Consider the following 55,738-nt stretch of genomic DNA (forward strand, 5'->3'; position numbering starts at 1 on the left):
CGCCCCCGCGGCCGCGGCCGCGGGGGAATCGATCCAGATCATCCACACGTACACCTATACCATGAAGGAATCGAACAGCCCGTTCTACTGCCCGGCCAACGAGGTGATGATCGGCCGGAGTCACTACGGGGACGAGAACGGCAACACCACGTACCGCTGCGGCCGGATCTACATCAACGGTGAACTGGTCACGGTAACGCTGGCCACCACGGGTACTGTGAGAGAAAGCAAGTCGAATTACTCCACTCCGGAAGACAAGGCCATCACCGGCCGGTATCACGTCGGGGACGAGAAAGAAGACACCTTGTACTTCGCCAGTGCGCTGTCCTGGCAAGGAAAGACCGTGAGACTCACCTCCCGGCGGTGGACCGGGTACGTGAGAGAGAGCAACCACATCTCGATAGCGGGTGCCAACGAGGTCATGACCGGCCGGAGTCACTACGGGGACGAGAACGGTCGCACCGATTACGAGTACGCCACGGTCACGATCGACGGCTGAGGCGTCCTGTCCTCACTCTCCCGGCACCACCCTCTGCGACGACGCCCCCGGCGGCATGCTTCCGCCGGGGGCGTTACCTCTCGGCACCCTTCGGTGCCTTCCGCGCTCAGGGTCGGGGTCCGGTCTTCGCGCTCGGGGCTCCAGGCCGGGGACCGCGCCCGCGGGCGCCGGTGTCCCCGGAGCCCGTCGCGCCCGTCACGGTGTGGAGTCCCGGGCCGGTCAGGGCCCCGGGTGGTCGGCCCCGGCGGGCGGGCGGGCCGGTCAGGGACAGGGGCGGTAGTCCGGCGGTTCTTCCCGGGACGCCCGCTCCAGCCACACGTCGATCGCGGTGCCCCGCGAGTCGACGCCCAGCTTGGCGTATATGCGGTTCACGTGGTTCTTGACGGTCTTCTCGCTCAGGAACAGGTGCTGGGCGATCTGCCCGTTGGAGCGACCCGTCGCGATCAGTTCCATGACCTCGGTCTCGCGCCTGCTCAAGCGGGGCACGATCTTCGGGTCCGCGTCGAACGGGACGTCGTCGACTCTCATCCGGCCTCCGTGGCTGCAACACGGTCAGGTCGCCGAACCCCCGATCTCACGGCGTAGCGATAGCTGCGAGCATAGCTCGCATTATCTGCTTTTGGTGGGTGGGAGCGGGGCTGTAACGCAGAACGGCCGGTCCGTGAGGACCGGCCGTTCTCGTGGGGTGAGCGAAGGGACTTGAACCCTCGACATCCAGGACCACAACCTGGCGCTCTGCCAACTGAGCTACGCCCACCATCGCCGCCGCAGCAGCACATGAAAAGTGTAGCGGTCTTTGGGAGTCGTTTCGCACCGGGTTTCCGGCGAGTCGCTCATATCGTGCCGCTGATGACCCTCTCGGCCAGCTCACGCGAGGTGGTGGAGTCGGGCCCCGGCTGGGGAACGAAGATCGCCGCGCGGTAGTAGCGCAGCTCACGGATGCTCTCGGTGATGTCGGCCAGCGCCCGGTGGCCGCCCCGCTTCTCGGGCGAGGCGAAGTAGACCCGCGGGTACCAACGCCGGGCCAGTTCCTTCACGGAGGACACATCGATCATCCGGTAGTGCAGGAAGGCATCCACGGCGGGCATGTCGCGCGCGATGAACGACCGGTCCGTGGCGATGGAGTTGCCGCAGAGCGGGGCCCTCTTGGGCTCCGGGATGTGACGGCTGATGTACTCCAGCACCATCGTCTCGGCCTCGGCCAGCGTCACGCCGCCGCCCAGCGCCTCCAGCAGGCCGGAAGAAGTGTGCATCTCGCGCACCACCTCCGACATCTGCTCCAGGGACTCCGGCGGGGGTTTGATGACCACGTCCACACCCCCGTCAAGCTGGTTCAGCTCGCCGTCGGTGACCACGCAGGCCACCTCGACGAGCGCGTCACGGCCGAGGTCGAGCCCGGTCATCTCACAGTCGATCCAGACCAGCAGGTCACTCATAGCCTTCAGGGTAGTACTCCTCTTCAGGAGAGCTTGAGCGACGTGACGACCTGGTCGGCCACCGACAGACCCAGATTGTCCGGCACGGAGATGTAGGCGAGCGCCGGGGTGGCGCCCGCGCCGCGGTCCACGATCACGAACGCGGCCCGCTCCCGCTTCCACTTCCAGCCGTTGGCCTCGGACTGCTCGGTGAAGTCCAGGTCGAAGACGAGCAGCCAGGCGTCCTTGCCGCTCACCTTGATGGCCTTGTCCTCGACGATCTTCCGCTTGTGCGGCGGGGTGTAGAAGGCGGGCTCGACCACCTGCAGCAGTGTCGCGGCGACCGAGCGCATGCTCGCGGGCCCGCTGTAGCCGTACTGGGTGGGAAGCTGGCCGGTGAAGACGTTGCCGAGCCAGTCGTTGCCCTGGCCGTCGAAGTCGCTCTGCGCGACGGCCACGGCCCCGCTGGTCCACGTGAAGCCGAGCCCGCCGCCGAGCTTCGACGGCACCCGCCACGGGCTGCCGGGGATCTCGAAGGACAGGCCGGTCACCGGGTCGGTGATGCGCCCGTCCTGCGGCTGGGGCGGCGTGCCGGAGCTCGGCTGCGAGGGCGTGGCCTCGGGGGTCGGCTCCGGCGCGGGCTCCCGGCTCAGCGTGGGAAACGGGGAGGGCAACCCGGTGCGCTCGCTCGCGCTGTTCCTGCGGCCGGGGTCGACCAGGTACATCGCCCCGATCACGATCACGACGATCAGGATCAGTACGCCGCCGCCGCCCAGGATCCACGGCAGCGGGCTGCTCTTGCGGGGCGGGGGCCCGGACGGGTAACCGCCGAACTGCGGGGAGGGCAGCTGCATCGTGGCGCCGCCCTGCCCCGGGCCGCTCCACTGCGACTGACCGTCGCCCTGCCCCGGGCCGCCCCACTGGGACTGACCGGTGCCCGGCCCCTGCGGGCCGCCCCACTGGGGCTGGCCCGCCCCCGGCTCCTGGTACTGGACGGTCTGCTGCTCCCACTGCCCCGGGTGCGGGCCCGCCTGCTGGGCGCCGGCCTCCGGCGACGGTGCCTGGGGGAAGGGGACGGGGCCGGTCTGCGGCCCCTGAGGCGCCGCCTGCCCGGTGGGGGCGTCCACCGCGTGGGTGGCGTCGGTCCACTGGCTCCCGTCCCACCACCGCAACTGCGGCGAGCCGTAAGGGTCGGGGTACCAGCCGGAGGGGGTCTGCGTGGTCATGGCCGCCAGAGTAGTAAGAACCGCTTTGCGCCGCATTGTGGACCTTGCGTGTCGCTCATGAACATTTGTAGCTGAAGCTCGCCCTGTCCTGGAGCTTCTCACCCTCGGGCCGCGGAGAGACCAGCTCCAGGGTGGCGGTGCCCCGGAAACTTCCCTCGCCCTTGACCGTCCACTCCAGGCTGACCTCGTGCGAGGTCGTCCCGGACGTGATCTGGTCGCTCTGCTCGATCGGCTCCTTGCGGTCGCTCCGTTTCCAACGGTAGCGGATCTCACCGGCCGAACCGTTGGTCGAGAACACGCCGGTGATCCTGACGGTCGTGTCGCACCCCTGGGTCTTCTTCGGCGCGCGCACGTCGACCTTCGCGACCTCCAGCGGCGTGGCCGAGCCGCGGAACAGCCACAACGCCACCGCGGCCACGACCATCAGCGACAGCACCACGGCGGCGAGGACCGTGCGGCCCCGGCCCCGGCGCCGGACGGGGCGGCCGGCGGCGCGCCGGAGCCGGTCGCCGGCCAGCTCGGTCTCCTGCTGCTCCCGGCCGGCCCGCCAGAGCTGGGCGGCGGTGGTCTCCGACGGCACCCCGGGGCCGAAGCGCATCACCACGTCCTCGGTCCGGCGCTCGCCGGTCGCCGGGACACGGAGCATGGTGACGATCTCGCCCTCGTCGCGGGCGGGCGGCGCGGGGACCGGCGGGCCCGCCTGGGCGGGCGCGACGCGCGCCGACCAACGGTGCGCGGTCTCGGTGAGGCTGGCGCGTCCGGGAAAACCGGACGGTAACCGGTCCCGCCCGGCAAGCAGGGTGTCGCGGGCCGCGGCGAGACCGCGCAGGGAGGCCGTGGCCGCCGCCCGCTCGAACAGATCGGCGGCTTGCGGGTCACCGGCGGCCCAGGTCGCGGCGAGGCCGCGGGCCAGCGACGCCCAGGCCGTCACGTCGCGCTCCGGAGCCGGCGGGCGGCCGGACAGCGCGTCGGCCAGGCCCCGTTTGGCGAGCAGGGCCGATCCGTCGGCGGCGATCACCACGGTGCCGGGGTGCAGCTCCCCGTGGGCCAGCCCGGCGGCGTGCACGGACAGCAGGGTCTGCGCGGTCTCCACCAGGACGGTGGCCGCGCCGCCCGCCCCGGGCCCGGGAGACCCGGGGACGCCGGGCAGCAGGTCGGTCACGGTCGGGCAGGCCGGCTCGGCGGTGATGAGCCAGATCCGGCCCTCCGCCGTGACCAGATCGGCGATGGGCAGCAGCCCGGTCAGGCCGCCCTGGGCGAGACGCCGGTCGGCGACCACGGCCGCGACCAGCCGCTCGCGCGCCGCGGCGTCGGCGACCAGCCTCGGGTCGAACGCCAGCACGCCGCCCGGCCGTCCGTCGGCCGCCACGGCTGAGGACCAGGTTCCCAGGTCGTCGGCCCACGCGTGGCCGGTCAACCGGAATCCGGCCACCTCCCCCTGCCCGGTGCTCATCGTGGCCTCGTCCCTCCGTCTACCGTCGCCGGCGGTGCCGTCCCGTCATACCGCGTTTGACGGCCAGTGTGAACGGTACGGCACCGCTCGTCACCAGGCCCAGGGCGAGGAACGCGGCGGGGGCGGCCTCGGCGGGGATCGTGGGCGAGCCGGTCAGGCGCGGCGGCCCCTCACCGCCGGTATCCGTCGGCTCGGGGTTCTGGGAGGTGGGAGGGTCGCTGGGCGGGGTGCTGGGGGGATCGCTGGGCCGGCTCGTCTGCGTGGGGGCGGTCGTCGATCGGGTCGGGGCCGGCGCGGTCGTGGGCGTGTCCGGGCGGTCGAGGGTGGAGTTGTCCTCCGGCGTGGGGGTCGGCGACGGCTCCGCGGGGGGCCGCGTCGTCGGCCGGGTGGTGGGTCTCCTGGTGGGCTTCCGTGACGCCGTGGGCGTCGGGGTGGGCTTGGCGGTGGTCGGCGCCACCGGGGGAGCGGTGGCGGCGGTGGTGGGGGTCGGGCTCGGGGTCGCCGTGGGTGTGGGGGTGTCCTCCGCCGGGGGCTCCTCGGGCTCCTCGGGCTCCTCCACCGGGATGGTCTCGTCCAGGAGATCCGACGGGGTCGGGGCCTGCGTGGTGACGGAGCTCTGCGACCGGACCTCCGTGGTGCTGCCCGCGTTGACCACCACCGTGGTCACGCCGCCGATCACCGCGATGCAGCCGACGCCGACGAGGATCTTGACGCTCAGCTTGCTGAGTGGGGAGATCCTTCTTTCGTCGAGGCCGGAGCCCAGGTCGGTCTCGGCGAGGGAGGTGTCGGCCTGCGTGGCCGGCGAGTCCAGCGGGAAGAGCGGGGCCAGCAGCGCGGCCATCGAGGCCAGGCGGCGGCGGCCGCGCCGCTGCCAGTCGGGCCCGTAGGCGTCGGCGGCGACGGCCTCCAGCTCGGTGAGGAAGGCGGTGGCGGTCGGCGGCCGGTCGGCCGGGTGCTTGGCCATGCCGCGCTCGATCAGCCCCTGCAGCGCCGGCGGCACCTCCTCGACGGGCGGGGGCGCGCTCTGGTGCTGGCGGGCCAGAGCGGCGATGTTCGTGGCCCGGAAGGGGCGGGTGCCCGTCAGGCACTCGAAGAAGACGACCGTCGCGGCGTAGACATCGGTGGCCGGACCGGCCGGGCCGCCCATCCACTGCTCGGGGGCCATGTACGGCGGGGTGCCCGCGGGGGCGTCGCCGTCGCCGGAGCGCAGCGCGATGCCGAAGTCGACGAGCTTGCTCGCCCCCTCGGTCTCCACCATCACGTTCTCGGGCTTGAAGTCGCGGTGTACGACGCCGGCCGCGTGCGCGGCGGCCAGCCCCAGCAGTGAGCCCTTGAGCACGGTCAGCGCCGCCTCGGGGCCGGTCGGCCCCTCCGAGCGCAGCAGTGTCCGCAGGGCGATGCCGTTGATCAGCTCCATGACGATGGCCGCGCCGGCGCTGTTCTCCACGTAGTCGTACAGCCGCACGGCGTGCGGGCTGTTCAGCCTGTGGAGCATCCGCGCCTCGTGCCGGAAGCGCGCGACGAACCCGACGTCGCTCCGCAGCTCGTCGGAGAGATATTTGATCGCCACCAGGACGCCGTCGGCGTCGTGCCGCGCCATCACCACACGCCCGGCCGCACCGGCGCCCAACTCGCGGATCTCGGTGTATCCGGGGACTCGCCAGGCCGATGGCGTGCCGTGCATAACGGTCTCCTCTTGTCTGGGCCCCCACCCATGAAAGACGGACCGTAGCTTAGCGATAGATCATTAAATTCCGCTCATTAATCACAAAATGGTCTCACGGAGTGATCGTGGTCACAGCTGTTTCCCGTCCCGGCCCGCGGGGGCGGGGCCGCCGGGCCGGCTACCGGGCGGGCATGGCCCGTGCGGCGATGTGCGCGGGCACGGGCAGCTCCGCGGTCATCGCCGGGTCGGGCTCGGGGGCGCCCCAGACCTGGTGGAGCGGGAGGACCCCGGCCCAGATCGGCAGCGCGTAATCCTCCTCGTCGTCGTTCGGGGGGCCCTGGCGCACCTTCACCGACGCCTCGGCGAGCGAGAGGGCGAGCACGGCGGTCGCGGCGAGCTCCTTCCCGGTCGGCTTGCGGGTGGCGTCCCACTGGCCCGGGGCGAGCTGCTCGGTGATCGCCCGCAGACCGGCCAGGTGCTCCTCGGGGTCCTCCACCCGGCGCGCGTGGCCGTAGACCATGGCCGAGCGGTAGTTGAGCGAGTGGCTGAAGGCCGAGCGGGCCAGGACGACGCCGTCCACGTGCGTCACCGTGACGCAGACCTGGTCCGCGTTCCGCAGGGAGGTGGCGCCGGTGGAGCCGTGCAGGTAGAGGGTGTCGCCGATCCGGCCGTAACCGGTGGGCACGACCATGGGCCAGCCGTCGACCATGACGCCCAGGTGGCAGACCAGGCCGGCGTCCAGCACCGCGTACAGGTCCTCGCGGCCGGTCAGGGCCCGATGCTTGGCGCGGCCGAGTGTGGTGCGGGGAGTCGTAGAGAGCATGGTCGTAACGTAGAAAAAAGTGGACACTGAAGAAACGTCCACTTCCGACCTCTTCAAGGAGACCACTTTGCCGCGCCCCTCCGTCGACCTGCCCCTTTCGGTGGACCGCGAGGCCGGTACGGCCCTCTCCGCCCAGCTCGGCGACCGTCTGCGCGCGGCCATGCGCGACGGCACCCTCACCTCGGGCGAGCGCCTGCCCTCCACCCGGGCGCTCGCCCGCCAGCTCAAGGTCAGCCGCACCGTCGTCACGGAGGCCTACCAGCAGCTGTACGCCGAGGGCTGGCTCGACGGCCGCCACGGTTCCGGCACCTACGTGGCCGACATGGTCGTCCACCGCCCGCCGGCCGCACCGGTTCCGCCGCCGGCCCCCGATCCGTCCCGCACCGGCGTCCCCGCTCCCGCTCCGGGCGCCGCGGGCGGGCGCCGGGCTTCAGGCGGCGCGGTCGCGGCGTGGCCGCCTGCGCGGCCCGGGCCGGGAGAGACCGTGATCGACCTGCGCCCCGGGCGACCGTGGGTCCTCGACTACGACCGGGCGGCCTGGCGCAGGGCCTGGCGCGGTGCGGCCGACCTGCCGCCGGCGGCCGAACCCGACCCCTACGGTCTCCCCAGGCTGCGGGTCGCCCTGGCCGAGCACCTCCGCAGGACCAGGGCGATCCCCGTCGAGCCGGAGAACGTCATGATCACTCGGGGCACCGGGAACGGCCTCGACCTCGTCGCCGCCACGCTCCTGAGGCTCGGTGACCGGGCGGGTGTCGAGGAGCCCGGTTACCGTGTCGCCAGGAACGCCTTCGCCGGGCGGGGCGCCGAGATCGTGCCCTGCCCGGTCGACGAGGACGGCGTCGTCGTCGACGGCCTCCCCGGCGACCTGCGCGTGCTGTACACCACCCCCGCCCACCAGTACCCCCTGGGCGGGCGCCTGCCCGTCCCCCGCCGGGAACGCCTCCTCGCCTGGGCCCGCGGCACCGGGGCGATCGTGGTGGAGGACGACTACGACGCCGAGTTCCGCTACGATGTCGCCCCGCTGCCCGCCCTGTACGGCCTCGATCCCGGGCAGGTGGTGCTGCTGGGCAGCCTGAGCAAGGTCCTGACGCCGGACATCGGGGTCGGCTGGCTGGTGGCCGAGCCGAGCCTGCTCGCCGACATCGCCCTGACCAGGGACGACCTGACCGACCGCACGAGCGGCCCGGCCCAGCAGGCGGTCGCCGTGCTGCTGGAGCGGGGGGACCTGGACCGGCACCTGCGTCGTATGCGCCTGGAGTACGCCAGGCGCCGCGCCGCGATCGTCGGCCTCCTCGGCCCCCGGGTCATGGGCGACACCGCGGGCCTGCACGTCATGGTGGAGCTGCCGGAGCACACGGTCGAGCCCCTCGTCGAGGCCGCCCGCCGGCGCGGGGTGCTGCTGGACTCGATGACCCGCCACTACTACGGGCCACCGCTCAGGCACGGCCTCGTGATCGGCTACGGCTCCGCCTCGCTGGCCGACCTCCGGCGCGGGATCACGACGGTCGCCGAACTGATCGGCTGACCGCCGCGGGTTCACGACATGATCGAGGTGCGCAGGCGGCCGTACGTCTTCAGCGCGCGGTCGGCGGTGGTGCGCAGCATCGGGTTGGCCAGGACCGTGCCGCGCGCCTTGCGGACCGGGACCCGCAGCATCCAGTGCACTCCGGCCCCGGCGCTCGGCCGGGCGATGCGGCCCTCGGCCACCTCGTACTCGCCGTTCTTGAGCTTCTCCTTGTACTCCTTCTCGCCGCGGCCCATGTCGATGACCTGGATTCCGGACGCGGCGGCCTTCTCGGCCATGGCCAGGTGGTGGATCAGCCCGGGGGAGTACTTGGCGAAGGCGGTGTCGTAGGCGGGGAACCAGCCCGCGAGCGTGGTGCCGGTGCGCAGGCCGAAATGGCCGGCGACCGGTTGCCCGTCCACGTACAGCATGTCGAGGACGCCGCCGAAGTGCTCGGTGTCGGTGGCGAGGAACCGCTCGACCAGCTCCACGATCCACGGCCGGGCGAACCGGTCGGTGCGCCCGGTGCGGCGGTACTGGTCGGTCTTCCACCCCAGCAGCGTGCGCAGCGGCGCCAGCTCCGTGACCGCGTAGTCGTGCCGGAGCGGCCCGACGTCACGCTGCAGCTTGCGGCTCTTGTACGCCGTCGAGCGGTAGGTCTTGCCGGAATGCGTCTTGACCGTCTCGATGTAGGACTCGAAGCCGTCGCGCAGGTCGATGATGGGCGACGGGTGCCGGCTGTGCCCCGGCTGGAGCAGCGGCTGCCCGGCGACCAGGTGGTCGAACTCGAAGACCGCCAGGCCGCACGCCCTGATCAACCGGTGCGGGTCGATCTCCACGTCCTTGGCGTGCACCAGCCCCTGCGCGTCGGTCAGCCCCGCCGCCACCGGCATGCCGATGCCCATGGGGTGACGCTCGAACGGGAAGAACCCCACCACGTCCGACCCGTCGTGCAGCACCGCCACCCGGACGCGTTCCTGGAGCGCGCCAACGGTGATCGTGAACTCGGGCGACAGGAACGGATTGTCGAAGGCGGGGTTGGAAGCCTGGAGCGTCCTCCATCGGTCGATGTCGGTCGTACCGAGATCCTGGGGGCGGATGACTGAGATGCGCATGAGCTCCTACTGGGGTGTGCGGCTTCCCCTACACCGCCCCCGTTGGGAGGGCGGCGTATGCCCAAGCATGCGGGTAGAGACGTAATGTAACGATAAAGGAAGGGGAGATCCACAACCCGGTGTTGGTGTAAAGTTTTACCGCCCCCTTTATCCGCTTCCAGGGCTTTTATTCCCCCGGGTCTGCTTCCCTCCGTCCTCCCCCGGTGGCGTCGTCAACCCGAGTGGCGTTCTAATTAGTGGCTATGAACATCCCTGGGATCGACTGGACCCGTCTGACCGCATGGATGGCCGCCAACGTCCCCGACGCCGGGGAGCCGACCGGCGCCTCCCTGATCGCGGGCGGCAGGTCCAACCTGACGTACGTTGTCGAGACCCGGGAGCGCCGGCTGGTGCTGCGCCGCCCGCCGCTGGGTCACGTGCTGCCGACGGCCCACGACATGAGGCGTGAGTGGCGGGTGATCTCGGCCCTCGCGCCCACCCCCGTCCCCGTGCCCGAGCCCGTCGCGTTCTGCGCCGACCCGGACGTCATCGGGGCGCCGTTCTACCTCATGGCGCACGTGGCCGGCGCCGCCGTGCGGAGCAGCCATGAGGTCCGGGACCTGACCCCCGGGCAGACCCGGCGGCTCTCCGAGCGCCTGGCCGAGGTGCTCGCCGCGATCCACGCGGTCGACTACGAGGCGGCGGGACTGGCCGACTTCGGGCGCCCCGAGGGATACATGGCACGCCAGCTGGAGCGCTGGGGTCAGCAGTGGGAGCGGTCGAAGACCGCCGAACTGCCCGAGTACGACCGTCTGGCGGCCCGCCTGCGCGAGCGGCTGCCCGCCCGCTCGGCCGCCACACTGGTCCACGGCGACTACCGGCTGGACAACACGTTGGTGCGGCTCTCCGCGGACCCGGACATCCTGGCCGTCGTCGACTGGGAGATGTCCACCCTCGGCGACCCGCTCGCCGACCTGGGCCTGACCCTCACCTACTGGCAGGATCCCGGCGACGAGCAGCGCGCCTCGATCCCGGTCGCGGCGGGCGTCACCGTCGCCCCCGGCTTCCTCACCGCCCGGGAGTTCGCGGCCCACTACGCCAAGGTCTCCGGCGCCGACCTGTCCGACCTGGACTTCTACGTGGCGTTCGGCAACTTCAAGCTCGCGGTGATCGTGGAGGGCATCCACGCCAGGTTCAAGCAGGGCAAGACCGTGGGGGAGGGCTTCGAGAACATCGGCGCGGCCGTTCCCACACTCGTCGAGCGGGCCCACCGGGTGCTCGACAGCTGAGCCGACGGTTCGCCGGAGGCGGGCGCCGGGACGGTCCGCCGGAGGCGGACGCCAGGTCGTTTAGGGTGATGAGGCGAACCGGGAACTGCGGTAGAAGTTTCAAGCGTTCTGCAAGTCGCCATCGCTACGGTGGCACCCGCAGCCGGTAACGCCTGCCTGTGAACAGGGCCTTTTCGCGCGCAGGTTCGTCATCGCTGTGGAACGCTACATTGGATGATCAGCGAGGATTGAGGAATCCGGTGATACCGACTGACGGACGGCACCAGCGGCGACGCCCGGCCTGGCCGATCGCCCTGGCAGCGACAGCTGTGACGGTGGTCCTTGTGGTAGGGATCATTGTGTTGGCCGTAAAACCGGACATTCCCCGCGGGCAGGTCGCGACGATCCCCCCGCCGCAGGCGGCACCGGTGCTGGAACCGCCGCCCTCCGTCGACGAATGGCCACGCTGGGGCATCACCCACACCGAGTTCAGCGCCGACAACTCCGGCGGCGAGATCAGCGACGCCGCCGCGCACGTGCTCAGCCGGGTCCCGATGCTGCAGAACCAGCACATCATGGGCTGGGGCGCGAGCAACCCCGAGCCCGAGCCGGGCAAGAACGACTTCCGCGACCTCGACCGCCGCATCCAGTTCATGGCGCGGTCGAAGGCCATCCCGATCGTCACGCTCTGCTGCGCGCCCGACTGGATGAAGGGCGGCACCTCGGGCCGGACCGACTGGACACAACTGGAGACCGCGCCCCGCCGCGAGCACTTCGACGACTACGCCAAGCTCGCCGCGACGGTCGCCAAGCGCTACCCCACCGTCAAGCACTACATGGTCTGGAACGAGCTGAAGGGCTTCTGGAACCAGGCCCAGAACCGCTGGGACATCGAGGGCTACACGGAGCTGTACAACAAGGTCTACGACGCGCTGAAGGCGGTCAACAAGGACATCAAGGTCGGCGGGCCGTACGTGTCGGTCGGCAGCAGCAGCACGGCGAACGGCAGGACCTCCGAGATCCAGGGCCCCTGGGGGATCGTCGACCAGCGTGACCTGGACGCCGTCTCCTACTGGATCAAGAACAAGAAGGGCGCAGACTTCATCATCGTCGACGGCGCCTCGGTCACCAAGGAGGCCGGCGCCTACCCCGACGAGTTCACCGCCCTCGGCAAGTTCGGCGCCATCACCAAGTGGCTCCGGGAGAAGAGCGGCGACCTGCCCGTCTGGTGGGCCGAGTGGTACGTCGAGCCGAACAGCAGGGACTGGGCCGAGGACCGCCGCATCGCCGTCCAGACGGCGGCGATGATGGAGTTCGCCAGCAGCGGCGCCACCACCTCGCTCTACTGGAGCCCCCAGCGCAAGGACACCGGCGGGGACCAGGAAGAATGCCAGGGCTGCCTGTGGCACCCCAGCAGCGGCGCCGAGCTGCCCATGGCGGGCATCATGAGCGGCTTCGTCAAGTGGTTCCCCGCCGACGTCAAGCTGGAGACGGTCACCTCCTCAGACCCCAAGGTCCGGGTCCTCGCGCAGGCGCGCCAGCTCGTGATGGTCAACACCACCAACGCGGCCGTGACCACCACCGTGGACGGCAAGCAGTTCCAGCTCAAGCCGTACGAGGTCAAGTGGAGCGCGCGCGACGGAGCCTAGGCGCGTGACCCGCGCGGGGAACGGGCGGGCCTGCGCCCGTTGGTCAGCCAGCGCAGCCACCACTCCACGGGCCCGTAGCGGTGCCGGCCGAGCCACAGGTGGCTGTAGACGGTCTGCACCGCGAACAGGGCGACCCCGATCGACACCACGGACAGCGGGCTGAGCATGTCCACCAGGCTCAGCCCGTAACCGGTGAAGATCAGCGAGCAGATCAGCGACTGGGCCAGGTAGTTGGTCAGCGCCATCCGCCCGGATGGCGCGAGCAGTCCGCCCAGGCGCGGCACCGCCGGGAGCACGCGCAGCAGGGTGGCGGCGTACGCCGCGGCCAGCAGCGGCGCGGTGACCAGGTTCACCGACTGCCCGATCATGTGGTAGGTGCTTCCGCCGCCCGACCAGGTCGCGTGCGCGTAGACCGCGGCCCCGGCCAGGCCGACCGTGAAGCCCGTCCACTGCAGCCTGCGCAACGTGCCCAGGTGCCCGGACAGGTCGGTCAGCAGCCGCTTCTTGCCCACGGCCAGCCCGACCAGGCACGCGGCCAGGACTGTGGGGCACTGGAAGAACACCCGTAGCACGAGGATCCTGCCGAGCTTGTGCAGGTGCTCGTTGATGATCATGACTGCCGAGCCGTGCAGCGCGCGGTCGGCCTCGGCGGCCTGCACGGCGCTCTCCGACACCATCTCCGAGGCGTCGCCGCCCCCCATCATCGCCAGCCCGGCCAGCAGCAGCGTGCCCACGGCGAGCATCACGGTCAGCGCGACCGCCAGGATCATGGCGGTGCGCGGGGTGATCCGGCGCAACACCAGCAGCACCAGGCCGACCATCGCGTACGTGGCCAGGATGTCGCCGGGGAACAGGAAGATCGCGTGAGCCATGCCCAGCAGGAAGAGCCCGGCCAGGCGGCGCAGGAACCGGGGGACGAACGCCGCCCCCGCCCGCTCGGCCGAGTCGATCTGCAGGGTGAAGCTGTAGCCGAACAGGAAGGCGAAGAGCAGGTAGAACTTGTTCTCGAAGAGCACCGCGACGACCCCGCGCACCTCCCAGTCGAGCATGGAGGTGAACCAGGGCGCGGCCAGGCCCGCCATCCGGTATCCGGAGGCGTAGTAGGTGACGTTCACCACCAGGATGCCGAACAGGGCGAAGCCGCGCAGGGCGTCGACGGCGGCGATCCGCCGGCCGGGAGAGGCGGAGGACAGGGGAGAGGTGGCTGTGGACGTCCCCGCGGCGTCGCGGGATTCGCCTCCGAGCATCTGACACCGTCCTTCAACCCGTCGTGGGGGCGCGCGTCCCCCCGGTGAACGATGACGAGTATGGCGCGGGGCCGAGGCCCGCCGGGGGGACTTCGCGGCTATTGGATCTGGTAACCGATCACGATGAAACGCTCGGCGATCACTGCCAGCGCCACCACGAACGCCGGGACCGCCACGAAGAGGATGCGCCGCCGCGCCCTGACCGTCACGGCGGGCCCGCGCAGGTGGAAGGCCTCGTAGGCGAACAGCGCGATCCACGTCACCGCCAGCGCGGCCAGGCCGACCGGCGTCCACGGCGAGGTCGGGTCGTTGCCGCCGAGCGGTATGCCCCGCTCGGGGATCTCGGCGCCCTTGGGATACGACTTCAGCGTGTAGACCGCGGCCTCCTCGCCGTTGAAGACACGCTTGAGCTCCTTGTTGGCGTCGAGCGCGGCACGGAACCGCGGCAGCCAGTCGTCCGGGTAGCCGTGGTTGAGCTGCAGGTAGCCCGCCTGCCCGCGGGTGACCACCAGGAAGGTGTTGGGCTCCGAGACGCGCAGCTTGTCGATCACCGAGGAGAGCTGGGCCGGGTTCTTGTCCACGAGCGCCTGCTCGTAGGAGATCTTGTCGAAGTCGCGCTCGCCCCACGGGATGATCGGCGTGACCTCCGGACCGATCTGCGGGACCAGGTAGAGGACGCGGGCGCTGGGCTCGTCGTGGTCGTAGATGTAGTGCATCGCCGCGACCTCGCTGGCGGAGACCCGCTCGAACTGCTCGTTGCCGTAGCGCGCCACCAGGAACACCAGCGCCAGCGCCATGGCGCACCCGGCGGCGAGCAGCAGCGAGATCTTGCGGGTCAGCTGCGGGTTGAACCGGATGTTCCGCCTGCGGATCGGGACCGTCTCCTCCGAGGCGTCCTCCGAGCCCGCCGGCAGGTTGGGGAAGAAGGCGTACGCCGCCAGGATGCAGGCGCCCGGCAGCGCGAACAGGTAGATCCGCAGGCCGATCTCGCCGCCGTAGCTCTGCAGGCCCAGGGCCAGCACGGGGATGCACAGCAGGAGCAGCGCCGCCCGGTCGCCGACGCCGCGCCGCAGGCGGCGCAGCAGGCCGACGGCGGCCAGCGTCAGGATGACGCCGCAGATGCCGAGGCGGGCCGTGAGGACGAGCGCGTGCTCGGGGTCGCTGCCGTCGATCCGGTCACCGGTGTTGCGCTGCAGGTTCTCCAGGATCCGGCCCAGGCCGCCGAAGAGCTGGTCGAGGTGCCCGCTCCAGAAGGTGACCGTCTGGTAGCTGATCCACGACAGCACGACCAGGCCGAGGAAGAACGGCAGCCCCCAGCTCAGCGAGGAGCGCCGCAGCAGGATCAGGCCGGTCAGCGCGCCCAGCATCATGAACGGGGTGATCTGGTGCGAGGCCGTCGCGGCGCCGAACAGGGCGATCAGCAGGATGAGCATGATCGACCGGTCGTAGACGCCGGTCTTGTGGGGCAGCTCGCCGGGGGTCAGCGCGTCCAGCTTGGCCAGCAGCCTCCGGATGAAGCCCTTGGGGGGCAGGGGCTTGATACGCGGCTCCACCTTGCCGAACCAGCGCAGCACGATCGCCACGAAGGCCAGGTAGATCGCGTAGGTGAAGCCCTGGGAGGAGAGGTAGTCCTGGCCGATCCACTGGACGATGACGAACAGCAGCGCGGCGAACCAGCGGGCCCGGGTGGTGGCGACCACCTGGCGCAGGATGATGACGAACGGCAGCAGGTAGAGCAGGTTGGACAGCAGCGGCGTCCACTTCAGCAGAAGGGACAGGTCGGAGATCCCCGCCGCCTTCGTCACGAACGCCACCAGCGCGAAGAACCCCGGCCACGCGAAGCGGGCGTCGAGGATCGGGGACGCCTCGCCGGTGCGGTTGATGTACTCCACGAAGCCCGCGTGCACGTAGGCCGTGGGGAAGCGGGCCTCGTCCTCCACCAGCGCCGCGGCCCCGTGCAGGGCGAAGGTGATCGCCGCGATCTGGAACAGCAGCAGGAACTTGCGGTCGGTGTTCTGCGCGATCGTGACGAAGAACGCGACGAGCATCAGGAGGATCGCGGCGAACGCGGTGACCGGCATGGCCGAGATCAGGCCCAGGCCGTCGATCTCCGTCAGGTCGACGCCCCGCAGCGGGCCCGGCGCCACGCGCAGGGCCAGCACGTACATGACCAGGCCTTCGACTGTCAGCAGCGGTGGCAGCCACATGGCGGCCGACTGCATCAGCGCCGTCAGGCGGGACGGCCTGGCGGCGGGCGGAGTCCCGATGGAAGCTCCCACGGTGGCCGCCGGGACGGCCGCGGCCGGGGTCTCCGGAGGCCCGGAGTCGGCCGCTGAGCCCCCGCGGGCGACAGGTGCGGCGAGAGGGACAGGAGAGAACACCGGGGCCTGTACGGCCGTGTCCGGGCCGTCCCGGGTCTCCTCGGGCTTCGTTCCACCCTTTGCGGTCTTCCCGGGCTTCCCGGGCTTCGCTCCGCCCTTTGCGGCCTTCCCGGGCTTCGGCCCGCCTCCGGCGCCCTCCCCGGGCCCGTGCCCGCCGTCCGGCCCGGCGTTCCCGGCCTTGCCCGGTCCGGTGTCCTCCGTCCCGTCCGGGTGGGCGGATCCGCGCCCCGGCCGGGACGGTGTCGCGGGAAGACGCAGCTCCGCCGTGGTGTCGTACGTGTCGCCGGAGCCCTCGTCCGAGGTCTCCCCGGACGTGCCGGCGGAGGCTTCCGCGGACGGCCCGGCCGGGGCGTCCCGCCGTGCGGCCTCCGGCGCCGCGTCCGGCGCCGCGTCCGATGTCGCGGGCCTCGGGCGGAGGGGGATGCGGACCATGGCGGTGACCTCTGGATCGCCGTCGCCGGACGCCTCGCCGGACGCCTCGCCGGACGGGGCGTCCGATGTCGCGGGCCTCGGGCGGAGGGGGATCCGGATCATGGCGGTGACCTCTGGATCGCCGTCGCCGGACGCCTCGCCGGATGCCTCGCCGGACGGGGCGTCCGATGTCGCGGCGGGCGTTTCGGCGGGCGCCTCGGAACGCGCCCCGGCGGTCGACGGGGCGCCCGCCCCGTCACCGGACCCGGCCCGCGCGCCATCCGAAGGCACGGGATGGGTGGAGTCGGTCTCCCCGACCTCGGCAGTCTTCGCCGCCTCGGTTGTCACGTCATTACCTGCCCGTTGCCTCACGTCTAACATCATGGCGGCTACGCGGACGTGGGTGCGACGGGCGAATGTGAAGATTCGCCGTGATTGAGTGGTCCGCGCAGACCGGGGAAGATCAATATGGCGACCGGATACCCGTTCGCCGGGGTGGTACGGGCCCGTCACGCCTGCTGCCGCCGGGCCGGCGCCGGCGGGGCACCGGGGCGCGCGGCGGCCACCGGGCGGGCCCGGGTGACCGCCGGCCCAGGACTCCCCGCGGGACCGGACGACCCGTGACCGGGGACTCACACGTGCGAGCCCGAACCGGACAGCGGCCCGGAGGGCCTCCGGGGCTCGGAGCCGGATCGGACGATCCGTGAATCGGGGAGCCTGCGGACATCGGGGGTCGCGGATCCGGGACCCGGATCGGACGATCCGCCGGGCGAACGGCCCCGCGAACCGGTCGATCCCGCGGGGCCGGAGTGCCCGTCAGGCCAGGCCGCGCGCCTTGCGCAGGCCGTACCTGGTGCGCCTGACGACGGCGTAGCCCTTCGTCAGCACGCGCTCCCGCATGTAGATCAGCGGGATCTGGCTGCCCTCGACCGCCCGGCTGAACATCTTCATCGACGTGCCCTGGGCCACGGTCAGGCGCGGTAGCGCGAGCACGTCGTGCCGGTCGGCGGCGATGGCGTTGTTCACCGCGCAGGCGGCCCAGTATCCGGCCTTCCGGACCTCCCGGCGCACACGCGCGCTGGAGTAGCCGTACGGGTAGGCCATCGTCGAGACCAGGGCGCCGATCTTGTCCTCCAGCAGCGCCTTGTTGCGGCGCAGTTCCTGGCGGAGCTCGTCATCGGGCAGCTGGTCGAGCTGGGGATGGCTGTGGCTGTGCCCGCCGATCTCCATCCCGCACGAGGCCGCCTCCCGGGCCTGGCTCCACGACAGCATCGTGTCGAGGGGCCTGCCCGCCGCGTCCTTGCCGGCGTCACTGACCCATCCGCTTGTCAGGAAGACCGTGGCGGGGAAGTCGTAGCGCTCCAGGATCGGCAGCGCCTCGCTGTGGAAGTCGGCGTAACCGTCGTCGAAGGTCAGCACGACCGGCCGCTCCGGGATGGAGCGGCCGTTGTTGTTGTGCAGCGAGGCCACCAGGTCGGCCACGGTCAGCGGGGTGAAGCCGCTCTCCTTGAGGTAGGCCACCTGCTCCGCGAAGGCGGAGGGCCGTACCGCCAGCGGTTTCGTCTCGGGGTTGGGCCGATCGGAGACCGAGTGATACATCAGGATCGGCACGCGGATCATGAACGCACCCGCTTCAGACGGAGGGAACCGACAACATAGCCCCAGGTGGTCCAGGCGAGGCCGACGACGATCGCGCCGGCCCTGCCGAGGCCGGACAGGTCGCCCTTCAGCGCGTCCCCGACCCCGCGCAGCGCGCCCAGCGGCAGCGCCTTCAGCGCGTGCGCCCGCTCGCTCGACAGCCCGTCGCCGGCTCCCACGCTCTGGGTGACCAGTGCCTTGGACAGACCCTCGGCGTAGCACCGGGAGCGGAAGTAGGCGAACGTGGCGCGGACGGCCGGCACCTTGTGGCCGATCACCGCGCGCGGTTCGAACAGCATGATCGAGCCCGGCATCCGCTGGGACAGCCGGATGCAGAACTCGGTCTCCTCGCAGCCCAGCGGGCGGGGCTTGCGGCCCTGCACACTGCGCCCGATGCCGGTGTGGAACCCGCCCACACCACCGACGACCTCCCTGCGGAAGGCCGCGTTACCGCCCATGACGTTGCGGATCGGCGCCCGCTCGGTGGGCATGCCCCGGTAGGTGCAGCCCACGGTCCAGTCGAACTCGTACGGGTACCAGCCGGGACGGCGCCCGGTTGCCCACAGCGGCCTGGTGAGCCCGCCCACCCCCACGACGGACGGGTCCTGGAAGCCCTCCTCCAGTGCTTCCAGCCAACCCGGCTCCGCTATAGCGTCGTCGTCCAGGTACGCCACGATGTCGCCGGTGGCGATCGCCGCACCGGTGTTCTTGCCGCCGGACAACCCCTTCTCCTGGGTGTTCTCCACCACGATCGCTCTCGGGTACTCCCGCTTGAGCCTCAGGTGGAGGTCCGGGTTGTAGTCGACGACCAGGATGATCTCGTGGGGTTTGCGCCGCTGGTTCTCGACCGACTCGACGGCCGCGCGGATGTCCTCCCAGCGTTCCTCGGTGTAGACGCAGATGACGACACTGCTGTTCATGGCTACGCGGCGCCCTGGTCCGCCCGGCGGGTGGTCGTGGCCCGCTCGCGGACGACGGGGGTGGGCTTGCTGCGCCACTCGCGGATGATGGTCCGCAGCACGCGGAGGCCGTCCCGGATCGCGTGCAGGTTGCTCTCGCCGTGGATGCGGCAGCGCTCGTGGCTGGGGACCTCGTGCACCTTGAGCCCCGCCTTGGCGGCCCGGATGTTCATGAGGGTCTCGACCTCGAACCCGTCGCAGTCGAGGTTCAGCACGTCCAGGTGGCGGGCCCAGAAGGCGTTGTAGCCGTAGCAGAGGTCGCTGTAGCTGGTGCCGTACATCTTGTTGACCAGGGTGGTCAGCACCTTGTTGCCGAACTTGCGGTTGAAGGTCAGGTCGTCGCTGCCGCCGCCGGAGGCGTAACGCGAGCCCTTGACGAAGTCGGCTCCGGTGACCAGCGCGCCCACGAACTGGATGATCTCGCGGCCGTCGGTGGACCCGTCGGCGTCGATCATCACGATGATGTCGCTCGTGCAGGCGGCGAAGCCGGCCGCCAGCGCGTCGCCCTTGCCCTTGCCGGTCTGGGTGACCACGCGGACGTTCGGGCGGAGCTTCCTGGCCACGGCGACGGTGTCGTCCACCGAGTTGCCGTCGACCAGGACGATCTCGTCGATCCACTGCGGGATGGTCGCGAAGACGTGCGGGAGGTTCTCCGCCTCGTTCATGGCGGGGACCACGACGCTGACCGTGGGCGAGATCGCCATGTGCGGGGTTATCGGGGTGAACCGCTCGATCGGCGGGACCGCTCGCAAAGGTGGCTTGCCGTTGTAATGCTTGTTGCCGTAGTGCTTGGTGATCTCGGGACTCATTGTGACGGATGTCCTTCCGGGCGGTCGGTCGTCAGGGATGACTGGCGGACGGACCCGGAGCCATCGACGATCGGGACGATCGGGGAGGATGGCGAATGCGTTGAGGGTTGCATGCAAGGGTCCTGGCGGATGGTGTGCGATGGGGGGAGCGGTTTAACCCACTCCCCAAGGTTCCTTGACGGACGGAGTGTCTGATTGGTTCTGCGCGGGAGAGCGCATACGGCCGAAACCTTTCAGCACCCGGTCGGCAAGTTTGTAGAGATTCGGACTGTCCGTGACGATCGTGCGGGCCTTGTTGACGGGGGTGCGGCCCATCCAGTGCACCGCGGCCGCGGGGGAGGGACGCGAGACACGGCCCTCGGCGACGAAGAGGTCGCCGCTCTTCAACCAGCTCTTGTACTCCCGGCCGCCCTTGCCCATGTCCACCTGCTGCAGCCCGGCGGCCGCGGCGCGCTCCGCCATGAGCAGGTGGTGCACGATGCCCGGCGAGTAACGCGCGAACTCGGGATCGTAGGCGGGGAACCAGCCGACCAGGGTGGTCGCGGTACGCAGGCCGAAGTGCCCGGCGACGGGCGTGTCCCCGGCGTAGACCATGGTGAGGATGCCCGCGAAGCTCTCGGAGTTCGCCGCGTGCATCTCCTCGATCAGCTCGACGATCCAGGGCTGGGCGAACCGGTCGACGCGGCCCGTCCGCTGGTACTGGTTGGACTTCCAGTTCGTGAGCGTGCGCAGCGTGGCCGGATCGGCCGAGGCCCACTCGAAGCGCACCTCGCCCTGCTCCCGGCCCATCTTGCGCTCCTTGTAGCGCACGGTCTTGAGGTTCTTCGGGGAGTTGGTCTTGACCTGCTCGATGTAGGCGTCGAACCCGACGCTGAGGTCCATGATCGGTGCCGGACGCACGTCCGACTGGTACGGGGCGAACGTCGGCTGGCCGGCGACCAGGTGGTCGAAGTCGAAGACCGACAGCCTGCAGACGCGCAGCAACTCCCGCACGTTCAGCTTGAGGTCGGGAACCGAGATCAGGCCGTGGCAGGTGGTGAGGAAGCCGCCCAGCGGCTTGCCGATGCCGAAGTTGTGGCGCTCGTGCGGGAAGAAGCCCACGATCTTGCCGCCGTCCTGGATGACGGCGACACGCACGTAGTCGCGCAGGCGCCCCATGGCGAGCGCGAACTCCACGGAGAGGAAGGGGTTGTCCAGGGACTTGTCGGCCACCTGCAACTCCCGCCACCGGGAGATCTCGGACTCCCCGAGGTCCCCGGGACGGACGACGACGATGTTCACCTTGACCCGACCCCCTGCTCACTCTGCACTTTTGTGTTCCCCCGGTACAACACGCGTAGTACGTATATGAAGCCGCCAAGCACCGCGATCGTCGCGACTCCAGCGCGAGGCGACCATGCGTCAAAGGTCAGCATGGCAGCGGCCAGGAGAACGTTTATGACCAGGCTTGCCGCTGCCCCAACTGATAGTGCCGCAACAGGGTCACGATCACGCAACAGTCCTACCACTGCGACCCCGGGGACCACCAAAAGGAACATTGGGGTAAGAATCAGGCGTAGTGGAGTGTCGATGTCGGCTAACGCGATCACGGCCCCCGCTATGCATGCGAAGGTGAGCGCCCATGTGAGCACCCTTCGGTTGATCGACATCTCCGGGCTCCTGGGTTGGTAATGAGGTGACTGATCGGGCCTTCATGTGACCAATCACTCAGCATGGACGTCAATGCCGACGCTTGGCACGAGTCCATGGTTTACCGGATCCCCAAGAGAAGTATCCGTGTTAGGTAAAACCGCACCGGGAAGTCAGCCGGTCTCCTCCTCCGTGCCGGGGGTCGTCGAGGGCGTCGGCGTCGGCTGCGGCGGCGGGTCCTCCGGGGGGTCGGATGCCTCCGGTCCAGGACTTTCCCACCAGATGGCACAGCTGGAGTTGCCCCCCGCGGACCGGAAGGCGACCCGCCCCGACCCGCTCTCCGTGGGGTCTGCGGCAGTGACCCAAATCACGCCCCTCGCTCCGGCCTTCAGCCGCCCGCTCCGGGGATGCACGTTCAGCCCGCCGGAGGTGGTCGCCGACCACGAGACCGGGGCGCCGCTCGCCGCGAGCCGGATCTGCCCGGCACCCTCCCCGATGTCCGAGGGGCACGAGACGGTCAGCCGGCCGGTCGCGGGCGGCGGGGTGGCCCTGCGGGTGGCGCGGGGCCGGTCGGCCGTGGGCCGCCCGGTCGTCGCCGGGCGCGCGGCGGTGGGAGCGGGCCTGGGAGACCTGGTGCGCGCGGCGGTCGGGGTCGGCGCGGGCTCCGTCCCGGCTCCCGGGTCCGGCTCCGTGCCCGTTTCGGGGTCCGCCTCCTCGTCCGCCGGGAGCGGGGACGACGGGCTCGGGTCGGGGCCGGGCTCCAGGGTGATCAGTGCCGCGTCGGGGCGGGGCGCCGCCTGGACGTCTCCCCGCTCCCCTCCGACCAGTTCCCGCCCGCCCACCACGGCCACCGCCCCGGTCGCCGCCAGCACACACACCGCCGCCAGCGCCAGCGGCCCCTTGTGCCCGCGCCGCCGCCTGCGCTGCGCGGGCAGCACCGCCGTCTCCCGACCGGCGCCCCCGTCCGCGCCCCGCCCCGCTCCGCCGCCGGTCGCGCGCGGAATCCGGCCGTCGGCCGTGCGCGGGGTTCCGGTGCCGGCTGTCCGGGGTGCCCCGCCGTCGGCCGTCCCGTGCGTCCCCCGGGCCGGTGCCGTGGTCCCGTGCGTTCCCTGAGCCGGTGCCGTGGTCCCGTGTGTACCCTGAGCCGGTGCCGTGGTCCCGTGCCGGGACTCCACGCCCGCCGGGGGTGTCGCGTGGCGGGGCTCGGCGTTCGCCGGAGCCGCCATCACGTACTGAGGCGCGCGGGGCCCGTTCACCTGGGGGTACCGCTCCTCGTCCCCGGAAGCCCGCGCCGGGTGCCCGGCGCCGCCTTCCACCGCGGAGACCGCGGGGACCGGACGGTCCCGCCACTCGCCGTGCGCTCCCCGCTCTCCCCGCCGCCCGGGTCCGCCCTGCCCGTCTCGCCCGCCGTGCCCGTCGTGCCCGCCGGACCGTCCCATGCCGGTGGCCTCGTCGCGCCGGTCGCGGTTCCGCCGCCCCTCGCCGCCACGCCTCGACGGCCACCGGCGGGTGCCCGTACGCCGTTCCACCGCCGTGGGGAACCCCGCACGGTCGAAGTGGTCGCCCTCGGCGACGATGGCGTCGCGGGTGTCGCGCAGGTCCGGGTTCAGGCAGGTCTCGATCATCCGGCGGCGCAGCGAGAGCGGGGGGAGGGCCACCGGCACGAGGTCGAGCAACCGCCCGGCCGAAACGTGCCGGTCCCTACGCTCGACGCAGACCTCGCAGCGCCCGATGTGCGCGGAGAGCCGCCTGCGCAGCATCGTGGTGAGCGGCCCCTCCCACGAGTCCACCATCGCCGACAGGTCGGGGCAGTGCGCGCGGCCGACCTTGGCGAGCACCACGGCGCCGGCCGCGTTCTCCAGGTGGTCGCGGGCCCGGCCGAGCCTGGCCGCGGCCTGCCGGGAGCTCAGCCCGAGCACCGCGCCCGCCTCGCCGGTACTGAGGCCGTGGCGGAGCGACAGCTCCAGCACCTCGCGCTCCTGCGTGCTCAGCTCCGCCAGCGTCTCGTACACCAGCGCGGCCAGTTCACGCTCGCCCGGGTCGTCGTGCACGTCCGGTCCGAGCTCCGGTCCGGGCACGCGCGCCCCGCGCGCCCCGCCCCCGCACCGGAACCGGGTGAGCGCGTACAGCCAGGCGCGCAGCCGGCCGGGCTCGCGCAGCCGGTCCGCGCACCCCTGGGCCGTCACCAGGGCGTCGTGGACGGCCTCGGCGGCGGCGTCCCGGTCGCCCAGCAGCGAGTGGGCGTAGTCGTTGAGACGTTCGGCATAGGAGTCGTACAGGCTCGCGGGCGCCGCCATGTCGGCACGCCGCAGCGCCGCAACGAGCTGTTGGTCGTCGGTTCGGCCGACGGCCGGCCATCCGGGCACGGACATTCCTCCCCGCAGGACGGGCTCGCGGGCGTCACCGCCGCCCGCTCCAGGCCCCACACGCGTAGGACGCCACCTCATCCCACCCGGTTGACGAAAGGCCGCATATCATGCCTACCGGGTATGACATGGGAAAATTGCGACGGCTGGTGTCGATGTGACACCAGCCGAAGCGGGGAGAGGAGATGCGCGAGGGTCAGCAGTTGGGGGCGCAGAGGCGGCGCTTCATGCCCTCCAGGAAGAACTTGCGGACCTCCAGGATGTCCTTGGCGATGTACGCCTCACCGCCGGTCGCCTTGGCCAGGGCCGCCATCTGGCGCCTGCCCTTGGGGGCGTCGGGGCCGAAGGCGATGATCAGCACGCTGACCGGCTTCTCCGGGTCGTACTGCTCCTTGAGCCTCCTGATGATCTCCTGGTCGCCGATCCCGCCGTCGGGGTCGTCGTTGCCCGCCCCGTCGGTGAGGATCAGCACCGTGTTGATCTTGTCGCTCTGGTACTCCTCGGTCATCTGCTCGTAGGCGGCGGCGAGGGCGTCGTTGAGCCCGGTGTCGCCGGTCGCCTTGGCCCGGGTCGCGGCCAGCTTCCGGTTGATCAGGTCCCGGCGCAGCACACCGTTCAGATTCTCGGTGAGCGGGCCGACCGAGACCGTCTCGCGGTAGTCGACCCCCCGGCCGTCGAGATGGGTGGCGAACTCCCAGAGCCCCATCTCGCTCTTGGCCGGGAACAGCTTCATGCCCTCGATGGCGATCCTGGAGATCGCCTGCATCCGGGTCAGGTTGGTGCCCGGCACCGGCAGGGCCATGGTCCCGGAGACGTCCAGGAGGGTGACGAGCCTGGTGCCCAGCTTGATCCGGGACCAGGTCTGCGACATCTTCGCCACGGTCCTGTCGTCCGGCACCGGCAGCGCCTGCGGGGCCTTGGCCTGGAAGCCGTCGGAGCCGGAGATCGCCTTGCCGCCCTTGTCGTCCGGGGTGCGGAAGCCCTGATCCTGCAGGGTCTTCCGGGAGGCCTCGCTGCCCAGCTCCTTCTGGAACGCCTCGGCGGCCTTGCGCACCGCGGTGTCCTCGGCGACGATCACCATCGGGTAGTCGAGGCTGAGGGTGCCCTCGACCGGATACAGGGGCACGGTCGGCACCTCGGGCTTCTTGGCCCTGTTGAAGGCCCAGACGCCCTGTTCGGAGGCGATGCCCAGCGGGGCCTTGCTGCCCTTGACGCCCAGGCTGGACAGCAGCGCCTCCTGCTCGCGGACCGTCGAGGTCGACCCCGACAGGTTCTTGAGCGCGCCGACCAGCTGCTCGTCACCCGCGCCCGCGGCCTTGGCCACCCCGGAGGCGGCCAGCAGCGCGCCGAGCCCGGTGGCGTTCAGTGAGGGGTCCAGGACGAGCACGCGCACCTTGCGGCCGGGCCCGTCGACGTTGGCCACGTTCGCCGCGTTGATCATGCCGCTCCAGCTGGCCTCGCCGAAGCTCTTCTTCAAGGTCGGGACCACCGAGCCCGAGGCCGCCATCACGATCGGGGAGTGGGCCACCGAGGTGCCCGCGGCGGGCACGTCCACCTTCTTCACCCGGAGGGTGGAGATCCACAGGCCCGAATCGGGGATCCACACGTCCATGGCCGGGACCTTGCCGCCGACGCCGGCCAGGGACGAGGCCACGGTCGCCGGGACGGCCTTGCTCACCGTGACGGCCGCGCACCTGCCGTCGATCTCGTGGGCCGCCTTGTTGAAGCGGTCGGCGATCTGGGACAGGGCGGGCTGGATGTCGGGGGAGGCCGTCACCCGCAGCGGGAGCGCGTCGCCGGAGCACCCGCGGTCCCGGTTGATGACCACGAACGCGGCGACGCCGAGCAGCACCGCGAGAGCGACGGACCCGGCCAGCGGGACCAGTACCGCGCCGTGTCCCCTGCGCCGCCGCCGGGGCTGTTCCCGGTAGGGAGGGTAGCCGTCCTCGAGTTCATCCGTCCGGTGCCGTCCGCCCACGATGCCCTCTTCGGTGTCGATGCCAGGGGAGCCAGCGGGTCACCTTATCCGGAGGTTCGCCGCAATTCTCGTGGAACTGTACTGGGTGCGCTTACTGTGGCAAAACACCTCTTTTGCTGGGGTTATCACCGTATGTGAGTGCAGTGAGGCTTTGTGTTTCGGGAAATGAGATGGGATATAAGCGGAATTCAGTGACAGCAGGAGTGCCCGTGCCACGCCCTGTGGCCCTCCCGCGTGGCCACCGCCGCCAGCAGCACCGCCATGGCGGGATCGACCCACCACCAGCCGACGCCGTTCAGGGCGAGCCCGACGAGCACCCCCGCGGCGAGCAGCGCGCACATCAGGTTCTGAGTGCCCTCGCCGGCGGTCGCCGTCGAGCGCAGCCGGGCGCCCAGCCGGCGCTTGGCGAGCCCCAGCGCAGGCATGCCGACCACACTGACCGCCGTCACCGCGATCCCGAGCACGCTGGGCGCGGCGCGGTGGCCCGCGTCGAGGTCGTACGCCACATGGAGCACCAGATAGGGCGCGAGCAGCCAGAAGCTGATGGCCACCGCCCTGCGGGCCTTCTCCTCGGCGTCGGCCGAGAAGGTGCGGGCCCCGGTGAACCGCCAGACCACGATCAGGCTGGCCGCCGCCTCCACCAGGGCCGACATGCCCCAGCCGATGAGGGCGACGGAGTGTGCCGCAAACCCCGCCGCGATGCCGACCGCGCTCTCGGCGCCCAGCCAGACCAGGGTGGCCAGGGAGAGAAGCCGGGCCCGGCGGGCGTCGCGCAGCCACGCGGCGCTCGCCGCCGACGGCGGCGCCACCGCCCTCTTCTCGGCCACACTCTGCTCGGCCACGGTGACCTCCGGATCGCGATCGACAGCGGTCAGTAATTTACCGGTGACGCAAAGCGCTCAGGCGGGAAAGCCGCAAAGCTCCGGCAACAACGAGGGCGTACTCTCACGAGGCGGACGTGTCATCAGATCACGCATGTCACCGGGACATCGCCTGTGCCCCGACCGGAGGGAAATCCGTGCCGTTCACGCCCAGCCACGTCGCCGCGGTGCTGCCCCTGATCTCCTCGGAGCGGGTCCGCAGAGTGCTCGACCCCTGGGCTCTCGCCCTGGGCGCCATGGTGCCCGACCTGCCGATCTTCTTCCCCTTCCTGCCCGACTACCGGGTGTGGCACTCTCTCAGGGGCGTTTTCACGATCGACCCGTTCGCCGTCGTCGTGCTGCTCGCGGTCTTCCACCTGGCGCTCCGTGACCCGCTGACCACGCTGCTGCCCCCGTCCCTGGCGGGCCGCGCCGCCGCGCTGCGCCCCGGCATGTACGGCCTGCGGCGGCTGCCCGCCGTCGTCGCCGGAGGCGTCGTGGGAGCCCTCACCCACAAGGCGTGGGACTCCTTCACCCACTCCTACAGTTCCGCGATGTGGGGCTGGCCGTGGCTGGACACCCGGGTGGCCGGTGTGATCCCGCTGTTCCGCCTGCTGCAGTACACGTCCACGGTGGTCGGCCTGGCGGTCGTCGTCTGGTGGGCGGCGCGCGGCCTGTCCAGGATGGAGCCGCGCGACCTGCCGGAACGGCTGAGCCTGCCCGCCGGTGAGCGCACCGCCGTGCTCCTGGCCACCGTCGTGTCGATCGCGCTCGGCGCGGTCGCCTGGCCGCTGGTCTTCCCCCCGCACGGCATCGCCTCGCTGGTGACCAGGGTAGGTGCGGGGATGTTCGCCGGCTGCTGCGCCATGCTGCTCGTGTACGCGCTGATATGGCAGCTCAGGCGGGTCATGGCAGTATTCGAGAGTGCCTGACATCGCGGACCCCCGCCTCGCCGACTACGCCAACCTGCGCGACGTCGAGCTGCGCAAGAGCATGGAGGCCGAGCACGGCCTCTTCATCGCCGAGGGGGAGAAGGTGATCCGCCGCGCCGTCGCGGCGGGCTACCCCGTGCGCTCCGTTCTGCTCACCCCCCGCTGGGCCGAGCCGCTCGCCGACGTCCTCGACGGGCTCGGAGACCGTGTCTACGTGGTCGACGACGCCGTCGTGGAGGGCATCACCGGCTTCCCGGTGCACCGCGGCGCCCTCGCCGCGATGGAACGGCTCCCCGTCCCCACGGTGGCGCGGCTCCTGTCCGGCCTGCCCGATGGTTCTCCGGGGGAGGGGCCCGTCGCGCCGCCGCGCCGCGTCGTCGTCCTGGAGGACCTCGTCGACCACGGGAACGTGGGCGCGATCTTCCGGTGCGCCGCCGCGCTGGGCGTGGAGGCGGTGGTCCTCTCGCCGCGCTGCGCCGATCCCCTGTATCGCAGGTCGGTGAAGGTCTCGATGGGGGCGGTCTTCGCGATTCCGTACGCGCGGATGGCCGACTGGTACGGGGGCCTGGCGGAGTTGCGGGAGGCGGGCTTCCAGACGCTGGCGCTCACCCCCGACCAGTCCGCCACGCCGATCGACCGGGTCGCCATGGCCGAGCGGGTGGCGTTGCTCCTCGGCTCGGAGGGCGACGGCCTGTCGTCTCGCTGGCTGCGCGAGGCCGACGAGGCGGTGTGCATCCCGATGAGCCCGGCGGCGATGGACCTCGGGGTCGACTCCCTCAACGTGGTGGCCGCCGCGGCCATCGCCTGCCACGGCCTGATGCGCGGCGGCTCGGCGGATCCGCCCCGCCGGCGGGGCTGACCATATCGCCGGCGCCTGTTGCCCGGGGTTCTCCGCGGAGACCGCGGTCTGTCGCGACGCGTCGCCGGAGAATCGTCCGGGCCCGGCCGTCCGGAACTCCGTTTCGAAGCCCGGAGGCTTGTCCGGGACACGGTTTTCCTCTCGGGAAATGTCGTGACACACGTTTCCCGAGAAGAAAACCGGGATGTTTCGGCGGCCGGCGCTGCGGCGGCATGACGCCTGATCCGGCGTGGCGGAGGCGGCGACCGCCGAGCCGTCGCCGGAGCGTCAGTTGTCGGGAACCGGGCGGCGCATGTCCTCTTCGATCTCCTCGTCGGGGCGGGGGGTGGGGTGGGCGCCGGCCCAGGCCCGGTACCCCGCGAGGCTCTCGTGTATCTCGGCGGTCTTCTCGGCGGAGGCGAGGACGGGAGCCGCGGAGACGACCTCGGCCGTGGCCCCGGCGGCGGCGAACTGAGCCGACATCGTCACAGGTGCGACGAGGGCTGCGGCCGCCATCGTTCCGGCGGCGAGAGCGTTTCTCATCACGGGCATGAGGGATCACCCTCCAAGATGAATCGGTTGCGCCTCGGGCGACGCCCGGGCTGACGGAACGCCGAGTCGGTACCAGGGAAACGTCGACCCGGCGTGGAACCTGGATTCCACGGTAGCCGTAATGCATTTCCGCGGTCATCTGGAAAAGCACAAAGCCTTGGGGTGATCGGATTACCCCCCGATGACGGACGGAAATCGGAAGAGGCGGGACTCCGGTCATGCCCTTCCCGCCGAAGGCCCGTATCCCGGAGAAACGCCCCCGGGAACCGGTGTGCAATATCCCGGTAGGTCATCACGCGGGGGCGGCCTTCGGGAGGAGGGATCCGCCGATCCGCCGGTCGCCTTCCCCCGGAGCACTCCGGCGGCAGCCGGGAGCGGAGGCGGTCCGGTCGGCTGCCGTGGCGGGTGATGCCGGGTGTCCCCTCGGCGGCGTACGACTCGCACGGGAACCCGTGCGCCGCGCGCCCGTCGGGTGGCCGGCACGTCCTGGGGCGGCGGGTTCACCCGCTCGACCCCGACGCGGGGTTCCCTCGGCCGGCGATCGGGCTCCGGTGTGACGGCGCGGGTTCCCCCGGTCGGCGATCGGGCTCCGGTGCGACGGTTTCTTCGTGACAATCGCCTCATCCCGCGATTTCACGGATGCGTCCCCGCAGGCAGCGGCCGCGCCCACCTTATCTCTTTGTTCATGATAACAGGGCAAAAAATGCATTATATGGGCGCGGGAAATACCGTAAAATCCTCGGTGAATGGTGAACCGGATTTATGGGGGGCGCGTCGCTTCCAATGTGAGGGTCAAAACATCGGCGTCCGCGCTCCTCCCTCCCCGGCTCCGGGTGCGGGGAGAGAGCGGGTGAAGAGGGCGGCGGCGCAGCGGGCGGTGTCCGCGGTGATCGCCCTGGCGGGCCTCTGCTACCTGGGGTACGCCCTGCTCTTCAGAACGCAGGGCGAGGCCGACAGCGTGTCCAGCATCCTGACGGCTCTGCTGACCCTGCTCGGGGTCTTCGGCTTCTTCGCGCCTCCGCGGCGGACCACGGGGGATCTGAACCAGATCATCCGCCCGCTCCGGGCGGAGATGCGCGCGATCCTGGGGAAGGAGGCGCGACGGCGGCGCCTGCTCGGTTCCCGGATCCTGCCGATGGCGCTGCGGAGCAGGAACGGCGAGCGCGGCCGGGGCTCGATCCTGTACATCGGCCCCGCCGACGGCACTCCCGTCACCGCGCAGGAGTTCGGCCGCCGGATCGCCGCGCTCGTCACCGGGAACACCCTGCACCGGGCCGTCATCCACGGCGCCACCGGCGGGGGGAAGACCACGCTCGCCCTGCTGATGGCACGCGGGCTGCTGGAGGGCGACTCCGCGCGGCTGCCCGTCCTGCTCTCCATGGCCTCGTGGGACCCGGCGGAACCGCTCGACTCCTGGCTCGGCCGGCAGATCATGAACACGTACGAGAGCGCGCGGGCCTTCGAGGACGCCGGGCAACTGCTCGACCAGCTCGTCTTCAACGCCACCCCGGTCTTCGTGTTCGACGGGCTCGACGAGCTCCCCCGGGGCACGGCCGGTGAGGCGATGCGACAGATCTCCGACCGGATACCGGCCGGCGTCGCGGTCATCGTGCTCTGCGGATCGCGCAGGCGTATCGGGCATCTCCCCGGGCTGGGGGGCTGGTCCGGCTACGACATCCTGCGCCTCACCGCCGAGGCCGTCCACCGCTACCTCGCCTTTCCCGCCACGGCCGGGGCGCGGGTGGACCCGGGATCCCCCCAGGCGGAAGTGCTGAGCAGTCCCCTCTATCTGAGCCTGTTCCATCGACTGGTCGCCGCGGGGAAGGCGAGGCCGGAGGAGTTCCTGGCCGCGACCGACTCCCCGCCGCGCGAGCTGCGGGACTTCCTCATCGACCGCTACGTGGAGGACGCGCTCTCCTGCGACGGGGAACTGCTGCGCAGCAGGGACGGCCGCCACCTCGGCTTCCTCGCCTACCAGCTCCACACGCGGGGCTTCAGCGGCTTCTCCTGGTGGCGCGTCCACGAGGCCATCCCGCCCGCGTGGATGGCGATGCTCTTCGGGCTGACCGTCGGCCCCGCCTACCAGCTCGCCCTGCAACTGCCCGACGGGCTCACCCGGGGCTTCGCCATCGGCACGACGACCGGGGTGATCCTCGGCGCCACCCGCGGGATGGTCTTCGGCGCGGTGCCCGCCGCGATCATGGGCGCGGTCTCGGGCCTCGTGGTCTTCCTGCTGGGCCGCGCCGTCCTGCCCCCGGGGATCGCGGTCGTGGACGCCGTCCAGTGCGGCACCGCGATCGCGGTCGTCGCCTTCGGCAAGGCGAAGGCCCGGGACGGGGTCGTGCGCCCGCTGCTGCTCGTCGCGGCGGCGGGGACGGCGTCCGCCGCCGCCACCGTGATCGTGCAGCGCCGGCTCCTGGTGGACGGGTACGTCGACCGCCGGTTCACCGGCGTGCTGCTCGCGGTCGCGCTGGGGGTCGGGGTCGCCGTCCTGGCGGCCCGCCTCCTGGTCCCGGGGCCCGCGGTGCTCACTCCGGCGCGGGTCGGTTTCCGGCTCCGCCGGGGCGTCCACGGACCGCGGAGGATCGTCGCCGGCGTCGTCGCGGCGGTACCGGTCGGCCTCGCGGGCGGGATCACGGGCGCGTTCAGACACGACCTCGCCTACGGCGCCGCCCTGGCCTTCTCCTTCGGGCTCATGGCGGGCGTGCCGGTCGGGGTCGTGGGCGGCCTCGTCAGCTGGGCGGGCGTCACGGAGCGCGGCGGCCCGCGGCGCAGGCGTGCGGTCCCCGTCGTCAGCCCCGGCAGCCTGCTCCGCGATGACGTGGCGACGTTCGCGATCAGCGTGGTGGGGGTCGGCCTGGCCTCGACGCTCGCCCTGGCCGCGCTCCTCGGGCCGATGTCCGGCCTGCTCGACGAGATCGTCCGCGTCTCGGAGCTGCGGCTGGGGGTCGAGGACGGGCTGCTGTTCGGGCTGACGATCGGCGTGATCGTGGCGAGCTTCAACACGGCGTGCCTCGCCTACTTCATGTCGCTGACGTGGTTCGTGGTGACGCGGAGGCTGCCCTGGAGGTTCATCCGGTTCGCCGACCGGATGTGCGCGCGGGAGATCCTGCGGAGGGAGGGGGTGCTGTACCAGTTCAGGAACGACGACATCAAGATCCGTCTCGCCCACCGCTTCGAGCCGCGGTGCCGCTGCGAGGAGACGGGCCGGCGCGGAACGGGCGGGAGGCGCCGGGCCGGTGGCAGGCACGGCGCGGACGGGCGCGACCCCGGCGGGATCGCGACCATGGCCTGAGGGACACGACCCCCCGCCGGTGCCCTGACGGGCGAGCGGTCAGAGGGCGGCCGGGCCCGGGGCCTGACCGCTCGCCCAGTCGAGCAGGCGCGTGGCCGTCTGGAACCGCCGCTCCGACTTGGAGTCGCCGAGGATGACCCCGATGATCCGGCGGCCGTCGCGGTCGGCGGCGAATGACAGGCAGTATCCGGCGGCGTCGGTGTAGCCGGTCTTGACGCCCAGCGCCCCCGGGGTCTTGCCGAGGAGCTTGTTGCTGTTGGTCCAGACGTGGGCCCGGTGCACCTTGGTCTTGGCCACGACGTGCCGCCTGGTGGCGGCGATAACCCGGAAGGCCGGGTCGCGCAGGGCGACGTCGGCCAGCTTCGCCTGATCGGCGGCGGTGGAGTAGCCGGGTTTCGGCTTGGGCAGCCCGTCGGCGTTCGCGTAACCGGTGTCGGCCAGCGCGAGGGAGCGGGCCGCGGCGTTCATCTTCGCCACGAACCGGGCGTTACCCGGACCGTAGACGCGGGCCAGCGCGTGGGAGGCGTCGGCTCCCGAGGACAGCATGACCCCGTAGAGCAGGTCCCGCACCGTCAGACGCTCCCCCGCGCGCAGCGAGGCGTGAGTCGCGCCGTTGCGCGCCGCGTGTTTGACGTCGGCCGCGGTGACCGTCACCGTGTCGTCCAGCCGGGCCTCCCGGAGCACGACGTACGCCGTCATGACCTTGGTGAGGCTGGCCACCGGCATCCGGCGCGTCGCCTGCTTGCTGAGATGGACCGTCCCCGTCGCCGGCTCGTACACGAACGCGGCCCGCGCGGGCACCGCCGGTGCCTTGCTGCGGGCGGTCCCCGTCGCGGGACGGACGCCCGGCTGGGAGACACCGGCGGAGGGCCCGGCGGCGCGGGTGACCGGCGCGGCGGCCGGAGTCGCGGCGCCGGGGCCCACGGCGAGGGCGGGCGCCGCGGGAACGGCGGCCAGTGCGGTCACCGTGGCCAGTGCGGCGCAGGTCGTCAGGTGGATTCCCCCGGTCTGCATGGGAGCCATGGTGGCAGAGTTCACCGGCAATATGTCGGCTTCGGGTTTCGGCCCTGGGAAATATGGCAGCAGGGTTACATGGCCAGGGGCAAGGAGACTCCATCCTCATCCGGACCGGTGCCCGGCGCGGGCGGGCGGCCCCGCGGGCGCTCAGACCGCGGCGAGCCTCTCGGCCTCGCGGCGGGCGGCTCTGCGGCGGCGCCAGCGCACGAACCCGATGACCGCGGCGACCACCGCCACGGCGGCCAGCGCCGCCAGCAGCGGCGACTGCGCCGCCAGCTTCAGCCAGCCCCAGATCACCGAGTAGAGGCCGAGGTACGTCACCGGCACCCAGGTCAGGCAGCCGAGCGCGGCGGCCACGACGTACCAGGGGTAGGAGATCCGCAGCACGCCGGCCACCCAGGGCAGCGTGTGGCGGAGGCCGGGCACCCAGAAGCAGGCGTAGACGGCGAATGCGCCCCACTTCCGCACGGCGTTCTCGACCTTGAGGATCTTCTCCTCGGAGATCTTCTTCCCGAGGCGGGACGCGTAGATCCTGGGACCCAGCCGGTGGCCGATCCAGTAGTAGGCCTGGAAGGCGGCGAACAGGCCGACACCGCCGAGGATCATCGGCCAGAGCAGGACGGATATGCCCAGGAAGGAGGCGGGGTCGGAGTCGAGGGTCCCCACCACAACAGGTCGCATTCTGAACATCACCGCCACGGTCGTTCGGCCTGCTCTTTCACGATATTAGGTCAGGCTTACCTCAGCTTGAATCACGGGAGGTCATTACGGACCCCGGCCCCTGCAAGCGGACGTCAACCCGAGAGCAAGAACCACGGCGTACACCTGTGTGTGACTAAGGAAGGTGTCTGTCATGAGTCCGCGTAGCAGTGTGGCGCCGGTGGTGGCGAGCGGGACCGCGAGTGTTGTCAAGCTGCTCGTCGCCACGCTGGCCTTCACCGGAGCCTACCTGGGGGTGGAGAGCACCCGCGGCGACTCCACACAGGCCGGACGGGGCCCGGCGGCCCAGGCCCCGGTGCGCACGGTGATCCTGTCGTCGGAGTCGATGCCGGCCACCACGGAGGAGGCGGCCGCGGCGGCGACCGCCCCGGAGCCGCCCGCACGGCGGGCCCCGGCGAAGGGCGTGGTGACCGTCAGCAAGCTCACCGCCTCCGGCTCGTGCACCAGGCCGTACCGGATCCGGAGCGTGGTCGGCGGCGACGACCCCAAGGCCGCGGTCTCCTACGACTGGCGCCTGGAGCGCTGGAGCCCGGCCAGCCGCGACTGGCGCATCTACCTGACCGCGAGCTCCGGCTTCACCGGGGGCCGCCAGACCGTCGAGTGGCAGCCGCGGGTCGTCAACAACCCCGGCTGGTACCGGGCGGTGCTCTCGGTCTCCGGCAAGCGGACCCCGTTGCGCAGCGAGAAGTTCCTCGTCAGCTGCTGAGCCGGCCGCTCGCCCGTCCACCCGGCGGGTCGCCGGGGCGGCACCCACCGGCCCCGAGGACCCCGGGGCGGTGCCCACCGGCTTATCGACGGCACCTGCGGCGGGCGCGCAGGCACCCGGGGCGGCGCCCGGCCGCCCCGGAGGGATGCCGGTCAGCCGCCGAGGGAGCGTTGCGCAGCCTCCACCCAGCGGCTGACGCCGACCCGCTCCGCGACCGCCAGGGCGTTCTCGTAGTGCGGCTTGACCGCGTCGGTGAAGCCCAGCCGCAGCGCCAGGTCGCCCAGGGTCAGCGAGACCGGCCACAGCGCCACCACACCCGTGCCCGCGCCCGCGATCCGGTCCGCGAACGGCTTCAGCGTGTCGTACGCCTCGGTCATCCGCTCCCTGTCGTCCAGCAGCATCCCGGCCAGAGCCCGCCAGATCATCGCCAGCTCGTACAGGAAGTCGGGGCGCACCGGGGTCTTCACCGCGATGACCGCCTTCGCGTCGCGCGTGTGGCCCGCCGAGGCCAGGGCCACCGCGTAGGCGTCGAGAGTCCACTTGGCGCCGCGCTGGTGGGCCTCGGCCAGCGGCTCCACCATCTCGGCGGCCCGGCCGTTGACCAGGTGCAGGCAGAACGCGGTGATCAGCGGCAGGTCCTGGCGGCCCTCCAGCATGCCCGCCCGCGCGGTCAGCCGGGCGGCGTCGCGATAGGCGCGCTCCGCCCCCGCGAAGTCGCCGGCGATCATCAGCCGCTGCCCGGCGTACCAGGCGGCCACGGCGGCCGGCGCGGACAGGCCGTACTGCCTGGCCAGCTTCTCGGCGGCGGCCACGTGCGCGTCGGCCTCGGCGAACGCGCCCGAGGCGGCGGCGCACTCCATCAGCACCAGGTGGGCCAGGGCCTGCACCGAGACCTGCCCGGTCGTCTTGCCGACCTCCAGCAGTTCCCGGCCGATGACCTCGCGCTCGCCGACCGGCGTGATGCCGTACGACTGACGCAGCCGGCCGCTCAACGCGGTCGCCAGCAGCGCGGGATCACCGCTCCGCCGGGCCAGCTCCTCGGCCTCCAGCGAGGCCTGCTCGCCCCGGGGGGTGGCCGAGCCCTCCAGCTCCAGCGCGAGCGTGGCCAGCAGGCTCGCCCGCAGCGACTGCTCGCCCGGGGGCAACTCGACCAGCGCCTGCTCGGCCACGTCGACGATCTCCCACGCGGTGCGGGTGAAGTCGCGGGACATGCCCTTGTGCGGAACGGCCAGCGAGGCCGCCACGCGGGCGGTGAGCTCCAGGTTGCCCAGCGGCAGCGCCGCGTCCATCGCCTCGCGGCGCCGCCTGCGGGCCGCGGCCATGTCGCCGCAGAGCGCCAGCGCCTTGATCAGCCGCAGCGTCAGCAGCAGCCGCTCCTTGGTCCTCTCCGGCGTGTGCGTGATGCCGGAGCGGTCGAAGGCGGCGATGGCCTGCTCCCACAGCGTGGCGGCCTCACGGTGGGCGAAGCGGCGCTCGGCCTGCTCGGCGGCGAGCCCGGCGTAGTGCACCGCCTTGGCGGCGGTGTCGGAGGTGCCCGCCGCGTCGTAGTGGTGAGCCAGCGCGGCCACGTCACCGGGGTTCCTGCGCTCGATCACCGCGGCCACCGCGGCGTGCAGGCGGGAGCGGCGCAGGCGGGAGGCGTCGGAGTACAGCGTGTCGCGGACCAGGTCGTGGTCGAAGCGGAGCAGGCCGGGGCCCGGCTCGGTGACCAGACCGGCCAGCAGCGCGGCCTCCACCGCGTCGACCACGGCCTCCTCGTCACCGGCCACGTCGACCAGCACGTCGACGTCGACGTCCCGGCCGATCACCGCGGCCTGCAGCAGGATCTGCTGGGACGGCGCGGGCAGCCGGGCGATCCGCCGGCGCAGCACGTCGCGGACCCCGGACGGCACGCCGGAGATCACCTCGGCGGCCGTCGCGCGGTCGCTCACCGCCTCGGCGTCGAGCAGGCGCACGGTCTCGCGGATGAAGAAGGGGTTGCCGCCGGTCCGCTCGACGATGGTGTTGACCGCGTCCTCGTCGACCTCGCGCACGCAGGTCGCCCGGACCAGCGCGGCCACCGCCTTGGTGTCGAGACCGGTCAGGTTCACCCGGACGGGGCCGAGCCTGGCCAGCGCGGCCAGCACGTCGGCCTGCCGGTCGCTCAGCTCGCTGTCACGGCAGGTCACCACCAGCAGCACCCGGCTGGCGGCCAGCAGGCTGGGCAGCGCGCGCAGCAGCGCCAGGGTCTGGTCGTCGGCCCAGTGCAGGTCCTCCAGGGTCAGCAGGACCGGCGTCTCCTTGGCGACGGCGGCCAGGTAGCCGCCCACCGCCCGGTGCAGCCGGAACCCGCCGGAGACCTCGTCGTCGGGCTCGGGGGCCGCGTCGTCGAGGAGCGGGGCGAGCAACTGGGCGTACTCGCCCGGCCCGACGGCGTTGACCAGGGTGCGGAGGATCTCCACCCACGCCCAGCCGGGCGGGGTGGCGCTGCTGTCGGGGCAGGCGCCCGAGGAGATGCTCCAGCCCTCCGCGGAGAGGTGCCGGATGAGCTGGCGGAGCAGGGTGGTCTTGCCCGCGCCCGCGTCACCGCTGACGATCGCGACGGTGAAACGGCCGGTCTTGGCTGCGGCCGCGGTGAGCTTGGCCAGCTCGGCGTCGCGGCCGACGAACGGCTCGGGCTCCAGCGGGGGCGGCTCCACCGGGGTCACCGCGGGCCGGGGCGGCCAGGTGTCGGCGGTCACCGGCGGGCGCGGCCGTGCCGTCGGCGCGGCCAGCTCCAGCCCCGGATCCTGGGCCAGGATGTCGGACTCCAGCTTGCGCAGCGCCGGACCCGGGTCGATGCCCAGCTCGTCGGAGAGGATCGTGCGCGCCTTGCGGAGCGCGGCCAGCGCGTCACCCTGGCGTCCGCACCGGTACAGGCCGAGGGCGAGCAGCCGCCAGCCCTCCTCGCGGAGCGGGTGCTCGGTGGTCAGCGCCTCCAGGTCGGGCACCGCCTCGGCGGCCAGGCCCATGCGCAGGCCGCTGTCGGCGTGTCGCTCGCGGGCCACCAGGCGCAGCTCGGCCAGCCGGTTGACCTCGGCCTCGGCCCACGGCTGGTCGGCGAAGTCGGCGTACGGGGTGCCGCGCCACAGCCCCAGCGCCTTCTCCAGGCCGACCCGCGCGGACGCGGGGTCGTCGCCTTCCAGTTGCTCCCCGGCGCTGCGCACCAGAGCCTCGAAGCGGAGCGCGTCGACCTGCTCGGGGGCGGCGCGCAGCGCGTAGCCGGAGGCCACGGTCACCAGCAGCCGGTTGGGGCCCCCACGCGGGCGGCCTGGCTCCAGCACCCTGCGCAGCCGGGAGATGTAGACCTGCAGGCCCGACTGGGCGCCCTTGGCCGTGTCGTCGTCCCACAGGTCGTACAGCAACGAGTCGACAGGCACGACCTGACCACGTGCCACGAGCAGGCGGGCCAGGACGGCACGCTGACGCAGCCCGCCTAGGTCGAGCTCGCCCTCACTGGAATACGCCTCGACCGGACCGAGAACCCGGAACGCCACCATGTCAGCCGCCACGCTATGCGGGCCTTCGAACGACACACAAGATATTTCCCAATCTAGCGGCTGATCGGCTCCTTTTCCGGGGCCGGGGTGGCGGCCTCACGCCGGCGCAGGAGTGCCCACGCGCCGAGCGCCAGTCCGCCGAAGGGGATTTCGACAGTGTAGGTCCAGAACCCGAAGAGCAACGCCGCGGCGGTCGCCGAGTCCAGCGGTGCGCCGAAGAAGACCAGGGCGCCGATCGTCCCCGCCTCCATTATCCCCGTTCCGCTGGGAGTCACCAAGGCGGTGGTCAGCACTCGGGACAGCGCGAAGGCGGCGATCGACTGGGCGAGCCCGGGATAGGCGCCCGTGGCGTGCAGGCACACGACCAGGATCAGCCACTGGAAGCCCAGGAAGAAGATCATGCCGAGTGTCAGGCCGGGCCAGCGGCGCCGCACGATCCCGGAGGTGTCGGCGCGCAGCTTGTGCAGCGCCTCCGATGCGGTGTGCTCGGAGAGGCGGACCCCCCGGGGAACCAGCCGGACGAGGGCGTCGAGGGCCCGGCCGAGCAGGTCGGCGGCGCGGTCCCAGTAGAGCGCGGCGGTCACCACCGCGACCAGCGCCAGGATGGACAGCACGCCCACCCGGCCCGCGTTGGTCACCGCCGGGTTGAGCTCCTGCCCGCTGGCCAGCAGGGCCACGATGCCCGCCGCGGGCAGCAGGAAACGGAACAGGGTGTTCCAGATGCCGCTGGTCAGCGTGGAGACCACCACGGCGCGGGTGGGGAAGCCCCAGCCCCTGGTCATCGCGAACGTCACCGCGACCCCGGCCGCGCCGCCGAACGGGAGCAGGTTGCTCACCGCGCTGCCGCCCGCGTTCAGCGTCAGGGCCTGCAGGTGGGTCAGGCCGGGCAGCGACGCGGTCAGCACGAACGTGTAGGCCAGCAGGCTCAGCAGCCAGACGGCGGCCATCAGCGCGACCGACTGGGGGCTCAGCGCGGCGAAGTGGGCGCCGATCTCCGGCCAGGAGACGTGCTTGCCCGTCAGGGCCCGCACGATCTGGGGCAGGAAGACGACGAGCGTGACAGCCAGCGCCAGCGACGCGACCGACAGCCCGATCTGGATAAGTTTGCTCCTCATGGCACCCCCATCACCAAGTGTGCCGGTCCGGGCTTCATCCTTTGGGAGGAATTTCGAACGGATGCCTCAGCCGGGACCCCAGGGGCGCGTCCCGCCGGACGTACCACTCGGTGCCGAAGACGAGACGGTAGAGCGGCTGGGGGATCTTGAGCAGCACCCCGAGCGTGCGGGTGTCGGCACCGGTGGCCTGGGAGGCGTGAGCCGCCATGCTCGCCCGTTTCTGACGGGCGAAGCGCCGCACGTTGACCCGGTGGGTGATCACCTCGCCGGGGGAGTAGGCCCGCTCGAAGGCCCGGATGTCGAGCTGGGGGTAGAACCTGACGGCGAGCCTCAGCGCCCGCAGCAGCGGGTCGCGGTTGACCGTGGCCTCCAGCACGATCGGGGTCCGCGCGATCTCCGCCGCCCGGCCGCCGACCCGGTGGACCTGGACGTGGTCGGGGTGCCCGTAGCCCCCGGCCGGGTCGTAGATCGTCAGCAGGTCGGCCTTCTCCTCGGTCAGGATCGCGGCCAGCCGCCGGGCGGCCTCCTCGGTGTCGGCGTCGATGAAGGCGTCACCCGGCCGGTCCTCGGCGATCCCGCCGTCGGGCGCCAGCCCCGAGTCGCCGTAGCCCAGGTTCACCACCCGGGCGCAGCCGAGGGCGGCCGCCGACTTGTACAGCTCGGCCAGGCGGGTGGCGCCCAGTTCCTCGCCGGGCTCGATGTCGGCCTGCCCCCGCTCGCCCGAGGTCGCCACGACGAGCACCACCCGGTGTCCCTCCGCGGCCAGCATCGCCATGGTGCCCGCGGTCAGCAGGGCCTCGTCGTCGGGGTGGGCGTGGAAGAACACTGCTGTCTTGACGGTGTCGATCAGGTTCACTCCGTTCGCGCGGTTCGGATGCGCCTTCGCGGGCACGCAGGCATGATCTCACGCGGGGCTACGCTGGCACGGTGAGGATCCTCCACGTCAGTGACTGTTACCTGCCGCGCCTGGGCGGCATCGAGGTCCAGGTCGCCGATCTGATCCGGACGCAGCGCCAGGCGGGTCACCACGTCGAGGTGGCGACCGCGACTCCGGGAGAGCCCCTGCCCGGCGTGCGGAGGATCGTCGCGAAACTCCCCTTCGACCTGCCCGTCCACCCGTTCGGGGTGCGTCACATGCTCCGGCTGATGACGGCGCGCCGCCCCGACGTGGTGCACGTACACACCGGTGCGATCTCGCCGTTCGCCTGGATGGGCGTGCGGGCGGCCGTGCGCGCGGGGCTGCCCGTGGTCGTGACCGTGCACAGCATGTGGGACCCGGTCACCCGCGCGGTCTACCGGGGGCTCAGGCTGCTGTACGGGTGGAACCGCTGGGGGCTGGTGGGCACGGCGGTGAGCGAGGCCGCCGCCGTGCCGATCCGCGCGGTGGCCGGTCACGGTGTGCCGGTGCACGTGGTCTCCAACGGCCTCGACGTCTCCGCCTGGCGCCCGGCCGGGGACGACCCGGATCCCGCGCGGCGGGAGCCGGGCGCGGAGGAGCGCGGGGCGGACCTCGCGGGTCACGGGCCGGGCGCGGAGGAGCGCGGGGCGGACCTCGCGCGGCGGGAGCCGGATCCCGCGCGGCGGGCCGGCTCGGCGGGGGGTGAGCCGGGTTCCGGGCGGTGCGCGACCGGCGCGGAGCCGGTGCACGTCGTCGCGGTGGGGCGGCTGGCGCCCCGCAAGCAGCCGGTGCGGCTGCTCAGACTCCTGAAGGAGGCCCGCGCCCAGGTGCCGCACGGGACACCCATGCGGGCCACCATCGTCGGGGACGGCCCGGCCCGTTCGCAGATGGAGCGCTACCTGCGGGCCAACGGCATGACCGGCTGGGTCTCCCTCCCCGGCCGCTACAGCCGCGACCGGATCCGCGAACTGCTCGCCTCGGCGGACGTCTTCGTCGCGCCCGCGCCCCGCGAGTCCTTCGGCCTGGCGGCGCTGGAGGCCCGGTCCGCGGGGGTCCCGGTGGTGGCCCGCGCGCAGAGCGGGGTCGCCGACTTCGTCCGTCCCGGCAAGGAAGGGCTGCTCGGCGGGAGCTTCGACGGCCTGGTGGCGTCGGTGGCCCGGCTGGTCCGCGACCGTGAGCTCCGCGAGTCGATCGCCGCCCACAACCGCGAGACCGAACCGGTCCGCAGTTCCTGGCCCGCGGTGCTGGAGGGCTTCGAGCGCTGCTACGAGGAGGCCCGCGCCCTCAAGTCCCGACGTACCCGCAAGCCCTGACGCGCCTTCGGATCCCGACGTGTTCACGGACCGGGCGTGTTTCCGGGTCCTGATGTGTCTGCGGTCGGTGTACGTTCCGGGTCCTGATGTGTCTGCGGTCGGCGTGTGTTCCGGGCCCCGGCGCGCTCGCGGCCCGGCGCGCCGCCTGCGGTGCGGGAAAGCGGAAAGCCCCTGCCGTGCGGCGGCAGGGGCTTTTCCCGGGATGTCCGTACGGCCGCCGCCCCGCGCTGCCCCCCCGCAGGCGGAGCGGCGACCGTACGTGGGTGCCTCCCGTCACCGGGAGGCACGTGGTCTCACTACGAGCAGGCGGCCGCGAGCTTGGCGGCGGCCTCCTGGGTCTTCTGGCCGAACGAGGCGGCTGCCGAGGCGGCGGCCGTCGGGTCGTTCGGGTCGATCTTGAGCGAGCCGAACGCGTCCGCGAGTTCGGTGAGCGCGGTGGCCAGCTCGCCGTCGGCCTTGCCCGCCAGCTCCTTCAGGTCGGCGGAGAGCTTCGCCCCGGCCTCGTTGAGCTTGTTCGGGTCGGCGACACCGGCCGTCGCGGAGGCGGTGTAGTCCGAGAAAGCCTTCGACCACGCGGCCCCGCTGCAGATCTCGCTGTTGGCGGAGCTGCCGCAGGCGGTGGCGGTCAAAGAGATGAGAGCGACCCCCGCGGTGAGAAGACCGATGCGGCGGGAGGAGAGGGCGCTGAACATTTCTGCCTTTCATTGTTTTTTGTGACAGTCAGAACTGTAGGGGCGCCTTCTTGCGAGCCGCTTTCACGGCGCTTACAGGAGTGACTCCGGTGACCCAAGGTGATTCCCCGCCTGCTCCGGGTAAGAGCGGGGCATGGCCGAGGTGATGATCGATCCAGCGTCCGGGCAGCACTCGCTCAAGCGGGTCATCGGGCGCCGGACGCTGCTGCTGTTCGTCGTGGGCGACATCCTCGGCGCGGGGATATACGCGCTGGTGGGGAAGGCCGCCGGGCAGGTCGGCGGGGCGCTGTGGGTGCCGTTCCTCGTCGCCTTCGTGCTGGCCGCGCTGACGGCGACGGCCTATGCCGAACTCGTCGGTAAATACCCACGCGCGGCGGGTGCGGCGCTTTACGTGAACAAGGCGTTTAATATCCCTTTTGTCACATTCATTGTCGCCTTCGCCGTCCTGATGAGTGGCATCACGTCCGCGGGCGCCGCCGCGCGGGCGTTCGGCGGCCGCTATCTGGCGGAGTTCGTCACGCTGCCGGTCGTCGTCGGGGCGTTCGTCTTCCTCGGTCTGGTCGCGCTGGTGAACTTCGCCGGCATCTCCGAGTCGGTCAAGGTCAACGTTGCCCTGACGATCGTCGAGGCGTTCGGTCTGCTGGTCATCATCGCGATCGGGGTCTACGCGTTGCTGACCGGCGACGGCGAGCCCGCACGGGCTCTGGAGTTCCACCCGGCCAACGGCGCATTCCTGGGGGTCCTGGGCGGTACGGCCCTCGCCTTCTACGCCCTGCTCGGCTTCGAGGACTCGGTCAACCTCGCCGAGGAGGCCAGGAACCCGCAGCGTGACTTCCCCCGCGCGCTCTTCGGCGGGCTGGCCGTCACGGCGCTCATCTACCTGGCGGTCGCCTTCACCGCCACCATGCTGGTCGACACCAGGACGCTGACCGATTCCTCCGGGCCGCTGCTGGAGGTCGTCAAGGTCGCCGGGCTCGCGTTCCCGCCCAAGCTGTTCGCGCTCATCGCGCTGCTCGCCGTGGGCAACACCGCACTGATCAACATGCTCATGGCCTCGCGCCTCGTCTACGGCATGGCGCGCGAGGGAATCGTGCCGCGGCTCTTCGCGGCGGTCCACCCCACGAGGTCCACTCCGTGGGTGGCCATCGTCTTCACGGTGGGGGTCGCGGCGGTGCTGGTCGCCACCGGCGACGTGGGCGACCTGGCCGACACCACGGTGTTCCTGCTGCTGTGCGTGTTCGCCATGGTCAACGTGGCCGTGCTCGTCCTGCGCGGGGACCGGGTGGAACACGATCACTTCAGGGCGCCGGGCTGGATGCCGGCGCTGGGAGCGGTGGTCTGCGTCGTCCTGGCGCTGCCGGTGACGGGACGTGACGCCTATGTCTACATACGCGCCGGGGTGCTGGTCGCGATCGGCGTGATCCTCTGGTTCGTCAACCGGCTGTTCCTGGCGGCGGGGAAGCCGGAGGCGGAGGGGGGTTCAGAAAGGGAGCACCCGTCCTGAGGGCGTGCGGAGGTCAAGAGGGGTGGGTCTGCGAGGCGGCCGGGGCTTCTGAGTGATTAGGACCTTTTTCACGTCGTACTCCCTCTTTGTTGGAGTTTGAGAGAGCCTACGTCAGGCGACTGACCTTTTCCGGGATTTCCGGACCGCGCACCGGCCGTAGGGGGGTCCGGCCGGGCGGTGGCGGGCCGGGACCGGGCGGTCGCACCACGACGGGCGGTGCCCGGGTCGGGGGGGCCGACCTCCGGCGTCCGGGCTGCGGCGTTGACAGGGTCGATCGTGGCGTTTGGGGGCAAAAGTCCGCCATGTCCGTAGGCTAGGCGGGCCGTGTTTCCGGCGAGGACGCCGTTTGTTCCAACTGGGCGACCGGGGTGTCGCAGGCGGTGGGCGCGGCCGCGATGGTACGGCCTCAACGGCGCAGGGCGAAGGCCTCCTCGTCGTCGCCCCGGCCGACCGAGCCCACCGCCCACAGCGCGCCGGTGCCCGGCACCCGGGCGATGCCCGTGTGGTTGATGTCGTCGGTCTCCTCGTACTGCTGCTCCTCGGCGCGCGTGCGGAACAGCGGGCCGTACTCACGCGTCCAGGCCGTGCCGTCGAAGTGGAGGAAGAGCACCTGTCCCGAGTGGTCGGCGTCGATCCCGCTGATCCACAGGTCACCGGGGCCGAAGGCGGTGACGCCGTGCAGGGCCCCGCGCGAGACCGGTACCTCGACCCGGGTCCAACTCCTGCCGTCCCAGCGCATGACCAGCGGCAGGGTCTCCGGGGTGCCCGGCTCGACGGCGATCTGCCCGACCGCCCACACGTCCGACGGGGAGATCTGCCAGACCCGGTCGAGCCTGCCCCCGGCCACCTCGGGCGTCTCCATGCTCTCCCAGTTGCCGTCGGCCGTGCCGTGCCAGACCAGTGGCGTCCGTTCCTCGCTCGCGCCCACCGCCCAGAGGTGCCCTTCCTTGGCGGTGATCGCTTCGAGGCTCCCCCCGGTGTCCAGCACGTTGCCGAACCCCCCGTCCTTCCATTCCAGGACGACCGCCCCGGACGGGCGGGTCGCGGTGAACCACGCTTTCCCGCCGCTGGTCGCGACGTCCGTCAGCCGGTAGTCCTGTGCCGCCCCGAAGGGGGTGTACGCCGTCCACGCCCGTCCGTTCCAGCGCGCGGCGAACGCGATCGTCCCGTTTCCCGCCACCCACACGTCGTCCGGTCCGGACGCGCTGACCCCTTCCAGGTGTTCGAGGTCGGCCGCGGGCAGCGCCACCTCGCCCCACCGGTTCCCGTCCCACCGGACGGCGGCCGGGGTGCCCTCCCGGTCCTCCGCGCTGTCCTGGTAGCCGACGGCCCAGACGTTCCCGGGGCCGGTCGCCGCCACGTCCACCAGCGCCGTCTGCCCCGACAGCTTCGCACCGGCCACGGTCGCCCACGCGGCGGACGCGGCGACCGCTCCCGTCGCCGCGGGGCTCGCGGACGCCCGGCCCCCCGGGGGCGGCGGCGTTCCCGTGGTCCCCGGCGACGTACGGGCCGGTGCGGGGGTGGGGGCGGGTGCCGCCGCGCGGTCGGCGCTGCACGCGGTGAGCAGGGAGGTCCCGACGATCGCGATCGCCACCAGGCGCGGCTTCACCATGTCGCCATTGTCGGGTATGTCACCTACGGCCGGCGCCGTCCGACGGGATTAGATCCGCCTGTCGCGGGCACCTGGGACGTGGCGAGAGGGGGAGACCGGTGGTGGATGTGCGAGGTGGATCGGAATTCCACGTCCGGGCCGACCGGCACCGCCACGGCACGGCCCTGTACGCGACGGGAGCCCTGGACTACGCGTCGTCCCGGCTCCTGAAAGAGGGGACCGACGCCGCGCTGCGGGCGGAGGACCGTCCGCACCTCGTGATCGACCTCACCGGGGTGACCTTCTGCGACTCCACCGGGTACGGCACGCTGATCTACGCGCTCACCCGCGTCCGCGCGGTCGGCGGCACGCTCGTCCTCGTCGGCCCCTCGACGACGATGCGGGAGCGGCTGAGCCTGCTCGGGGTGGAGGAACTGTTCGACATCCGCCGCACGGTCGAGGAGACGGTCGCGCCCTGCCCCGGAGAGGCGGTGCTCCCCGGAGAGCGGGCGCCCGCCCGGACGGAGCATCCCCTCGTGCGATCCGGACCGGCGCTCTCCGGGGAGCGGGTGCTCGCGCACGGGGAGGGCGACAGGCGGGACGACCGGTGGAGGAGCGAGATCCCCTCACGCCCCGCCGGGCCGGCCTACCCGATGTGAGACAGTGGTGTTGCTTGAGCGAAATCTGGGCAGAGGGCTGATCATGTTCGCGGGAAACGCACCGGAGCCGGTTTTCGCCGCCACGTCGGGGCTGCACGGCACGACGCTCGTCGTGCGGGCGAGCGGGGAGCTCGACCACTACCACACCCCGGTGCTCCGGGAGGAGATGAACAGGGCGTGGAAAGCCCTGCGGACGCCGATCCTCATCCTCGACCTGTCGGCCCTGACCTTCTGCGACTCCTCCGGGATCGGCGAGTTGCTCCAGGCGCGTCACCAGGGCCTGGACGAGGGCGTCCGGCTCATCCTCACCGGCGTCCGGGGCAACCTGGTCCGCCGGCTCACCCTCGCCGGTCTGATCCAGGTGTTCGAGGTGTTCCCCTCCGTGGCCGAGGCCCTGGAAGCCGCCTGACGCGCGTCAGGCGGCCCGCCCGCAGGCCCACTGCCCCCGGGCGTCCCTGCGCGCCGGGCTCGCGGGGATATGGAGGCGCCCGGCCGCCGGGGACCGTGCCACGGAGGGCGCCGGGGCTACGGTGACGCGGGCGTCGCCGTGGGACGCCCGGCCGCCGGGGGGCCGTCTCCGCGGTCGTGGCCGGTGGGGCCGTCCGGCCGGTGGCCCGTTTCCCCGCCGACGAGGACGTCGAAAAGCCGCCGGTGGTCGATCGCGACCGTGATGAACGTCCCGCTGCCGGCCGCCGGCAGCGCGCCCCACGTGCCGTCGTCCTCCCGGACGACCTCGACCTCCGCCCAGGTGGCGACGGTGCGGTCGACGGCCACGCACGCCGCGGTGGGATCGTGCAGCAGCTTCCCCCCCGGCTTCTTGCGCAGGTAGCGCTCCATGCCCGAGAACATCAGGGCGAGCCCGGCGGTGCGGTCCCGGTACGGCCGCAGCCGTTCGTGGAACTCCGCGTCGTAGCGAACGCCGTGGGTGACGTTCTTGGAGACCAGGTCACGTCGCCCGATCCGCTCACCCGACGACAGGGCACGCCGGGCCGCCCGGGGCTCGCCGTTGAAGTTGAACGTCGGACACGTGGCGCGGCCGTCGAACTTCGGCAACCGGTGCTCGGGCGGCACGATGTTGTCGCCGGCGAATCCGCCCTGGGCCACCCACCGGCTCAACCTCACCTCCGGGTGCTCGTCGAGCAGCCTCCCCAGGTTGCGCAGCGGCGCGCCGGTGAGAAGGACGGCTCCGGGGTGGCGCTCCAGGGTCCGGGCGATCAGCTCGGCCGCCGGGGCGTCCGGCGGGGCCGGAGGAGGGGTGCCCAGCCAGCGGTGGTGGAAGGCCGACACGTGGTCCTTGCCGGTGCCGGGGTCGTCGGCGCCCACCGGGACGTCCTCCCGGCCCAGCAGTCGCAGCACGTGCCGGACGAGCCCTGTCTGGGCCGGTGACCCGGGGGTGACGGTGACGGCCCGCAGCCGTACGGCGGGATGACACGCGACCAGGCAGAGGGTCAGCACGTCGTCGGGATCCTGGGTCTCCATGTCGAAGAGCAGATCCGGCATCGCGTGGTACGGCCTTTCGTGGCAGGGGCGAGGACGGCAGAAGGCGGCGGGACGCCGGGAGGCGGCGGAACGGGGTGAGACCGTGGGGTGTGGGGTGCCTCCGCGTCGATCGTACGGAGTCACCGGGGAGCCGCTCCAGCCATTTGGCGGGTTCTGTCACGGTGCTCGCCCACCGGGCCTGGTGTGTACTCGCCGGGCGGTGTGTGTCCAGCCCGGGTACGTGCTCGATGGGTCGGGTGTGCGTACGGATCGGGGTGCGCGCCCGACGGGCCGGGTGCGTGTCCGGGCGCGGGCGCGGGCGCGGGCCGGGCGTGGGCTCGCCGGGCCGCTGGAATAGCCGCGGCGTGTGAAGAGTTGGCGCGGCCATGGAGCCGATGACGCGTGGACGCATCAGGATCGAACCGACGGCCAAGAGGGTGCGGGCCCTCCTGCACGGCCGGGTCGTCGCCGACACCACCCGGGCGCTGCTGGTGTGGGAGGTGCCCTACTACCCGACCTATTACTTCCCCCGCGACGACGTCGCGGTCGGGCTGGAGCCCAACGGCCGGACCAAGCGGTCGCCCAGCCGGGGCGACGGCGTGCTGTACGACGTCGAGGGGGTGGCCGACGCGGCGCTGGCCTACCCCGACTCCCCGATCGAGGAACTGCGCGGACACGTGCGCCTGGAGTGGTCGGCGATGGACGCCTGGTTCGAGGAGGACGAGGAGGTCTACGTCCATCCCCGCGACCCCTACACGCGGGTGGACATCCTGCCGTCCTCGCGGTGGATCCGCGTGGAGGTGGACGGCGTGACCGTGGCCGACTCCCGCGCGGCGCGCATCCTCTTCGAGACCGGTCTGCCGCCGCGCTACTACCTTCCCAAGACCGACGTCCGTCTGGACCTGCTCACCCCCACCGACACCAGGACCCGCTGCCCGTACAAGGGCGAGGCCGAATACTGGGCGGTCGGCGGCCACGCGGACCTGGCCTGGTCGTACCGGAACCCGCGGGAGGAGAGCCAGCGCATCGCCGGGCTGATCTCCTTCTACAACGAGAAGGTGGACATCTACGTGGACGGCGTTCTCCAGGAGCGCCCGAAGACCAAGTTCGCCTGATCTCCCGGTGCCCCCGCCGCCGGGGCCGGGCCGGCCGGCCCCGCGGGATCAGGCGGCGGTGGCGTGCTCCCGCTGGAGCTTGACCCGGCGGGTGGCCCGCCTGTCGCGCTCGCGCAGGATGGTGCGGAGGACCCGCAGGCCGTCGCGGACGGCGTGCAGGTTGCTGGCGCCGTGAATGCGGCTGCGCTCGTGGCTGGGGACCTCGCGGATGACCAGCCCGGCCTGGGCGGCGCGGATGTTCATCAGCGTCTCGATCTCGAAACCGTCACAGTCGAGGTTGAGCGCGTCCAGGTGACGGGCCCAGAAGGCGTTGTAGCCGTAGCACAGGTCGGTGTAGCGGGTGCCGTACAGCCGGTTGGTCAGCTTGGTCAGCATCGCGTTGCCGAGCGAGCGGATCGGGCTGATGTCGTCGGACCCTCCGCCAGGGGCGCAGCGGGTGCCCTTGGCGAAGTCGGCGCCCTCGGCCAGCGCGGTCACGAAGGAGATGATCTCCCGGCCGTCGGTGGAGCCGTCGGCGTCGATCATGACGATGATGTCACCGGTGGCCGCCGCGAACCCCTCGGTGAGCGCGTTGCCCTTGCCCCTGCCGGTCTGCGTGACGACGCGCAGGTCCGGGCGGAGGGCCTTGGCCACGGCCACCGTGTCGTCTGTGGAGTTCCCGTCGACCAGGATCACCTCGTCGATCCAGGACGGCAGGGTAGCGAAGACATGCGGCAGGTTCTCCGCCTCGTTCATGGCGGGAACCACCACACTGACACTGAAGGTGAAAGGGGCGCTTCTCATGACCGCAAGATCTCCCGGACCGCCTGCAGGCCGCTTGAAAGACGCTTGCAAGCCACCGACGCGGGAGATCGCGCGGCTCCGGCCCCCGGGTCTCAGCGCGCCGTAGGCGCCTGTCACGGGAGGTCAGAAAGGGAGCGGACGGCCCGAAGGACTCCGCAGGTCGAGCGGCACCGGTTCACGAGGCGGACGCGGACGCTGCACGACCTGGATCCTTTTCATGGTGCCGCTCCATTCTGGGCTTGATCACCGGGTGCTACCCACGTGGCGCCCAAGAATCACCTATCTCCGTATCACATGCAGAACACTGGCCACACGCTCCGCGGCGGTGGCGACGTCCTCGGCGTGCCCGATCCGGCCGGCCCAGGACAGCCAGAACCACCACTCGCCGTCCGCCTCGTGGGCGGCCAGCACGTCCTCGGTTCTCGCCGGGGCCATCGGGTTGATCACTTGCAACCGGGGATAGAGCCCCGTGGGCGACCTCAGACGCACCTGGAAGGCGTGCGCCTCCAACTGGGCGGCCAACCGCCGCAGGTGGTCCACGGCCTCGCCGCGCTCTGCCATCATCCGGATCACTCCTGGAGGACGCTGGGTGACGTGTTTGTCTGCAGAGTGCGTGTTTGTGACAGGCCAGGCAATCGCCCCCCTGCCCCGTCCCCCCTCCAGATCGGTGGAATACACCGGAAACTCGCCAATGTTCCGTGGGAAAACCACGAATAAAGGGAATGCAATGCACAGGTGCGCTTACTCTGTGGTGCGCTTTTGTTAATCTTGTGTAAACAGCGACCGGGAGGGCGCCGTGGCCCGAGGTGAGCATTCGCCCGCGTGCGCGCGACGATGGCGAGAGCAGGCCGAGTCGAGGCAGTGGACCCACTGGCAGACCGCGCAGGCCATCCACGGTTGCTGTGGGGTGAGCCTGTTGAAGGCCCACCGCCTGGCCAGGGGATGGTCGGCCAGGCAGGCGGTCCAGGAGCTGGAGGAACTCTGCGAGCGCCAGGACCTCGGTGAGGCCCGCGCCAGCATCGACCTGCTCAACGCCTGGGAGAACAACCGGGCCAGGCCGCGCCCGCAGACCATCGACCTGCTGGCGCGACTGTACCGGGCCAACGCGGTCCGGCTCGGCCTGGCCGGCGACTACTGCGAGGACGGCGGCGGGGCCAAGGTCGTGGTCGTCTCCGGCGGTGAGACCCGCACGCCGTACCAGACGGAGGAGCGTGTCGCCGACGACGACGTGGAGCGGCGGGCGCTGTTCCACCACGCGCTGCTCAGCTCCCGATCCGTGATGAGCGGCCGTCTGCTGGCCGAGGTCGAGCGGACCCGCCAGGACCTCGACCGCACGCTCGCCGCCGCGACCGTCACCGAGGAGCAGCTCGACCGGCTCGACGAGCAGGTGCTGCGTTACCGCCGTGAGTACATCAGCAGCGCCCCCGTGCCGATGCTCTACCGGCTGATGCTGGAGCTGTCGGACGTCCGCACGCTCTCCGCGGCCCGCCAGCCCGCGATGGCCCAGCGCCGCCTGCTCAACGCCACCGTGATGCTGGCGTTGCTCTCGGCCGACGCGCTGATGAAGCTCGGCGACACCCGCCAGGCCCACGCCTGGTACGGCACCGCCCGCACCGCCTCCGACGACATGGGCGACGTGCGGCTGCGCGCTCTCGTCCGGGCGCAGCAGGCGATGCTGCCCTACTACTACGGAGACCTGGCCGAGACCGTGCGGCTGGCGCGCGAGGCAAGAATGCTCGCGGGCAGCGCGCCCAGTTCCCCGGCGGCGCTCGGCGCGGCGGCGGAGGCGCGGGCGCTGGCCCGGATGGGCGAGCACAAGGCCGCCCGGGCCGCGCTGGCCGAGGCCGAGCGGATCTTCTCCCGGATGCCCCCCGAGGGCCACGACCACCTGGCTTTCCGCTTCTCGGAGCGGCGGCTGCAGTTCTACCGGATCGGCACGCTGATCGAGCTGGGGGAGCAGGTCGACTGGGCGCCCGGGCCGTCGAGCCCGTACGCCATCGACCCGGTGCTCATCCTGCTCGACCAGGCGGCGCACCTGGTCCGCGCCGGCAAGATCGACGACGCCTGTCACATGGCGGAGAAGGCCCTGCTCCAGGTCCCGCCCGAACACCGCACCTCCATCGTGCTGAACCGGGCACGGGCGCTGCTGGCGCAGGTGCCGCCGGCCAGGCACCGGATGGCGGCGGTGCGCCGCCTGACCGACCTGGTCGCCGACGCGCCGCTGGTGGTCGGCTGATGGGGGCGCTCGCCGAGGAGGCGTTCCGGATCCTGCGCGAGGTCTGCGAGGACCTGGGGATCGACCACCAGGACGCCGAACTGCTGCGGGTACGGAGCAACGCCGTCTTCAAGCTGCGCAGCGAGATCGTGGTCAGGATCGCCACCGCGCCCAACGCGCTGACCCGGCTGCCGCTGGTGCTCGCGGTGGCCCGCTGGCTCGCCGAGCAGGGGTTCCCCGCGGTGCGCCCGGCCGACGAGATCTCCGAGCAGCCCGTGGTGCACGACGGCAGGGTCGTCACCTTCTGGCACTACGTCCCCTCCAGCGGCCGTCCCACCACCACCGAGCTGGGCAGGATCCTGCGCAGCCTGCATCTGCTGCCGGTGCCGCCGGTGGCGCTCAAGCGTTTCGCCGACCCGCTGTCGGAAGTGCGCCGCGCGGTGGACCGCTCCGAAGAGCTCACCCCGTGCCAGCGGGCCTGGCTGCGCGACCGCATCGCGGAGCTGACCGACCGCTGGTCGAGCCTGGTCATGGACGGCTCCCCGGTGCTGCTGCACGGTGACGCCTGGATCGACAACCTGCTGCGCTGCGCCGACGGCCACGTGGTGCTCTGCGACTGGGACGGCGTCGCGGTCGGCCCCCGCGAATGGGACCTGGTCCACACCTACCACGGTCAGCGGCGCTTCGGCCTGACCTCCGCCGACGTGGACGCCTTCGCCGACGCGTACGGCAGCGACCTGCGCTCCTGGGCGGGCTACTCCACCCTGATGGAGATCCGCGACATCTACGCCGTGGGCATCCACATCCGCAACGCGGGTGCCGACCCCTTCTCCCGCCGCGAGTTGCCGCGCAGGCTGGATTCCCTGACCCGCGGTGAGGATTCCGCCCGCTGGTACATGGCCGAACCCGTTAGTGTCTCCCGGTAAAGATCGTCAAAACGGGGACAGGGCATGCCGAAGGTCACGCTGCGCAACACCTTTCACGTCCGGAACACGCCGGAGGCGCTCCGCGCGCACCTGAGCCAGCCGCAGAGCTACGTCGGGCTCTCGCCGCTGGTGGTCGCGGTCAAGGACGTCGAGCAGGGGGAGACGCAGACCCGCTACACGTCGGTCGAGCGGTTCAGGTTCCTCGGCGTCGTCAAGTACGACAACATGATCAAGGTGACGCTCCGGAGTACGCCGCGGACCGTCGAGGGTGAGGTCAACAGCCCCGGCGGGGTGCGCCTGGAGTACCGCTTCACCCTCAGCGAGAAGGACGGCGGCACCGAGGTGGAAGACCTCCTCGTGGTGCACGCCTGGACCCGCCCGCTGCTGGGCTACGCCGCCAAGAAGGCCCGGCAGGTGCAGCTCGCCCGCGCGGGGATCCTGGCCTCGCGCCTGGGCTGACGCGCCCGGCGCGGCCCGAGCCGGTCTCTCAGCCGGAGGAGGAGCGGGCCCGCGGGGCGCTCACCAGGTTGACCGGCGGGGGAAGGCGGCGTTCGAGCCGCAGCATCTCCACGGTGACGAGGCCGAGCACCAGGGCGAGGACGACGAAGAACGCCGCCCCGTGACCGCCGGCGAGCGCGACGCCCGCCATCGCCGGGCCGACGACCTGGCCGAGGGTCCCCGCGAGGGTGTAGGCCCCGTTGTACCGGCCGCGGGTGGAGTCGGAGGCCAAGTCGTTGACGAGCGCGGGAACGGTCGGGGACATTAGCGTCTCCCCCACCGCGAACACGGTCATCACGACCACGAAGCCGGTCGCGCCGGCCGTGCCGCCTCCCAGCAGCGCGGCGACCGGCACGGCGGCCCAGGCGGCGGCCATCAGCCCCGCCGACAGGGCGAATCCCCGGCTGCGTCGCCGGCCGGCCAGGAGCCGCAGGACCAGGAGCTGGGCCAGGACGACGGTCAGCGTGTTCGCCACGAAGGTCAGCTGCAGCTCCGAGGCGTCCAGCCCGCCGACCTGGGTGGCGAAGACGGGGTACGCGCTGTAGTGCTGCGCGTACCCGCAGGCGAACACGGCGGCCACGCACACGCAGATCCGCAGCAGGACCCGGTCGGAGAGCACCTCCCGATAGCCGCCTCCGGCGGCCGGGGTGGAAGCGGGGGCCGGGGTATCCGGCGCCTCAGCACGGGTGTCCGCCGTCAGACCGAGCAGCACGGCGAAGGCGATGAACGTGCCTGCGTCCAGCAGGTAGATCACAACGAAGGTCCGCGGTTCGGAGAAGCTCACGGTGAAGGCGGCGAGCAGGCTGCCGGCACCCAGGCCGACGTTGAACACGGCGTGCCGGGCCGCGAACACCTGCGATCGCCTCTCCGCAGGAACCGACGTGCCGAGAATCGTCTGGAAGGACGGCTCGGTGATCGCGACGCCCAGGCCGTACACCGCCGCCGCGAGGAACCCTTGCCACGCGGACTGCACGACGATCATCCCGGCGGTTCCGGCCGCGGCGACGACCAGTCCGGCGGTGGCGGGCCACCGCGGTCCGAAGCGGTCGGTGAGCAGCCCGCCCAGCGGGTTGCCGACGAGCCCCATAACGGCGATCGTCGAAAGGATCGGTCCGGCCACGGCGAGTTCGATGCCCTGCACCTGGTGCAGGTAGACGAGGAGGAAGGGCAGGGTCAGCCCGCTACCGAGCGCAGAAACGGCGTCACCGCCGAGCACCAGCCACACCTGCCGGGGAAGCCGCGGCACCAGTCTGTGTAAGGCCACTCTTGGCTCTCGCTCTTTCTTCAGTGATGGGTCGTTCACGCGGAGGATTCCGGAAGAGCCGCCCGCCGGCATGCTTCGAGGTTGCGCAGGCAGGCCCGCCGGACCGGATGCTCCTGCTCCACCCCGTCTTCGAGCAGGGCCGCCGCCCGCGCGAAGAGCGGCACGGCCTCCAGCGCCCGGCCGGCTTTCCACACGGCCATCCCAAGGTTGTTCAAAGCCAGGCCCAGCTCCGGATGGCTCTCACCGAGGACCCTCTGCTTGATCTCCAGGACCCTGCGGTACATCGATTCGGCGGCCGCCGTTTCATTTCGCGCGTACCGGATCGCCGCGAGGTTGTGCAGGGTCGACGCGACCTCATAGTGATCGGCTCCCAGCTCTGCCTCGAAGACCGCGAGAGCCTCGCACAGCAGCCGCTCGGCCTCGTCGTCACGGCCGAGCCCGCACAGGAGCGCGGCGAGCGCCGCCTTGTCCGCGGCGACGCCCGGATGCGCGGGGTCGGCGGTCCGCTGCCGTATCTCCACCGCGCGGCGGGCGAAGACCTCGCCCTGCGCGTGGGTGCCACGTGCGTGGTTCAGCCCGCCGATGTTGTGGCAGATGTCCGCCATGAGCGGGTGGTCCTCGCCGACCTGCGTTTCGATGATGGCGAGAGCGCGTCGATACGACTTTTCGGACTCGTCGAAGCGTCCGGTGTACTTGTGCAGTACGCCCAGGCTGTTGAGGACCCGCGCGGTGATGAGAGAGCCGGGCCCCGCGCTTTCCTCGGCGAGTTCCAACGCCTCGCGGAGCAGCGCGTCGCAGTCGTGGTAGCGGCCCTCGACGCGAAGCCGGTCGGCGCGGTCGACCAGCTCGCGCAGGTGAGCTTCCGGCTCGGTGCCGTCGGCCATGACGGAGGGGGTGCCGGCGGGCTCACCGAGCCCTCGGGGAATCCTGCCGAGGTGCTCCTTCCCCGTGTGGGGAGGCGTTTCCTCTGCGCGAGGACGCGCTCCCCTGGCGGGAAGACGCGCCTCCTCGGCGTGCGTGTACGCCTTCCCGGTTTCGCGCCGCGGGCCGCCGGCCACCGTGCACCCCCTTCCGTCACGGATCAGTTCACACGGCCTCGAGCAGGACCTCGCTGTGGTTGGTGGCCAGGCCGGGGGTGATCAGGATCTCGTTGTGGTTGACCACGACCGTGTCCAGCAGGATCTCGTTGTGGTTGACCACGACCGTGTCCAGCAGGATCTCGTTGTGGTTGAG

45 protein-coding genes and 1 tRNA gene are annotated in these 55,738 nt (G+C 71.8%); 16 read left to right on the plus strand and 30 right to left on the minus strand.

The features are described from left to right. The coding region (locus ABD841_RS18330) for a hypothetical protein (protein WP_344972982.1) at positions 1-499 on the plus strand (499 nt) is incomplete at its 5' end. 261 nt (positions 500-760) lie between these two features. Here the strand turns inward: ABD841_RS18330 and ABD841_RS18335 are convergent. The 7 genes from ABD841_RS18335 to ABD841_RS18365 all read right to left on the minus strand — a co-directional run bounded on the left by ABD841_RS18335 (position 761) and on the right by ABD841_RS18365 (position 7,082). Continuing rightward, positions 761-1,027, minus strand: coding sequence for a helix-turn-helix domain-containing protein (locus ABD841_RS18335; protein WP_344972983.1), 267 nt, complete (start codon positions 1,025-1,027; stop codon positions 761-763). 153 nt (positions 1,028-1,180) lie between these two features. Beyond that, a tRNA-His gene (locus tag ABD841_RS18340) sits at positions 1,181-1,256 on the minus strand. A 76-nt stretch (positions 1,257-1,332) separates the two neighbouring features. Continuing rightward, positions 1,333-1,935 carry an oligoribonuclease gene (gene orn, locus ABD841_RS18345; RefSeq protein ID WP_344972985.1) on the minus strand — a complete coding sequence of 201 codons (603 nt, stop codon included), beginning with the start codon at positions 1,933-1,935 and terminating at the stop codon, positions 1,333-1,335. Positions 1,936-1,958: 23 nt separating this feature from the next. Then, positions 1,959-3,140, minus strand: a complete 1,182-nt coding sequence (locus ABD841_RS18350; protein WP_344972987.1) for a DUF2510 domain-containing protein — start codon at positions 3,138-3,140, stop codon at positions 1,959-1,961. Between the two features lie 55 nt (positions 3,141-3,195). Beyond that, entirely contained in the window at positions 3,196-4,593 is a 1,398-nt protein-coding gene (locus ABD841_RS18355) for a protein kinase family protein (protein WP_344972988.1), read from the minus strand. A gap of 19 nt (positions 4,594-4,612) precedes the next feature. Further along, positions 4,613-6,277: a serine/threonine-protein kinase gene (locus ABD841_RS18360; RefSeq protein WP_344972990.1), complete on the minus strand. Its 1,665-nt coding sequence runs from the start codon at positions 6,275-6,277 to the stop codon at positions 4,613-4,615. A gap of 160 nt (positions 6,278-6,437) precedes the next feature. Continuing rightward, entirely contained in the window at positions 6,438-7,082 is a 645-nt protein-coding gene (locus ABD841_RS18365) for a pyridoxamine 5'-phosphate oxidase family protein (RefSeq protein WP_344972991.1), read from the minus strand. A gap of 67 nt (positions 7,083-7,149) precedes the next feature. Between ABD841_RS18365 and pdxR the strand changes: the two genes are divergently transcribed. Beyond that, on the plus strand, positions 7,150-8,607 hold the full coding sequence (pdxR, locus tag ABD841_RS18370; protein ID WP_344973173.1) for a MocR-like pyridoxine biosynthesis transcription factor PdxR: 1,458 nt from the start codon (positions 7,150-7,152) through the stop codon (positions 8,605-8,607). Between the two features lie 11 nt (positions 8,608-8,618). Here pdxR and ABD841_RS18375 read toward each other — a convergent pair whose 3' ends face one another. Beyond that, on the minus strand, positions 8,619-9,701 hold the full coding sequence (locus ABD841_RS18375; RefSeq protein WP_344972993.1) for a GNAT family N-acetyltransferase: 1,083 nt from the start codon (positions 9,699-9,701) through the stop codon (positions 8,619-8,621). Between the two features lie 242 nt (positions 9,702-9,943). Here ABD841_RS18375 and ABD841_RS18380 point away from each other — a divergent pair, with 242 nt between their 5' ends. Then, a complete protein-coding gene (locus ABD841_RS18380) occupies positions 9,944-10,969 on the plus strand; it encodes a phosphotransferase family protein (RefSeq protein WP_344972995.1) in 1,026 nt (341 codons plus the stop codon). Between the two features lie 338 nt (positions 10,970-11,307). Further along, positions 11,308-12,597 (plus strand): GH39 family glycosyl hydrolase, encoded by a 1,290-nt coding sequence (locus ABD841_RS18385; protein ID WP_344972997.1) that lies wholly within the window; start codon positions 11,308-11,310, stop codon positions 12,595-12,597. Here the strand turns inward: ABD841_RS18385 and ABD841_RS18390 are convergent. The 9 genes from ABD841_RS18390 to ABD841_RS18430 all read right to left on the minus strand — a co-directional run bounded on the left by ABD841_RS18390 (position 12,594) and on the right by ABD841_RS18430 (position 26,857). Next, entirely contained in the window at positions 12,594-13,844 is a 1,251-nt protein-coding gene (locus tag ABD841_RS18390; protein ID WP_344972999.1) for a DUF418 domain-containing protein, read from the minus strand. The genes ABD841_RS18385 and ABD841_RS18390 overlap by 4 nt on opposite strands. A 98-nt stretch (positions 13,845-13,942) precedes the next feature. Beyond that, entirely contained in the window at positions 13,943-16,123 is a 2,181-nt protein-coding gene (locus ABD841_RS18395) for a hypothetical protein (protein WP_344973001.1), read from the minus strand. Positions 16,124-17,452: 1,329 nt separating this feature from the next. Beyond that, positions 17,453-18,256 carry a polysaccharide deacetylase family protein gene (locus tag ABD841_RS18400; protein ID WP_344973003.1) on the minus strand — a complete coding sequence of 268 codons (804 nt, stop codon included), beginning with the start codon at positions 18,254-18,256 and terminating at the stop codon, positions 17,453-17,455. Then, positions 18,253-19,194: a glycosyltransferase family 2 protein gene (locus ABD841_RS18405; RefSeq protein ID WP_344973005.1), complete on the minus strand. Its 942-nt coding sequence runs from the start codon at positions 19,192-19,194 to the stop codon at positions 18,253-18,255. The genes ABD841_RS18400 and ABD841_RS18405 overlap by 4 nt, the downstream gene beginning before the upstream one ends. Before the next feature lie 2 nt (positions 19,195-19,196). Further along, positions 19,197-20,042, minus strand: a complete 846-nt coding sequence (locus tag ABD841_RS18410; RefSeq protein WP_344973007.1) for a glycosyltransferase family 2 protein — start codon at positions 20,040-20,042, stop codon at positions 19,197-19,199. 153 nt (positions 20,043-20,195) lie between these two features. Beyond that, entirely contained in the window at positions 20,196-21,323 is a 1,128-nt protein-coding gene (locus ABD841_RS18415) for a GNAT family N-acetyltransferase (RefSeq protein WP_344973009.1), read from the minus strand. Between the two features lie 521 nt (positions 21,324-21,844). Then, positions 21,845-24,037: an RNA polymerase sigma factor gene (locus ABD841_RS18420; RefSeq protein WP_344973011.1), complete on the minus strand. Its 2,193-nt coding sequence runs from the start codon at positions 24,035-24,037 to the stop codon at positions 21,845-21,847. Between the two features lie 196 nt (positions 24,038-24,233). Then, positions 24,234-26,015 (minus strand): substrate-binding and VWA domain-containing protein, encoded by a 1,782-nt coding sequence (locus tag ABD841_RS18425; RefSeq protein WP_344973013.1) that lies wholly within the window; start codon positions 26,013-26,015, stop codon positions 24,234-24,236. A 188-nt stretch (positions 26,016-26,203) separates the two neighbouring features. Beyond that, positions 26,204-26,857, minus strand: coding sequence for a cation diffusion facilitator family transporter (locus ABD841_RS18430; protein ID WP_344973015.1), 654 nt, complete (start codon positions 26,855-26,857; stop codon positions 26,204-26,206). Positions 26,858-27,033: 176 nt separating this feature from the next. Here ABD841_RS18430 and ABD841_RS18435 point away from each other — a divergent pair, with 176 nt between their 5' ends. Further along, the gene (locus tag ABD841_RS18435) at positions 27,034-27,807 is read left to right on the plus strand and encodes a DUF4184 family protein (protein ID WP_344973017.1); all 774 of its coding nucleotides are present in this window, start codon (positions 27,034-27,036) and stop codon (positions 27,805-27,807) included. After that, a complete protein-coding gene (locus tag ABD841_RS18440) occupies positions 27,800-28,666 on the plus strand; it encodes a TrmH family RNA methyltransferase (protein WP_344973019.1) in 867 nt (288 codons plus the stop codon). The genes ABD841_RS18435 and ABD841_RS18440 overlap by 8 nt, the downstream gene beginning before the upstream one ends. A gap of 267 nt (positions 28,667-28,933) precedes the next feature. On the opposite strand, the gene ABD841_RS18445 is transcribed toward ABD841_RS18440, so the two are convergent. Continuing rightward, on the minus strand, positions 28,934-29,197 hold the full coding sequence (locus ABD841_RS18445) for a hypothetical protein (RefSeq protein WP_344973021.1): 264 nt from the start codon (positions 29,195-29,197) through the stop codon (positions 28,934-28,936). Between the two features lie 850 nt (positions 29,198-30,047). Between ABD841_RS18445 and ABD841_RS18450 the strand changes: the two genes are divergently transcribed. Next, positions 30,048-32,492: an NACHT domain-containing protein gene (locus ABD841_RS18450; RefSeq protein ID WP_344973023.1), complete on the plus strand. Its 2,445-nt coding sequence runs from the start codon at positions 30,048-30,050 to the stop codon at positions 32,490-32,492. Between the two features lie 39 nt (positions 32,493-32,531). Here the strand turns inward: ABD841_RS18450 and ABD841_RS18455 are convergent, their stop codons facing one another. Both ABD841_RS18455 and ABD841_RS18460 read right to left on the minus strand, forming a co-directional pair. Next, positions 32,532-33,506, minus strand: a complete 975-nt coding sequence (locus ABD841_RS18455) for a D-alanyl-D-alanine carboxypeptidase family protein (protein WP_344973025.1) — start codon at positions 33,504-33,506, stop codon at positions 32,532-32,534. A gap of 150 nt (positions 33,507-33,656) precedes the next feature. Further along, on the minus strand, positions 33,657-34,199 hold the full coding sequence (locus ABD841_RS18460; protein ID WP_344973027.1) for a DedA family protein: 543 nt from the start codon (positions 34,197-34,199) through the stop codon (positions 33,657-33,659). 163 nt (positions 34,200-34,362) lie between these two features. On the opposite strand from ABD841_RS18460, the gene ABD841_RS18465 reads away from it, so the two are divergent. Next, positions 34,363-34,935 carry a hypothetical protein gene (locus ABD841_RS18465; protein WP_344973029.1) on the plus strand — a complete coding sequence of 191 codons (573 nt, stop codon included), beginning with the start codon at positions 34,363-34,365 and terminating at the stop codon, positions 34,933-34,935. Between the two features lie 152 nt (positions 34,936-35,087). Here ABD841_RS18465 and ABD841_RS18470 read toward each other — a convergent pair whose 3' ends face one another. The 3 genes from ABD841_RS18470 to ABD841_RS18480 are packed head-to-tail and all read right to left on the minus strand — an operon-like array spanning position 35,088 to position 40,460. Further along, positions 35,088-38,465, minus strand: a complete 3,378-nt coding sequence (locus ABD841_RS18470) for an ATP-binding protein (RefSeq protein WP_344973031.1) — start codon at positions 38,463-38,465, stop codon at positions 35,088-35,090. A gap of 41 nt (positions 38,466-38,506) precedes the next feature. Continuing rightward, positions 38,507-39,568 (minus strand): lysylphosphatidylglycerol synthase transmembrane domain-containing protein, encoded by a 1,062-nt coding sequence (locus tag ABD841_RS18475; protein WP_344973033.1) that lies wholly within the window; start codon positions 39,566-39,568, stop codon positions 38,507-38,509. A gap of 34 nt (positions 39,569-39,602) precedes the next feature. Beyond that, on the minus strand, positions 39,603-40,460 hold the full coding sequence (locus tag ABD841_RS18480; RefSeq protein ID WP_344973035.1) for a PIG-L deacetylase family protein: 858 nt from the start codon (positions 40,458-40,460) through the stop codon (positions 39,603-39,605). A 35-nt stretch (positions 40,461-40,495) separates the two neighbouring features. Between ABD841_RS18480 and ABD841_RS18485 the strand changes: the two genes are divergently transcribed. Next, positions 40,496-41,779 (plus strand): glycosyltransferase family 4 protein, encoded by a 1,284-nt coding sequence (locus ABD841_RS18485; RefSeq protein WP_344973037.1) that lies wholly within the window; start codon positions 40,496-40,498, stop codon positions 41,777-41,779. 296 nt (positions 41,780-42,075) lie between these two features. On the opposite strand, the gene ABD841_RS18490 is transcribed toward ABD841_RS18485, so the two are convergent. After that, positions 42,076-42,471 (minus strand): hypothetical protein, encoded by a 396-nt coding sequence (locus tag ABD841_RS18490; protein WP_344973039.1) that lies wholly within the window; start codon positions 42,469-42,471, stop codon positions 42,076-42,078. A gap of 145 nt (positions 42,472-42,616) precedes the next feature. On the opposite strand from ABD841_RS18490, the gene ABD841_RS18495 reads away from it, so the two are divergent. Further along, complete coding sequence (locus tag ABD841_RS18495; RefSeq protein ID WP_344973041.1) at positions 42,617-43,975, plus strand: APC family permease; 1,359 nt, start codon at positions 42,617-42,619, stop codon at positions 43,973-43,975. A gap of 406 nt (positions 43,976-44,381) precedes the next feature. Here the strand turns inward: ABD841_RS18495 and ABD841_RS18500 are convergent, their stop codons facing one another. Continuing rightward, positions 44,382-45,587, minus strand: coding sequence for a hypothetical protein (locus tag ABD841_RS18500; RefSeq protein WP_344973043.1), 1,206 nt, complete (start codon positions 45,585-45,587; stop codon positions 44,382-44,384). Between the two features lie 98 nt (positions 45,588-45,685). Between ABD841_RS18500 and ABD841_RS18505 the strand changes: the two genes are divergently transcribed. Both ABD841_RS18505 and ABD841_RS18510 read left to right on the plus strand, forming a co-directional pair. Next, positions 45,686-46,225: an STAS domain-containing protein gene (locus ABD841_RS18505; protein WP_344973045.1), complete on the plus strand. Its 540-nt coding sequence runs from the start codon at positions 45,686-45,688 to the stop codon at positions 46,223-46,225. A gap of 7 nt (positions 46,226-46,232) precedes the next feature. Beyond that, on the plus strand, positions 46,233-46,634 hold the full coding sequence (locus ABD841_RS18510) for an STAS domain-containing protein (RefSeq protein ID WP_344973047.1): 402 nt from the start codon (positions 46,233-46,235) through the stop codon (positions 46,632-46,634). 116 nt (positions 46,635-46,750) lie between these two features. Here ABD841_RS18510 and ABD841_RS18515 read toward each other — a convergent pair whose 3' ends face one another. Continuing rightward, positions 46,751-47,725, minus strand: coding sequence for a nucleoside hydrolase (locus tag ABD841_RS18515; RefSeq protein WP_344973049.1), 975 nt, complete (start codon positions 47,723-47,725; stop codon positions 46,751-46,753). Between the two features lie 374 nt (positions 47,726-48,099). Between ABD841_RS18515 and ABD841_RS18520 the strand changes: the two genes are divergently transcribed. Continuing rightward, complete coding sequence (locus tag ABD841_RS18520; RefSeq protein WP_344973051.1) at positions 48,100-48,819, plus strand: DUF427 domain-containing protein; 720 nt, start codon at positions 48,100-48,102, stop codon at positions 48,817-48,819. A 48-nt stretch (positions 48,820-48,867) separates the two neighbouring features. Here the strand turns inward: ABD841_RS18520 and ABD841_RS18525 are convergent, their stop codons facing one another. Next, a complete protein-coding gene (locus ABD841_RS18525) occupies positions 48,868-49,602 on the minus strand; it encodes a glycosyltransferase family 2 protein (protein ID WP_344973053.1) in 735 nt (244 codons plus the stop codon). Between the two features lie 279 nt (positions 49,603-49,881). Then, positions 49,882-50,166 carry a hypothetical protein gene (locus ABD841_RS18530; RefSeq protein WP_344973055.1) on the minus strand — a complete coding sequence of 95 codons (285 nt, stop codon included), beginning with the start codon at positions 50,164-50,166 and terminating at the stop codon, positions 49,882-49,884. A 343-nt stretch (positions 50,167-50,509) separates the two neighbouring features. Here ABD841_RS18530 and ABD841_RS18535 point away from each other — a divergent pair, with 343 nt between their 5' ends. From ABD841_RS18535 to ABD841_RS18545, 3 genes are read left to right on the plus strand one after another with little or no spacing between them, the layout of a single operon-like run. Beyond that, positions 50,510-51,838: a helix-turn-helix domain-containing protein gene (locus ABD841_RS18535; RefSeq protein ID WP_344973057.1), complete on the plus strand. Its 1,329-nt coding sequence runs from the start codon at positions 50,510-50,512 to the stop codon at positions 51,836-51,838. Continuing rightward, positions 51,838-52,743 carry a phosphotransferase enzyme family protein gene (locus ABD841_RS18540; RefSeq protein WP_344973059.1) on the plus strand — a complete coding sequence of 302 codons (906 nt, stop codon included), beginning with the start codon at positions 51,838-51,840 and terminating at the stop codon, positions 52,741-52,743. Before ABD841_RS18535 ends, ABD841_RS18540 begins: the two co-directional genes overlap by 1 nt. A 24-nt stretch (positions 52,744-52,767) precedes the next feature. Further along, on the plus strand, positions 52,768-53,202 hold the full coding sequence (locus ABD841_RS18545) for an SRPBCC family protein (protein ID WP_344973061.1): 435 nt from the start codon (positions 52,768-52,770) through the stop codon (positions 53,200-53,202). 28 nt (positions 53,203-53,230) lie between these two features. Here ABD841_RS18545 and ABD841_RS18550 read toward each other — a convergent pair whose 3' ends face one another. Together ABD841_RS18550 and ABD841_RS18555 are read right to left on the minus strand one after the other, a co-directional pair. Further along, positions 53,231-54,505: an MFS transporter gene (locus ABD841_RS18550; RefSeq protein ID WP_344973063.1), complete on the minus strand. Its 1,275-nt coding sequence runs from the start codon at positions 54,503-54,505 to the stop codon at positions 53,231-53,233. 35 nt (positions 54,506-54,540) lie between these two features. Beyond that, positions 54,541-55,389 (minus strand): tetratricopeptide repeat protein, encoded by an 849-nt coding sequence (locus ABD841_RS18555; protein WP_344973065.1) that lies wholly within the window; start codon positions 55,387-55,389, stop codon positions 54,541-54,543. Positions 55,390-55,738: the final 349 nt, after the last annotated feature.

The organism is Streptosporangium fragile, assembly GCF_039534445.1.
Classification (GTDB): domain Bacteria; phylum Actinomycetota; class Actinomycetes; order Streptosporangiales; family Streptosporangiaceae; genus Streptosporangium; species Streptosporangium fragile.

Excerpts from the sequence above, each read along its gene's own strand:
- ABD841_RS18455 (WP_344973025.1), bottom strand. The coding sequence starts at position 33,506 with ATGCAGACCGGGGGAATCCACCTGACGACCTGCGCCGCACTGGCCACG.
- ABD841_RS18525 (WP_344973053.1), bottom strand. The coding sequence starts at position 49,602 with ATGAGAAGCGCCCCTTTCACCTTCAGTGTCAGTGTGGTGGTTCCCGCC.
- ABD841_RS18445 (WP_344973021.1), bottom strand. The coding sequence starts at position 29,197 with ATGCCCGTGATGAGAAACGCTCTCGCCGCCGGAACGATGGCGGCCGCA.
- ABD841_RS18405 (WP_344973005.1), bottom strand. The coding sequence starts at position 19,194 with ATGAACAGCAGTGTCGTCATCTGCGTCTACACCGAGGAACGCTGGGAG.
- ABD841_RS18365 (WP_344972991.1), bottom strand. The coding sequence starts at position 7,082 with ATGCTCTCTACGACTCCCCGCACCACACTCGGCCGCGCCAAGCATCGG.
- ABD841_RS18490 (WP_344973039.1), bottom strand. The coding sequence starts at position 42,471 with ATGTTCAGCGCCCTCTCCTCCCGCCGCATCGGTCTTCTCACCGCGGGG.
- ABD841_RS18500 (WP_344973043.1), bottom strand. The coding sequence starts at position 45,587 with ATGGTGAAGCCGCGCCTGGTGGCGATCGCGATCGTCGGGACCTCCCTG.
- ABD841_RS18410 (WP_344973007.1), bottom strand. The coding sequence starts at position 20,042 with ATGAGTCCCGAGATCACCAAGCACTACGGCAACAAGCATTACAACGGC.
- ABD841_RS18545 (WP_344973061.1), top strand. The coding sequence starts at position 52,768 with ATGCCGAAGGTCACGCTGCGCAACACCTTTCACGTCCGGAACACGCCG.
- ABD841_RS18380 (WP_344972995.1), top strand. The coding sequence starts at position 9,944 with ATGAACATCCCTGGGATCGACTGGACCCGTCTGACCGCATGGATGGCC.
- ABD841_RS18520 (WP_344973051.1), top strand. The coding sequence starts at position 48,100 with ATGACGCGTGGACGCATCAGGATCGAACCGACGGCCAAGAGGGTGCGG.
- ABD841_RS18495 (WP_344973041.1), top strand. The coding sequence starts at position 42,617 with ATGATCGATCCAGCGTCCGGGCAGCACTCGCTCAAGCGGGTCATCGGG.
- ABD841_RS18360 (WP_344972990.1), bottom strand. The coding sequence starts at position 6,277 with ATGCACGGCACGCCATCGGCCTGGCGAGTCCCCGGATACACCGAGATC.
- ABD841_RS18400 (WP_344973003.1), bottom strand. The coding sequence starts at position 18,256 with ATGATCCGCGTGCCGATCCTGATGTATCACTCGGTCTCCGATCGGCCC.
- ABD841_RS18375 (WP_344972993.1), bottom strand. The coding sequence starts at position 9,701 with ATGCGCATCTCAGTCATCCGCCCCCAGGATCTCGGTACGACCGACATC.
- ABD841_RS18350 (WP_344972987.1), bottom strand. The coding sequence starts at position 3,140 with ATGACCACGCAGACCCCCTCCGGCTGGTACCCCGACCCTTACGGCTCG.
- ABD841_RS18460 (WP_344973027.1), bottom strand. The coding sequence starts at position 34,199 with ATGTTCAGAATGCGACCTGTTGTGGTGGGGACCCTCGACTCCGACCCC.
- orn (WP_344972985.1), bottom strand. The coding sequence starts at position 1,935 with ATGAGTGACCTGCTGGTCTGGATCGACTGTGAGATGACCGGGCTCGAC.
- ABD841_RS18390 (WP_344972999.1), bottom strand. The coding sequence starts at position 13,844 with ATGCTCGGAGGCGAATCCCGCGACGCCGCGGGGACGTCCACAGCCACC.
- ABD841_RS18335 (WP_344972983.1), bottom strand. The coding sequence starts at position 1,027 with ATGAGAGTCGACGACGTCCCGTTCGACGCGGACCCGAAGATCGTGCCC.
- ABD841_RS18555 (WP_344973065.1), bottom strand. The coding sequence starts at position 55,389 with ATGGCCGACGGCACCGAGCCGGAAGCTCACCTGCGCGAGCTGGTCGAC.
- ABD841_RS18355 (WP_344972988.1), bottom strand. The coding sequence starts at position 4,593 with ATGAGCACCGGGCAGGGGGAGGTGGCCGGATTCCGGTTGACCGGCCAC.
- ABD841_RS18465 (WP_344973029.1), top strand. The coding sequence starts at position 34,363 with ATGAGTCCGCGTAGCAGTGTGGCGCCGGTGGTGGCGAGCGGGACCGCG.
- ABD841_RS18540 (WP_344973059.1), top strand. The coding sequence starts at position 51,838 with ATGGGGGCGCTCGCCGAGGAGGCGTTCCGGATCCTGCGCGAGGTCTGC.
- ABD841_RS18530 (WP_344973055.1), bottom strand. The coding sequence starts at position 50,166 with ATGATGGCAGAGCGCGGCGAGGCCGTGGACCACCTGCGGCGGTTGGCC.
- ABD841_RS18515 (WP_344973049.1), bottom strand. The coding sequence starts at position 47,725 with ATGCCGGATCTGCTCTTCGACATGGAGACCCAGGATCCCGACGACGTG.
- ABD841_RS18475 (WP_344973033.1), bottom strand. The coding sequence starts at position 39,568 with ATGAGGAGCAAACTTATCCAGATCGGGCTGTCGGTCGCGTCGCTGGCG.